Below are 57,500 nucleotides of genomic sequence, written 5' to 3' on the forward strand. Positions count from 1 at the left end.
ACCTTGGCGGCGCTTTTTTAGGGAGAGGCGCAAAGATGCAACAGAGCTTCGAGACCGAAGCGAACGAGACCGAAACGGCTTCAGTTCATCTCGGCGAAAGCCGGCATCGCCGGCATCGCGAAATCTGGGTAGAAGCTCTTGGTCCGAACCGGAGCTTCGATCATCTCGAAGGATGAGCGGTCGGCGAACATGGCCTTCAGGACAAGAAAGTTCATTTTGTGGCCGGGGCAGAATGCCCGGTAGGTGCCGATGATCGGTGCGCCGGCGAGAGCCAGATCGCCCACCGCATCGAGCGTCTTGTGCGACACGAACTCGTCGCTGCTTCGGAGGCCTTCCGGATTCAGAACGCGGTCACCATCCACCGCAATGGAATTTTCGAGCGAGGAGCCGAGTGCGAAACCCATTTTCCAGAGCCGTTCGACATCGCTGATCGATCCGAAGGTGCGGGCCCGGGAAATCTCGGCGCGAAAGCTCGCGGGGGTCAGCATCATCGACTTTTGCTGACGACCAATCACGCCGCAGGCATAATCGATCTCGACATCAAGGCGGAAGCCATCGTCCGACGGGCTCAGCTCCGAGAAAGAGCGACCTTGCTCGACGCGGATCGGCTTGAGAATCTTGATGTAACGGCGCGGCGCCGTCAGGGTCTTGATGCCGGCCCGGTCGATGGCGGCCACGAATGCGGCGGATGATCCATCCATGATCGGAACTTCCGGCCCGTCGATCTCGATCTGGACGTTGTCGACGCCGAGGCCGGAGAGGGCTGCGAGAAGATGTTCGATGGTCGCCACGGTTCCGCGCGAGGGGTCACCGATGACAGTGCAGAGTTCCGTGGTCGATACCTTGGACCATTTCGCTTCGATACGGCGTTGGCCGCCTTCTGGAAGGCCGGTTCGGATGAAGACGATACCTGAATTTGCGGAAGCGGGATGAAGGATAAGGCTCACCGGAGCATTGGAATGAACGCCAGCACCCACGAGGGCGGTGCTCTTCCTAAGGGTGGTCTGCTTACCCAGTTTCATTCTTATCCTGCTCCAGATCTCCCGGTTGGTCGGCAAACATGCCCCGCACCGGAAGTGTCTTGGCCCGAAGGCCTTATTTGCAGCCGACCGTTGCCACGGTTCTTCCCCAGAAACTCCGCAATCTCGACCGCTAAGAAGCGATCATCTGGCTGCGGGGAGCGGTTCGATTCATGTCGCCGCGTCTCGTTGAAGCCAAACTACGCGGATGCCTTTGGTTAGCCAAATCACGCTTTTTTACGTGATGTAACACAATACAAGGCGATGCTTTTTGATCGTGTTAACCGTTCGATTACAGGAGCTTATAAGCCTAAGCGCACTCCGAGAAGACGGAATGCGCTTAGATTTGTTGCAGCTTTTAGCGACGAATTAGTTCGATTGCCGCCGCAGGAAAGCCGGAATTTCGAGTTGGTCGTCCTCATTCGGGCGAGCGTGGGGCAGCGGACGGCCATGCTGATCGGCCGGGACATGGGCGTTGCGAGCCGGCGCGGCGGGGACGGGCCTTTTGCCATATTCTGCATGCACAGAGCCGGGCTGCTGAGCGCGCGGTTGAGCATAGGCCTGCTGCTGCGGAGCAGGCTGGCCATAATGCGGAGCCGGCATGTTGGCTTGGGCGCGGGGCGCCGGCGCCGTCGGGCGGGCGGGAGGCGCTGCTTCCTCGCCACGGCTCATGCCGAAGGAAGCGAGGCGCTCGAGCAGACTGCGACGCTTCGTGTCGGCTTGAACGGCTTCGGCCTGCGGGTCGTTCCGCTGGGCCCGGATCTGGTTCTGCACCGGCATTGGCAGATCTTCCACCTGCGGCATCCGCTGGGCGCGCTGCACCTGTTGGGGGGCCGGCGGAATATACGGGCCATTGTCGACATGCTCGGCGCGTGGCTGCTCCTGATGCATCGGCACCTGGGGCTGGAACACGCTTGCCTTAGATTGGATCGGCATCAACTCGACATCGTTCGACATCGCGGCGGGGGCGGGCTGGGCGTAGTGGATGGGAGCCGGCGCGGGCTGAGCGAGTTGGGCTTGCTGCGGCGCCTGGTCATAGGCTTGAGCGTGCTCGGGGGCAGCGAGCGAACGAACCGCGCTGGTTTCGACGGGGCGCGCGATGGTTTGCTGACGCAGGCGCTGAGTGGCCTCGGCGATGCGGGTTTCGCTGGCGATGAGCTCCTTGGATCCGACCGGCTGGTCGATGCCGGTCGCAACCACCGAGACGCGGACGATGCCATCGAGGTTCGAGTCGAAGGTCGCGCCGAGGATGATGTTGGCGTCGTCGTCGACTTCCTGACGGATGCGGCTGGCGGCTTCATCCACCTCGTAGAGCGTCAGGTCGTTGCCGCCCGTGATCGAGATCAGCAGGCCGCGCGCACCCTTCATCGAGACTTCGTCGAGAAGCGGATTGGCGATGGCGGCTTCGGCCGCCATAATGGCGCGCTTGTCGCCAGAGGCTTCGCCGGTTCCCATCATGGCTTTGCCCATTTCGCGCATGATGGCGCGCACGTCGGCGAAGTCGAGGTTGATGAGACCTTCCTTGACCATCAGGTCGGTGATGCAGGCGACGCCCGAATAGAGCACCTGATCGGCCATGGAAAACGCATCCGCGAACGTGGTTTTCTCATTGGCGACGCGGAACAGGTTCTGGTTGGGGATGCAGATCAGCGTATCGACCGCTTTCTGCAGTTCGGTTATTCCGGCATCGGCGACGCGCATGCGGCGCTGGCCTTCGAACTGGAACGGCTTGGTGACGACACCGACCGTCAGGATACCCATGTCGCGCGCCGTGCGAGCGATGACCGGGGCCGCTCCGGTGCCGGTGCCGCCACCCATGCCGGCCGTGACGAACACCATATGGGCGCCGGCGAGATGATCGCGGATCTCCTCGATGGCTTCTTCCGCGGCGGCGCGGCCGACTTCGGGCTGCGAGCCAGCGCCGAGGCCTTCGGTCACCTGCAGGCCCATCTGAATGATGCGCTCGGCTTTCGAACTCGTCAGCGCCTGCGCGTCGGTGTTGGCCACGATGAAGTCGACGCCGATCAGGCCGGACACGATCATGTTGTTGACCGCGTTACCGCCGGCTCCGCCGATGCCGCACACCATGATGCGGGGCTTCAGTTCCCGGAGTTCCGGTCCTTTGAGATTGATCGTCATCGCTTGTGGCCTCTCGATTGCTTGGGGCGCTTGCGCGTGGGTCCCCTGGATATCCAACATCTCGGTGCGATCACGCGGAGCCGCCGTCCCGCGTTTTCGCAATTCTTAGAAACTGTCTTTCAACCACCGCCCGACGCGTGACATGTAGCCGTCCGTCCCAGTGGCTTGCATCGGTGCCTGCCCTCGGGGTTCGAAATGCTCAATGCCAGCGAATTGCGGATAGATCAGCAAACCGACAGCCGCCGCGAATGCTGGATTCTTTGCTGATTCGGGCAATCCTTGAATACCCAAAGGGCGCCCGATTCTCACTTGTGGCGAAATAATCCGACGTGCGGCTTCTGCGACACCCGTCAATTGGCAAGCGCCCCCCGTCAAAACGAGCCGACGGCCCGCATGGGCTGCGAAACCGGCGTCTTTCAGACGATCGCGGACGAGTTCCAGGATCTCCTCGACGCGCGGCCGGATGATCCGCACGAGATGCGACTTCGGCAGATGAGTCGGCTGATCCGGGTCGTCGCCCACATGCGCGACCGCGAAGGTTTCGCGTTCGTCGGAGGCCGACGAGATCGCGGTGCCATACAGCGTCTTCAAGCGTTCGGCATCGGTCAGCCGGGTCGTCAGGCCGCGCGCGATATCCATCGTGACGTGGTTGCCGCCCACCGCGATGGCATCGACATGGGCGAGGTTGCCGCCCGCGAACACGCCCGTCGATGTGGTGCCGCCGCCCATGTCGATAAGCGCGACGCCGAGTTCGGCCTCGTCGTCGACCAAGGCCGACAGGCCGGCCGCATAGGGGGTCGCGACCAGGGCCTCGATCGTCAGGTGGCAGCGCTCGATCGCCAGCATGAGATTGCGGGCCGCGGCCGCATCGCAACCGATCACATGCATCTCGGCGCCGAGTTCGTCGCCCATCATGCCTTTGGGATCGCGGATGCCGCGCGTTTCATCGAGCGAGAAGCCGTTCGGCAGCGAATGCAACACCGCCCGGCCTTGCCGCGCTGTCGTCGTGCTGGCTTCGAGCACGCGATGAACATCGTAATCGGAGACCGCCTTGCCGCCGATCGTGACCTTGGCGCTGTAATGTTGCGACGACAGGCGGCCACCCGTCGTCGTGACGATGACGCTGCTGACCTCGACGCCGGCCATCCGCTCGGCCGCGTCGACCGCGAGCCGAATGGCGCTTTCGGCTTCGTCCATATCGATCACCGCGCCACCCTTGATGCCGCGCGAGCGCTGATGGCCGATGCCGAGGATACGGCACCGATGTGTGCGTCCGCGCAGCATGTCGGAGGGCTCCGCCGGCACGAGCTTGGCGATCAGGCAAGCGACCTTCGAGGTTCCCACATCGAGCACGCAGAGAACTGCGCTTTTCCGTGTCGAGATGGGACGCATGCGCGGCGGCATCATTCGGGGATCACCTTCCGTTTTGGTCGTTTGGCGAGCATGTCGACGCGAGCGGCAGCCGCATCGTCGGACAAGCGGGCGGTGATTCGTTCCGGGTCCCGGAGATCGACCGAGACGAGATCCTTGTCGAGAAGCTTTGATTGCTTCTGCAAGAGGGCGAGCCGGGCCATCGCCTCCGCGGCTCCCGTCTCGGGGAGGGCGACCTCGATGCCGCTATCCATCTTCAGGGTCCAGCGGCGCTCGCCGACCAGGACACCCGCGAGAATACGGCTCCGCAGGTCGCCGGCTGCGTCGAGCAGCGCCAGGAATTCGGACACGCGCCCGTTGGCGCCCTCGCCGACCACGAAGGGCAGCGTCAGAAAACGGTCGTCGTGCACATCGTCGATCACGACCCCATCGGCCGACACGATCGAGAGATGGCCGTTGATCTGCCACAGCGCGACGGGATCGCGTTCGTCGATCGCGATGGTCAGACGGTCGGGAAACAGCTTGGTCACGACCGCGTTGCGAACGAGCGGCAGGGCACGAAGGCGCTCGCGCACGCTGGCAGCGTCGAGAAACAGCAACGAGTGGCTCGGATCGATCGCGGCGGCCTTGAGGATCTCGGTCTGGTCGAGTTCCTTGATGCCCGAGATCGTGATGGCGTCGATCGGAAAGCCGACCAGTTTGGCGGCGACGTCGAGCGGGGATCCATTGGCCGCGACGAAGGCCTGATATTGGCCACCGCGCACGGCGCCATAAAGGCCGGTCGCAGCGAAGAGCGCGATCGTCAGCGCGATGCCGACGCCGCCCCGGGTCGTCCGAGGAAGCAGCGCCGGAAGATGAAACCCCTTGGGGGCACGGGACCGGCGGCGCGTGTTGTTGCGGAACTGGACGGGACCGTTGTCGAAGCTGTCCGGCAAGCCAGCAAAACGCGGGCGCGACAGGGCGAACAGCCCCGCGCTGCTTTCCGTTAACGATCTAAGGAGGCGTCCTCCACCATCCATCGGACAAGCTCACCAAATGATAAGCCGGCATGTGCTGCAAGCTCGGGAACCAGGGAGGTCTCGGTCATCCCGGGCTGCGTGTTGACTTCCAGCGCGATCAACTCCCCCGTGCCCTCGGGTCGGTCGTCGTAGCGGAAATCGGTGCGACTCACGCCGCGGCATCCGAGAGCCCGATGAGCCCTGAGCGCCAACTCTTGGACATGTTGGTAAATATTTTGTTTAAGATTTGCCGGAAAGACGTGGGTGGACCCGCCTTTGGCATATTTGGCATCGTAGTCGTAGAACTCGCCGGTGTTGGAAACGATGTCGATCACGCCGAGGGCGCGATCACCCATCACGGCACAGGTAAGCTCCCGTCCCGCAACGAAAGTTTCGGCCAGCAGGGTGTCGCCGAAGGTCCAATCCGGACGGCCGAGTTCCTGCGGCGGATGGCTTCGTCCCTCATGAACGATGATGACCCCGACAGACGAGCCTTCGTTAACGGGTTTGATGACATAGGGCGGCGGCAGGACATGTTCGCGGGCCGCTTCGAATCGATTGACCAACATGCCATGCGCGACCGGGACCCCCGCGGCCGTGAACATGATCTTGGCTTTGTCCTTCTGCATCGCGATGGCCGACGCCAAAACGCCGGAATGCGTATAGGGAATGCGAAGGATCTCCAGAATGCCCTGGATCGTCCCATCCTCGCCGACACGGCCGTGCAAGGCGTTGAAGGCCACATCCGGTCGCATCGCCGCCAGCGTCGCGCCGATGTCGCGGTCGACGTCGATGGGGGTCACGCGATAGCCGACGCTTTCGAGCGCGGCGCCGCAGGCCGCCCCTGAGCGCAGCGACACCTCGCGCTCGGCCGACCAGCCACCCATCAGAACAGCGACGTGCTTTGTCATCGATCTACTTTCTCGTTCGAGCCCAAGGCGGCGGTCCGCCTCATGCCGCAACCCCGATCCGTTTGATCTCCCAGCGCAGCGACACGCCGCTCGTCTCGAGAACGCGGGTGCGCACCTCTTCACCGAGCCCCTCGATATCGGCCGCCGTGGCTGTGCCGCGGTTGATCAGGAAGTTGCAATGCATCTCGGAGACCTGCGCGTCGCCGCGCACGAGACCCCGGCAGCCTGCCGCGTCGATCAATTGCCAAGCCTTGTGGCCCGGCGGATTGGCAAAGGTCGAGCCGCCGGTCTTTTCACGGATCGGTTGCGACGCCTCGCGCGCCGCCGTAATGCGATCCATTTCGGCCAGGATGACGGCGCTTTCTCCCGGTCGGCCCTGGAAGACAGCCTGGGTGAAGATCACGTCATCCGGCGCGTCGGAGTGGCGATACGAAAAGCCCATGTCGGCATGGCCGAAGGTCCGGATCGTTCCCGACCGGTCGACGCCTCGCGCTTCGATCAAAGCATCCGTGGTCTCGCCGCCATGGGCCCCGGCATTCATGCGGAGTGCGCCACCGATCGAACCGGGAATGCCGCGAAAAAACGCCAGCCCGTCGATGCCCGCATCGGCTGCCGCGCGCGCGACTTTCACGTCCGGCGCGCCCGTTCCGGCCCGCAGGCGTTGGTCAGGCTCGACCGTGATCGCGCCAAATCCTTTGCCGAGCCGCACCACGAGCCCCCTGATGCCGCCGTCCCGCACGATGAGGTTGGAGCCGAGCCCGACGACCGTCACCGGAACCTCGGGCGGGATGCGGGCCAGCGCGTAGGCGAGGTCGTCCTCGTCGGCCGGCACGAACAGCATGTCGGCTGGTCCCCCGACGCGGAACCAGGTCATGGCGCCCAGTTTGTCGCCGAAGCTCAACCGCCCGCGCAGGTCGGGAAGCAGCGCGCGGAGGTCGGCCTCCTGCATCAAGCGTCGGCCGCGAGTTGCTGGGGCAGCGCGTTCGCCCATTGCGTGATGTTGCCGGCACCGAGACAAACGACGTAATCGCCCGGCTTGGCGAGATCGCGTACGAGGCGCGGCAGGTCGGCGGGAGAGGGCAGGGGCATGACGTTGCGATGGCCGTGCGCCTTGATGGCGGCGACGAGACCGGCTTTGTCGACGCCCTCGATCGGAACCTCCCCGGCCGCGTAGACATCCGCCACGATGACCGCATCGGCATCGTTGAAGCAGGTTGCGAAATCGCTGAACAGCGCCTGCAGCCGCGAATAGCGATGCGGCTGCACGATGGCGATGACCTGGTTTTTGGTCGAGGCACGAGCCGCTTTCAGCACCGCCGTGATTTCGACCGGGTGGTGGCCGTAATCGTCGAAGATTTCCGCGCCGTTCCATTCGCCCGTGCGGGTGAAGCGGCGCTTGACGCCACCGAAATTCGCCAGAGCTTTGCGGATCAAGTCGATCGGCATCTTCAATTCATAGGCCACTGCGATAGCGGCCGTCGCGTTCAGCGCATTGTGATGGCCCGGCATGGGCATCACGACGTTCTCGATATAGGTGGCGCCGTTTGTCTTGCGATCGCGGATCAGGACGTTGAACCGCGACACGCCGCCGGTCAGATCGACATCGAGCAGCCGCACGTCGGCTTGCGGGTTTTCGCCGTAGGTGATGACGCGCCGGTCCTCGATGCGGCCCACCAGCTCCTGCACGATCGGATGGTCGAGACACATGACCGCGAAGCCATAAAACGGCAGGTTCTCGACCAGCGTAAAGAAGGCAGCCTTTATGGCATCGAACGTCTTGAAGTGATCGAGATGCTCGGGATCGATATTGGTCACGATCGCGACATCGGCCGGCAATTTCAGGAAGGTGCCGTCGCTCTCGTCGGCCTCCACCACCATCCAGTCGCCATCGCCGAGGCGCGCATTGGTGCCATAGGCATTGATGATGCCGCCGTTGATGACGGTCGGGTCGAACCCGCCCGCATCGAGCAAGGTCGCGACCAGCGAGGTCGTGGTGGTTTTCCCATGCGTACCCGCGATGGCGACGCAGGTCTTGAGGCGCATCAGTTCGGCCAGCATCTCGGCGCGACGCACCACGGGAAGACGGCGCTCGCGTGCGGCCGTCAGCTCGGGATTGTCGCGGCGGATCGCCGTCGAGACCACCACGACCTCGGCATCGCCGAGGTTCTTCGCATCATGGCCGATGCTGATCGTGATCCCTTTGTCACGGAGGCGCTGAACGTTGGCGCTCTCGGACGCATCCGAGCCCTGGACCTTGTAGCCGAGGTTGGCCAGCACCTCGGCGATGCCCGACATGCCGATGCCGCCGATCCCGACGAAGTGGATAGGGCCGAGTTCGCGCGGCAGTTTCATCGGACGAGGCTTCCTTGAAGAGAGGCGATGTCGCTTGCGGCGGCATCATGGGCCGTGACACCGGCAATCGTGAGGACGAGATCGGCGAGGCGCTCGGCGGCATCCGGCAACCCGGCACGTTTGGCCTGTGCGGCTTGCGGGGCGAGAATTTCGGCGGGACTGGCGAGAATGCGGTTCAGTTCACGCGCCAGCGCGTCCGGCGTGAAGGCCGATTGGCGGACCACCAAGGCCGCGCCGGTGCGCTGCAGGATCTGCGCGTTCGCGGCCTGGTCCTGATCGAGCGCGTGGGGGAATGGCACGAGGATCGAGGGGCGGCCGATCACCGCGAGTTCGCTGACCGTGGACGCACCGGCTCGCGCGATGACGAGATGCGCGGCGCCTATGCGGGCCGGCAAGTCTGCAAAGAACGGAGCCACTTCGGCCTGCACGCCGGCCTCCCGATAAACGGCGCGGACACGGGCTTCGTCTTCGCCGCGGGCCTGCTGCACGACGATGAGCCGCTGTCGGCTGCTGTCATCGAGAAGCGCGATGGCGGACGGCACCACATCCGACATGACACGCGCCCCTTGCGAGCCGCCCGTCACGAGGATCCGCAGCATGCCATCCGCAAACCCGGGGTAGGGGCTAGCGGCGGCGGCTAGAACGGCGGGCCGAACGGGATTACCCGTGTGGGTCGCCTTGGCGAGCACGCCGGCCGAGGCGCGCCCAAGGGTCTCGAAGCCCGTCGCGATCGCGGTGGCGCCGCGTGCCAGAAAGGCGTTGGCGCGCCCGATCACGGCATTCTGCTCGTGCAGGATCACGGGGATGCGCCGCGATAGCGCGGCCACCATCGGCGGCACCGTCGGATAGCCGCCGAAGCCCACCACAACACACGGGTTGATGCGTCCGAGCAGAGCGCGGGCCTGCAACGAGCCTCGCCCCAAGGTCAGCATCGCATTGACCTTGGACAGGGCGGAGCCGCCGGTCGGCGTTGCGGCGCGGACCGCATGGATCGCATCGGCCGGGAAAGTGTCGGCATAAGCGAGCGCGCGGGTGTCGGTGACGAGTTCCACCGGAATGTTGCGCTGCCCCAGAGCGCGGCTCAGCGCCTCGGCCGGGAACAGATGCCCGCCGGTGCCGCCAGCCGCGACCAGGACCGGACCGTTGTGGCGCTGTGTCTTGATCCGCACCGCCATCAGATCTTGTCTCCGATGCCGTCGAGCACGGCGGCGCGTGGACGCTTCCGCGTCACCGCGATCAGAAATCCCATGCCGACCGCCAAGCTGATGAGCGATGATCCACCATAGGAGATGAACGGCAGCGTCATGCCCTTGGCGGGCATCAGGTGAAGGTTGACCGCCATGTTGATGCAGCTCTGCACCCCGAAGAGCACCACGAGGCCGGCAGCGGCGAACCGGCAGAATGGGTCGTCGTTTCGGTCGGCCAGGAGCAGGCCGCGCAAGACGATGAAGGCGAAGAGGCCGGCCAGCGCGATGCAGAATAACAGGCCGAATTCCTCGCCCGTGACCGCAAAGATAAAGTCGGTATGGGCGTCGGGCAGCACGCGCTTGTAAATGCCTTCGCCCGGTCCCTTGCCGAGCCAGGAGCCCGACGCGAAGCTTTCCATCGCGGTATCGACCTGGAACGTGTCGCTGGCGCCGGGGCCATTGCTCGGATCGACGAAGTGAAGAATGCGGTCGCGCACATGCGGCACGAGCTTATAGGCCAGGAACACGCTGGCGGCACCGGCGCCGCCGAGGCCGACGACCCAGAACAGATGCAGCCCCGCCATGAAGAAGAGAGTCGCCCACACGATCGAGAGCAGCATCGTCTGCCCGAAATCCGGCTGCAGGATCAAGGGAACGACCGTGATCGGCAGGAGCAGCAGGGCCAGCAGGTTGCCGGGCACGTCGCGCCGCCGCGCGCCTTCCGAAAACGCCCATGCGGCCAGGATCACGAAGGCGGGCTTGACGAATTCGGAGGGCTGGATGCCGAAGATCCAACGCCTCGACCCCTTCACCTCGTGTCCGAACATGAGGGCTACGATGATCAGACCCATGCCGACCACGAACAGAAGCAGGGCGGCGCGGCGTGTGTCGCGCGGCGACAGGAATGACGTCGCGATCAGCAAGGCGGCGGCCGGCAGCATGAACATCGCTTGATGGCGCACGAAGTAGAATGTCGACAGTCCGAGCCGTTCCGCGACCGCGGGGCTGCCCGCCATCGCTAGCACGATACCGAGGATCATCAGCAAACCGAGAGCGCCGAGAAGCCAGCGATCGACCGTCCACCACCAGTTGGCGAGACGCGAGTTTTCAGCGCGTGAGATCACGGGACTTCTCCTCAGCCTGACCTGCGAGCGAGGCAGGCAGCGCCTCGACGAGCTCTCGGAAGCGCGTGCCCCGTTGCTCGAAATTTTTGAACTGGTCGTAAGACGCGCAAGCGGGGGCCAGCAACACGACCGGCTCGGCCGCGTCCGAACGTGCCGCGTCGCGCGCCGCCGCCGCCACGGCGACATCGAGGGTGCCGCAGTCTTCGACCTCGACATGCCCATCGAGTTCGGCCGCAAAGGCCGCGCTGGACGTCCCGATCAGATAAGCTTTGGCGACACGGCCGAAGACAGGCGCGAGCGGGGCGAGGCCGCCCTCCTTGGCGACGCCGCCGACGATCCAGAAAACAGGATCGAACGACTTGAGCGACTGCTCGGCCGCATCCGCATTGGTGGCTTTCGAGTCATTGACGAACAGCACGTGTCCGCGCTGCCCAACCTGCTCCATCCGGTGCGGAAGACCTCCGAAGCCGTGCAGCGCTTTCGGAACATCGATCGGTTGGCTCGCGGGCTGCATCGAAGCGACGGCCTGCACGGCGACGATGGCGACAGCGGCGTTCTGCGCATTATGGCGGCCGCGCAATGTCGCAACACCGGCAAGATCGGCGAGTGTGTCGTGGTTCCGCATCAGCCGCGTGCCGTCGAGCGTGACATCCGCCGGCCGACCCGCGACCGAGATCGTGGTGAGCGTGATGCCACTTGCTTTGACCCGCGCCGCGATGGCCGCCGAATGGGGGTCGTCGACACCGACCAAAGCCCGATCGGAGGATGCCACAAGACGCTCCTTGATGGCGGCGTAATTCTCCATCGTGCCATGGCGATCGATGTGATCCGGCGTGAGATTGAGAAGGATCCCGACAGAGGCATGCAGGCTCGGCGCGAGATCGATCTGAAAGCTCGACAATTCAAGCACATGGACGCGGTTGTTCGCGGGCGGATCGAGCGCCAGAACCGGCACGCCGATATTGCCGCCCATCTGCGTGTCCCAACCCGCTGAGCGGCAGAGATGCGCGATCAATGCCGTCGTGGTCGATTTGCCGTTGGTGCCCGTGATGGCGATGAGCGGCGCATCCGGCGCGACTTTGGCGCGCTCGCGGCAGAACAATTCGATGTCGCCGATCACCGGAAGGCCTGCGGCCTGCGCCAGCGTTGCGGTCCAATGCGGCTCGGGATGGGTCAGCGGAACCCCTGGCGCCAGCACGAGCGCCGAAAAACCGGACCAATCCGCGTCGCGGAGGTCCGCCACCTTTATGCCGCGCGTCCGCGCGGCCTCGCGCGAGGTCTCCGAATCGTCCCAGGCTGTCACCTGCGCGCCACCCGCCAACAGCGCTTCGGCCGTCGCAAGGCCCGAGCCGCCAAGCCCGAACAAGGCGAGATGCTGATCCGCGAAGGCCGTGACGGGCGTCATACTCAGCGCACCTTCAGGGTCGAGAGGCCGATGAGGGCGAGCATGAAGGCGATGATCCAGAACCGGATCACGATCTGCGATTCCGACCAGCCGAGCTGTTCGAAATGATGATGGATCGGCGCCATGCGGAACACGCGGCGTCCGGTCATCTTAAACGAGGCGACCTGGACGATCACCGAGAGGGCTTCGAGCACGAAGAGGCCGCCGACGATGCAAAGCACGACCTCGTGCTTGACCGCGACCGCGATCGTTCCGATCAGGCCGCCGAGCGCCAGCGATCCTGTGTCGCCCATGAAGATCTGGGCCGGTGGCGCGTTGAACCACAAAAAGCCGATGCCGGCCCCGATCACCGCCCCGGCCACCACCGCCAACTCGCCGGTCTGGGGCACATGGTTGATGCCGAGATAGGTCGCGAACAGGAAGTTGCCGGCGAAATAGGCGATCAGCCCGAAGGTCGCGGCCGCCACCATGACGGGAACGATCGCCAGTCCATCAAGGCCATCGGTCAGGTTCACGGCATTGCCGGACGAGACGATCACGAAGGCGCCGAAGACCACGAAAAACATGCCGAGATCAGCCACGTAACCGTTGAAAAACGGCAAGGCGAGGCCGGTCGTGCTGGCCGGCCCAACCTTCATCATGACCCAGACCGCGACGGCCGCGATCAACGTCTCGAGCCCGAGCCGCATGCGGCCCGAGAACCCCTTGTGGGTCTGTTTCGTCACCTTCAAAAGATCGTCGTAGAAGCCGATCATGCCGAAGCCGAGCGTCACCAGCAGGACCACCCAGACATAGGGGCTCCGCAGGTTGGCCCAGAGCAGGGTCGAGAAGACGAGCCCTGATAGAATCATCAGGCCGCCCATGGTGGGCGTGCCTTTCTTGGTGAGAAGGTGCGAGGCGGGTCCGTCGAGCCGGATCGGCTGGCCCTTCCCCTGCTTCAGCCGCAGCGCCGCGATGATTCGGGGACCGAAGAGAAACACGAACAAGGCTGCGGTTGCGGTCGCTCCGATGGTCCGGAAGGTGAGATACCGGAACAGGTTGAGCGGACTGAACACACCCGCGAAATCCGTAAGCCAAGTCAGCATCGTCGATCCTCAAACCTCGCCGGAGCGGGGTGCGAATTGGCTTTTCAGCGCGGCGACGAGCGGCCCCATTTTGCTGCCGTTGGAGCCTTTCACCATGACCACGTCGCCCGCCCGGAGGGCAGCCGCCAAGGGCGCCTGGATAGCCGTCGATTGCTCGGCCCACAACCCTCGGGTGGCGGATGGCACAGCATCATAAAGCGGGCGCGTGAGGGGGCCGGCCGCGAACAGAAGATCGACCGACTGTGCCTGCACCTCGCCGGCGAGCGCTTCGTGCAAGGCCGGCGCATCCGGCCCAAGTTCGCGCATGTCGCCCAGAACCGCGATGCGGCGCCCGCCGTCGCCGACCGGCGTTGAGCCGAGGAGCGCGAGTGCGGCCCGCATCGAGGCCGGGTTGGCATTATAGCTTTCGTCGATGAGCGTGATGGGGCCCGCCTCGGTCTGCAGGATCGTGCGTTCGCCACGTCCCGGCCCGGCCGAATAGGCCGCAAGCGCCAAGCTGGCGAAGAAGGGATCGATGCCGACCTCGGCCGCTGCGAGCAGAACCGCCAGCGCGTTCATGGCGAGGTGACGCCCCGGCGCGCCGAGTCGGAAGTGGACCGGCCTGCCGTGGATGGTCGCCTGAACGCTCGATCCATTGAGCTCCGGCGTCAGCGAATCGAGGCGTGCATCCGCCTCCGGATGCTCGCCGAAGGTCAGCACGCGAGCCGCCGGCGAGGCTTCGGCGCGGGTCAGCAAACGATAAAACGTGTCGATGTCCCGATTGATGATCGCGGTGCCGCCCGGCTGAAGGCCGGAAAAGATCTCGGCTTTGGCGTCGGCGATCTCGGAGACCGAGCGGAAAAACTCGAGATGGACGGGCGCCACCGTCGTGATGATGGCGACATGCGGCTTGACCATCGCGGTCAGCGGTTCGATCTCGCCCGCATGGTTCATGCCGATCTCGAACACGCCAAATTGCGTCGCTCGCGGCATGCGCGCCAGCGTCAGGGGCACGCCCCAATGGTTGTTGTAGGATGCTGCCGAGGCGTGGGTCTCACCGGCGCCGCTGAGCACGAGGCGCAGCGCTTCCTTGGTGCCGGTCTTGCCGACCGAGCCGGTCACCGCGACGATTTTGGCGTCGGTTCTGGCGCGGGCCGCGCGGCCGAGGCTCTGCATGGCTTTCAGCGTGTCGGTCACGATATAAAGTGAGCCGCGCCCACGCTCCATATCGTAGTGGCTCTCATCGACCACGGCGGCTGCAGCACCTTTTTCAAAGGCTGTCGCGACATGGTTGTGCCCATCGCTGGCGTCGCCCTTGATGGCGACGAAGAGATCACCGGGCTCGATCGTGCGAGTGTCGATCGAAACGCCCGAAATACCGGTCGGGATGGGGCCGGCGACGCGTGCGTCGAGCGGCGTGACGAGGCCGAAGCCGGACCAGAGCTTATCGCGCGTCATCGTTGAGCCTCCGCGATGGCGGCCAGAACGGTTTCGTGGTCCGAAAAGGGCAGCACGGTTCCGCCGACGATCTGGCCGGTCTCGTGTCCTTTGCCGGCCACCACCAACACGTCACCGTCGCAGAGGTCCGCAACGGCCATGCGGATCGCCGCGCCACGATCGGCAATTTCGATCGCGTCCGGCGCGGCTGCCAGGATGGCGTGCCGGATGGCGGCCGGATCTTCCGAGCGGGGATTGTCGTCCGTCACGATGACGCGATCGGCACGCCGCACCGCGATGGCGCCCATCAAGGGACGCTTGGCCGCGTCACGATCGCCGCCGCAGCCGAACACGACCGTCAAGCGGCCGCGCGCATAGGGACGCAGCGTCTCGAGTATTTTGTCGAGCGCGTCCGGCTTATGGGCATAGTCGACGAAGATCGGCGCGCCCTTGTGGCTGCCGACCCGTTCGAGACGGCCCGGCGCGCCCTCGAGCCGTTCGAGGCTTCCGAAAACCGCCTCGGGCTCGCTGCCCGTGGCAAGGCAGAGGCCCGCCGCCAGCAGGGCGTTGGCGACCTGAAACGCGCCGGCGAGCGGCAGCCGAACAGCGAAGGTGTGACCGGCATGTTCGACGCTCAACCGTGTGTCGAATCCCTCGGGTTCGGCCGAGATCAAGCGAAGGTCATGGCCAGCGCGGCCCGTGGTCCACACCCGCAAGCCGCGTGCCTGCGCCGCCGCGATAACGGTTGGCGCGACATCACTGTCCGCGTCGATAACGGCGGCGCCACCGGCCGGCAGCAGCGTGTCGAACAAGCGGAGCTTGGCCCGGAGATAATCGGCGAGGTCGGCGTGATAATCGAGGTGATCGTGCGACAGGTTGGTAAAGCCGCCCGCCGCGAGCCGCAGCCCGTCCAGCCGATGCTGGTCGAGCCCGTGCGAGGAGGCTTCGACCGCGAGATGGGTGACGCCCTCGCGGCCGAGTTTGTCGAGCGTCGCATGGAGCGTGATCGGATCGGGTGTGGTCAGCGAGCCATAGACCGCGCCGCTCGGAGCCACGACCCCGATGGTGCCGAGAGAGGCTGCCTGCTGGCCGAGGATCGTCCACATCTGGCGTAGAAAGGCGGTGACGGAGGTTTTGCCGCTGGTGCCCGTGACGGCCACGATGGTGCCGGGCTGGCCGGGCGTGAAGGCGGCCGCAGCCGTAGCGAGCGCGACGCGGATGTCGGGAACCTCGATGAGCGGCACGGCGGACGTGACCGGCGCCGCGCCGGTTTCCATCACGATGGCGACGGCCCCGCGCTGGATCGCTTGCGGAATGAAAGCCGATCCATCCTGCCGGGTTCCAGGAACGGCGAAGAACAACGTGCCCGGCACGACGGCGCGGCTGTCCGACGCCAAAGCCGCGATGTCCATCGCCGCAGAGTCGGGCCGACCGGCCGTTCCGGGCAAGAGCGCGTCGAGCCTCACGGCTGCATCACGTCTGCGAGGCCGATGCCGAGCTTCGCCACATAAGGGAAGGGCTGCTGCGGCAGCACGAAGTTCGGCGGCATGTCGAGAATGGGCGCGACGCGAGCCATGATCTTCCCGCAGACTTCGCCCGAGTTCCAGGCGGCCGTGTGGAAGCCATAGGTCCCCGGCACAGCCTGCGGATCGTCCATCAGGACGAGGAAAAGGTATTTGGGCTTATCGGCCGGCATGATCGACATGAACGTGGTGAACACCTTGTCCTTGGCGTAACGGCCATGGATGATCTTATCGGCCGTCCCGGTCTTACCGCCGGCGAAGTAGCCCGGGATGTTGATCTTCTTGGCCGAACCCACGGCAGCATTGAGGCGCATCAGGTAGCGTAGCTCTTCCGACACTTCGGGCCGCACCACGCGCGGATATTGCGTCCGGACGTCGTCCGAATCGCGGCGCAGGAAGGTCGGCTTGATGAGGTAGCCACCGTTGACGAGGCCCGCCACCGCCATCATGGCCTGCAACGGGGCCACGTTGAGACCCTGGCCGAAGGCGGCCGTGATGGTGTTGAGCTCGCTCCAGGGCTTCGGGATCAGCGGCATGGCATTTTCGGGCAATTCGGTCCGCAGCCGGTCGAATTGGCCCATCTTTTTCAGAAACGCCTGATGGCCCTCGATCCCGACCAGCATGGCCATGCGGGCTGTGCCCACGTTGGATGAGTATTTGAAGACTTCCGGTACGGTCAGAAACCGTCCTTCGTTGTGGAAGTCGTGGATGGTGAAGCGCCCGTAACGCAGGCTGTCACGCGCATCGAGCTTCGAGTTCAGCGTGACCTTGTTGGCCTCGAGCGCCATCGCGATCGAGATCGCCTTGAAGGTCGACCCCATCTCGTAAACGCCGACCGTGAGATGGTTGATGTGATTTGGATCGAGGTTGAGCGCTTCGGCTGGATTATTGGGGTCGTAGTCGGGCAGGGACGCGAAAGCGATCATCTCGCCGGTGTTGACGTTCATGATCGCGGCTGCGCCGGATTTCGCCTTGAAATGCTCGATGCCCTTGGCGAGTTCGTCGCGCATCGCATGGGTGGCGTTGAGGTCGATCGACAGCGTGATGGGCTTGAGGTCGTCGGACGATAGTTTGAAGCCGGCGCCGTGCAGGTCGGCCAAACCTTGTCCGTCGATATATTTCTCGATACCGGCGATGCCCTGATTGTCGAGGTTGGCGAAGCCGAGAACATGCGCCGCGATCGGCCCATTCGGGTAGACGCGACGATTCTCCGGCAGGAAGCCGATGCCGGGCAGGCCGAGGTGATAAACCTCCGCCTGCTGGCTCGGCGTGATGCCGCGTTTCACCCAAACGAACCCTTTGCGCGAGCCAAGCCGGTCCCGCAGGTCGTGCGCGTCGACATCCGGCAGCACGGCCGTCAGCAGTTCGACGGCCTCGTCCTTGTCGATGATGCGGCGCGGTTCGGCGAAGACCGACATGGTCTTGATGTCGGTCGCCATCACGGCGCCGTTGCGGTCGAGAATGTCAGGCCGGGCGCCTGAGACGGCCTCTGCGGCCGCACCCTTCAGGCTTTGCGAATTGTCTGGCTTGAAGCCAAGCAGCACCAGCTTGCCCGAAATCAGGCCGAACACCATGATGAAGCCGATCGCGACGAGGCGTAGGCGCGAGCTGCTTTTGTCGAGCCGCGTTCGCATGACGTCGGCGAGAAACTGCGCCATGCGGCTCTTCGGTGCCCCGGCGGGATCCGGTTCGATGAAGTCGACGTTCGATTCAGCCATGACTTATCTCGCCGAGGAGGGAGTCGCGACGCTGCCGCCTGCGCGGCGATCCTGCGGCGTGTTGGTCGGCTCGGCCAAGCCGAGCGAGTCGAGCTTTCGGCCGATCGTGTCGACCTTTGGCGGCCGGTCGGGGAGTTCGGACAGTTGCACGATCTGGTCAAGCGACAGCATCCGAAGGTTCGTGTGCTGTTCGGCCAAGGCCTGCAGTCGCTCCGGACGGGTCAGCAGCGCCCATTCGGCGTGCAATCGGGCGATTGCATCTTGCTGGTCGGCGATCTGGTGCTTGGCCTTGATGATTTGTTCGGCGAACAGGATCGTCTCGTATTTGATCGAATAGGCGTAGCCCGCAGACGCCACCAGGATCGTGACCGCGAGAATGTTGACGAAGCGCCACATGGCTACCGCCTGTTCTGAACGGTGGGGAGCCGGGCAAGATCGAGCCAGCGCGGATCGAGGGCTCCGACCGGCGCGTCGGTGCGGGTGCCGACCCTGAGCTTGGCCGAGCGGGAGCGTGGGTTCGTGGCGACCTCTTCGGGCGAGGGGCCGATATGCTGGCGTCCCTCGAGCGTGAACGTCGGCACCACGGCTTCGGGCTCGCCCGGCAGATGACGCGACCGGGTCTCGCCGCCGCCACGCCCGGAACGGGCCGCGAAGAAGCGCTTGACGATGCGGTCCTCGAGCGAATGGAAGGTGACGACCGCGAGACGACCGCCTGGCGCGAGAACCTGCTCGGCCGCCGTCAATCCACGCACCAGTTCACCTAATTCGTCGTTAACCGCGATGCGGAGGGCCTGAAACGTGCGTGTGGCGGGGTGGATATCGCGCGGGCCAAGCGGCGCGACGCGCGCGATCATGTCGGCGAGAGGCTTCGTGCGGGTGAAGGGCATGATGGCGCGATCATGCACGATGGCGCGGGCGATGCGGCGCGAGGCGCGCTCTTCGCCGAAGTAAAAGAGGATGTTGGCGAGGCTTTCTTCATCGGCCGTGTTGACGATGTCGGCGGCGCTGTCGCCACGCTTCTCCATCCGCATGTCGAGCGGGCCGTCGAAGCGGAACGAGAAGCCGCGCTGTTCCTCGTCGATCTGCATCGACGAGACGCCGATGTCGAGCACGACGCCATCGAGCGGCCCGAGGCCAAGCTCGCCGACGACGGTGTCGAGATTGCCGAACCGCGCCTCACGCAAGGTGAGCCGGCCGTTCGCGGCTTTGACGAGCGCGGCGCCGCCCGCGATCGCGCTTGGATCGCGATCGATCGCGATGACGCGCGTGCCGGCATGATCGAGAATGGCGCTGGTGTAGCCGCCGGCCCCGAAGGTTCCGTCGAGATAGAGGCCGCCATCGCGGAGCGCGAGGCTACCGAGAGCCTCTCCGCGGAGCACAGGAAGATGTCGAACCGATCCGCCTGCGGCGAGGACAGGTCCATCGCCGCGACCCGACATCATTCCCGTGCTCCTGGAGGCGACGACGATGGACCATCCATCGTCGCGGGTCGAGAACCGTATTGCTGCCGCAACGCGCGGGTCTGCTGTCTGGCCTCCAGCAGGCGCGTACGGAAACTGTTCGGCTCCCAAATTTGAAACTTCTGGCCGGCGCCCACGAAGGTCACTTCGGTCGTGATGCCGGCATGCTCCTTGAGCGCCTCGGTGAGGCTGATGCGCCCTTCGGCATCGATCTTCAGGATGTCGCTTTCGCCCAGCAGCGTCATGGCGATCGCATCGCGGTCCGCCGAAAAGGGCGAGAGCGGTTCGATCATGGCGTCGATCTGATTCAGCAAAGCCTGCCCCCCGCAGTCGAGCGTCGGAAGGTCGAGCGAAGGGTGGACATATAATCCCTCGAACCCGTCTCGAGCCACCACTGCCCTGAACGATGCGGGAATCGATACGCGACCCTTTGCGTCCAGCTTGTTGGTGAAATTCGAGACAAAACGATCCACCGTCCCCCCAGAGCCCACCCCATTCCAAACGTCGCGACAAACCAGTCGGAAGGCTTTGCTCCACCGGCGGGTGGAACGCTGCATCCGAACCGGAAAACCCTACGCTGGACGGGATGATTTGGGATATCATGGGACCATATGGGCGTCAATAAAACGGCAGCGACGTCCGACGCGACGCAGCAGCCTCCCGGTCATTAGAAAGCGTTAAGGTTAAGAGAGTGTTGCGCGCGGCAACGGCCCCGAAAATGCCATCATCGGGCTCGGCGGCGGGCAAATTATTTTTCGCGAAAACCGGGGTTTCGCGGCCGGGGGAGCGAAGCCGCCGCGCCGGTGCCGCAGCGAAGGCGATATCCCCGGGGCGCGAATGCCAGTCGGCCTATAAGCCGGGTTCTGTAGGGCGGGCTGCCGAAGCTTCCCGCGTGACGACCATTCCTCTGGTGCGACCGTTGCCGGCCGCCTCAAGCAACCAACCCGGACGACGTCCCGGAGACGGGTGGGATCATTGCTGATCCCATGTCGTCCCTATTCGGTTTTGCTCCCGGTGGGGCTTGCCATGCCATCGACGTTACCGCCGATGCGGTGCGCTCTTACCGCACCCTTTCACCCTTACCCGGATCCGAAGCGAACCTCGTACCGGGCGGTCTTCTCTCTGTGGCGCTTTCCCTAGGGTCACCCCCGCCGGACGTTATCCGGCACCGTTTCTCCGTGGAGCCCGGACTTTCCTCCGCCCGAAGGCGACGGCCGTCCAGCCGACTGGCAGGTCGGGCTCTAGGCGCTCACGCTCGGAAAGGCAAATCGAACGGATCAGGCGCGGGCCATGATCGACCGCGCCTTGCTGCAGTAGGAGCGCTGCGCTGCGTTGAAGCGGTGAACGCGATGGCCGCTTTGGTAATAGGCGAGCGTGCGGCACACGTCGCCGCCGGACGCGCGATAGGCCTCGGCCAGCACCTTCATGCCGTAGCGAAGGTTGGTATCGGCCGAGAGAAGGCCGTTGGCGCTCCCCCCGAAGCCATGGCGGCGCGCCGTGTCGGTCTTGATCTGCATCAATCCCATGGCGCCGTGGTTGCGCGCGCGGGGGTTGCCGCGGCTCTCGATGCGGATCACGGCTCGCGCGAGCCCGACCGGAATACCATTATCATGCGCATGTTGCGCCACCAGAGCCTCGAGGGTCGGGGCAGGGTCTTCATGGGCCTGGTTTGCCTGCGATGTAGCGGCTTCTTCGGCTGAAGCGACATTCCCGAAAACGATCGCGGCGAGAAGGCCGACCATGATGCTTTGATGCAATTTCAACCAATATTCCCTTCTGGGCCATTCATACTGGCCTTTCTCCTTTCGGCGCATCTTGTCGGAAAAATGTCATCTTTCAGGCAGCCGACCTGATTCGAGAAATCGATCTGCTGTATGGTCGCTTGCTGATCAGTCGTCGCTAAAATACAACAGTGATGATCGGAAGGACCAAGCGTCGATCCGACCCGCTTCTGCGGTAATATTGGGCTTGACCCAGCACGCAAGATTGTGCAGTGGCGCGACGATGCTTGTGATTGGCCGTTTTCCTGTCTTTTTACAGTGGTGTCGCCTTTTCGCCCTCTGCTGTTTGCTGTAGGCATGCAGAAGGGGTGAATCGGACCGATTGACGCAAAATGTTGCTGCGATGGTCGAACCAGGAGGAGCGAAGCTTGAAAAGGACTGTTCTATTGGCTGGCGCGCTAGCGTCGGCCTTGGCCATGTCGGGATGTGCGACCCCGCAGGGCCAGAATGCTGCCGGCGGCGCTGTGCTTGGCGGTGCGACCGGCGCGTTGATCGGTGGCTTGGCGTCGGGTCGTCCCGGTGGCGCGCTTGCGGGCGCAGCCATCGGCGCTGGCACAGGCGCGATCCTCGGCGCGGCCGCGACGCCGCCGCCACCGCGTCCGGGCTATTATTACGCCGCTCCCCCGCCGCCGCCCGCCTGCGCGCGTCGTGGCTTCGATGAATATGGCAACCCGGTTTGCCTGCGCTACTACGGCTACTGAGATCGACGGAGGCGTCATGTCGTCCGATGCGACGCCTCCGGGTCCCACCGTGTCACAGCCTGGCACACGTCTTCCCCTCACCATCATGGCATCGCCGAACCACGGCGAGCGGCTAGGTGCCGTCCCGACTATCCTCGTTCTGCACTACACGGGCATGCCGGACGGTACGTCGGCGCTCGCTTGGCTGTGCAACCCAGTCTCCCAAGTGTCTTGCCATTATGTAGTCGAGCAGGATGGCGGCATCCTGCAACTCGTGGCGGAAGATCGGCGCGCCTGGCACGCGGGTCGCTCCGCTTGGCGCGGGCTGACCGACCTCAACTCCGCATCGATCGGGATTGAAATCGTCAATGCCGGCCATGATGGCGGCTTGCCGGACTATCCCGCCGCTCAGATCGCCGCCGTCACCGATCTCTGCCGCGATATCGTGGCGCGATACGCGATCCGGCCGGACAATGTGCTGGCGCATTCGGATATCGCGCCAGGGCGCAAGCAGGATCCGGGCGAGCGCTTTCCCTGGTCGACCTTGGCCGAAGCGGGCGTCGGCCTCTGGGTGCCGCCTCGCCCCGCCCGGTCGGGTCCATGTCTGCGGATCGGCGATGCGGGCGCACCTGTCGAGACAATCCAACGCAAGCTCGCGGCCTTTGGATATGGGCTGCCGATCACCGGCTCATTCGATACGGCGACCGAAGCGGTCGTGCGGTCGCTTCAGCTGCATTTCCGCCCCGAGCGGGTCGATGGCGTCGCCGATCCGGCCACGCTCGACACGCTGGACGATCTCCTGGCTATGCTGGCTTAGAGAACCGTCTCGAGCAGAGCAGCGAGATCGCGCTTGATGGCGTCCTTGCAGGGATCGGCGGCCTCGAGAATACGCGCCGCATAGAAGAAATCCAGCAACCGGAACCGTTCGACCGGCGGATGAACGACAAGATGCGGCGGCCGTTCGCGCAGCATTCGCGCCGTCAGCCCTGCCTGCATGATCTGGGTCGCGCCGAGCATGGCCTCGAAGGGCTGCGGCGCGATGCCTTGTCCATCGGCCCGACCCGGCGACACATCGCAGGCCAGCACCACCGAGGCATGATCGAACAGCATCTCGTATGGCAAGGGATTGACGACGCCGCCATCCACCAGCACCCGCCCGTCGCGCTCAACCGGTTTGACCATGCCGGGGATCGCCATCGAGCCCGCGACGGCACTGCGGAGATCGCCCGATTGCAGCACCAATTGCGCGCGGGCGTTGAAATCGGTCGTCACCACCAGAAGCGGCAGCAGCAGGTCCTCGAAATTGGCCGGAATGTCGTCGGGCCAGAACGACGGCAGTAGCAGTTCCGCGTCCAGCAGCACCGGGTTGACCAAGCCGCGCTTCAGGATATCGGTGAAGCGTCCGACGCGGGCCTCCAACATGCGTCCGAGCAGCAGCCGTCGATTGCGGAGAACGCGCAGCGAAAAGGCACGAATGTCGCGCGCCGTCATGCCCGCCGCATAGGCGGCCGCCACCACCGCGCCCATCGAGGCGCCGGCGAGCACGAGTGGACGCACCCCAAGGTCGTCCAGGGCTTCGAGTACGACGATATGGGCGAGGCCGCGAGCGCCGCCGCCGCCGAGCGCCACCGCGACACCGCAGGGCGGACGGACGAAAGCCGGCGCGACCGATCGTGTTTCGTCGTTTCTCATGCGGAGTAGAAGCGCATCAGGGCTTGACCGGTCGCTGCGGCATTCTCCTCGGCGAGGAAATGCCCGGATTCGATCGTCTCACCCGTGGCCTGCGGCGCAAATCCGCGCCGCCAGACATCCAACGGGGCGTCTTTACCGGGTCCCTGCAGGTAATCCGAACTCGCCAGAATATGAACGGGGCACGAGATCGTCTTACCGGCTGCCGCATCGGCCTCGTCGGCGGCGCGATCGAGCGTCGCACCGGCCCGGTAGTCCTCGCACATGGCATGGATGCGCGTCGGTTCCGTCCAGGTCGCGCGGTAATGGTCGAGCGCGCGCGGGTCGAAGGCCGCAAGCGATTTGGCCTTCGACCACTTGACCAGCAGGCCGCCGAACGCGGCAACCGGGTCCTTGCCGAAGGCTTGCTCGGGCCGCGGTTCGGGTTCCGCAAGCGTGGTCCAATGGGGAGCGTCGCCGCTGCCGGCCTCGATCTGGCGCCACACCTCCATGGTCGGCTCGATATCGAGCAGCGCGAGCTTGCTCAGCCGGCCGGGGTGATCGAGCGCCAGCCGGTAGCCGACCCGTGCGCCGCGATCGTGTCCCGCAAGAGCGAATTGGGCATGGCCAAGATCGTCCATCACGGCGATGACATCGTCGGCCATCACGCGTTTCGCATAGCCTTCGCCATTTTGGCTGCGCGGCACAGACGACCATCCATAGCCGCGAAGGTCCATCGCCACGACGGTGAAATGCTTGGCCAGATCCGGCGCGATCGCGTGCCACATCGCCATGGTTTCGGGAAAACCGTGCAGCAGCATGAGCGGGGGGCCGGAGCCGCCGACCCGCGCGAAGATGCGTCCCGCATCGGTCGCGACGGTGCGTGAGGCGAAACCGGGGAAGAGGTCGGCGAGATCAGGCATCAGCGTCTCCTTTCAGGCGGCAATGCCGTCGCGCGGTGGGCGTTTCAATCGAGAAGCGTAACCGGCCGAACGGCGCGCCAGCCGATGTCGCGCCGGCAGAACCCTCCGGGCCAGTCGATCGCATCGACGGCCGCATAGGCCCGCGCCTGCGCTTCGGTTGCGTCGCGACCGAGGGCCGTCACGGTCAACACGCGACCGCCATCGGCCAGAAGCGCGTCCCCCTCCTGTCGCGTGCCAGCGTGGAATACCGTCACGCCTGGGCAGGCTTCTGCAGCCGTCAGATCACCGATGCGCGTGCCTTTGATCGGGTGAGCCGGATAGCCGTTGGCGGCCAGCACCACCGTGAGCGCTGTCGCCTCGTCGAACACGGGAGGCGTGTCGGGCAGATGGCCGCGCGCGGATGCCAGCATGAGGGGCAGGAGATCGGTGTGCAGCCGGGGGAGGATGACTTGCGTCTCGGGATCGCCCAGCCGAACGTTATATTCGATCAACTGCGGCGCGCCGTTCTCCACCATCAGGCCCGCGAACAGGACACCGCGAAATGGCGTCCCGCGCTCGCTCATGCCGCGCAGCGTCGGCAGGATGATCTCGCCCATGATGCGCGCTTCGAGTGCTGCATCGACCAGCCGCGCCGGCGAGATGGCGCCCATGCCACCCGTATTCGGACCGGTGTCGCCATCGCCGACGCGTTTATGATCCTGGGCCGAGCCGAAGCCGAGCGCCCGCGTTCCGTCGCAGATCGCAAAGAACGAGACTTCCTCGCCCGACAGAAAGGCTTCCACCACGACAGACGCACCCGCGCTGCCGAACGAGCCGCCGAACATGTCGTCGATTGCGGCCTCGGCATCGGCCCGGGTTTCGGCGATGATGACGCCCTTGCCGGCCGCCAGCCCATCCGCCTTGATGACGACCGGCAGCGGATGATCGCTGAGATACGCTCGCGCCGCGTCGGCGTCGTCGAAGCGAGCATAGGCGGCGGTCGGGATCGCGACCTCGCGGCAGAGGTCCTTGGTGAAGCCTTTCGATCCTTCCAGCGCGGCGGCGGCTTGGGAGGGGCCGAAGGCCAAAATCCCGACGTCGGAGAGTCGGTCCACCACACCGGCGACGAGCGGCGCTTCGGGGCCGACCACGACAAGATCGACGGTTTCGCGTTGCGCCAGCGCTACGATCGCGGCCGAATCCGTAAGATCCACGGGCAGGTTGAGGCCCAACACCGCCGTGCCTGGATTACCGGGAGCGATCAACAGGCGCGTGAGCAGCGGGCTACGCGCCAGCGACAGCGCCAGAGCATGTTCGCGACCGCCCGAGCCGAGCAGCAGGACCTTCAACGAAACGGCCTCTCGGCGATAACCATCATGACGAACGTCCGGCGACCAGCAGTGTTGCGATGCGATAGGACCTACATCGAACGCCAAAGAACCGCCATCACGTCGTGATGTTTCCCACACCGCGATCAGCGTCCCCGGCAGGAGTATCACCAGCAATGACCATCATGGCAGCAGTCTGTGGCATCATGATCGTCTTACTCGGGCTGTGGAGCACCGGCCGCTCGCCGACCGAGGTTCAATTGGCGGTGGAAATCACCTGTCTGGTCGGCGGACTCATCCTCTGCTTCCTCTCCGTCGTTCTGGCCCGTCTGGCGGCGCTTACAAAACGCATGGAGCTGTTCGGTGAGGCGATCCAACCGGGAGAATAGCCCCGAGCCGCAAAGCCCTGGAAGACAGCGCCGCGCGGTCGCGATAAAACAAGGCGATGCTGAAGCCGAAATCCTCCCGTCGCCCCTCCGGAGCTCTTGCGGCCGCACCCGGCCTGCCGATGGTCGATGACGACGGCGTGGTGCGCGCCACCGCAAACCCGAACGACCAGGAGATGACGGTGAGCGCGCTCGCGGGCGCGCTGAAGCGAACCGTGGAAGATCGTTTCGGTTACGTGCGGGTGCGCGGTGAAATCTCGAACTACCGCGGCCCGCATTCCTCCGGCCATGCCTATTTTTCGCTGAAGGACGATACGGCCCGCATCGATGCGGTGATCTGGAAGACGTCGTTCGCCCGGATGAAGATCAAGCCCGAGGAAGGGCTTGAGGTCATCGCTTCGGGCAAGATCACGACCTTCCCCGGCAAATCCGCCTACCAGATCATCATCGAGAGCTTGGAGCCGGCCGGCGTCGGCGCCCTGATGGCGGCCGTGGAAGAGCGACGTCGGCGTTTCGCGGCCGAGGGCCTTTTCGATGCCGCCCGTAAGCGACCCATTCCGTTCCTGCCGGGCGTAATCGGCGTCATTACCTCACCGACCGGGGCGGTCATCCGCGACATCCTGCATCGCATCGCCGGCCGGTTTCCCCGTCATGTCGTGGTTTGGCCGGTCCGCGTTCAAGGCGACACCAGCGCCGCCGAGGTCGCGCGGGCGGTTGCGGGCTTCAACGATCTGAAGGTCGCCGGCATCCCGGCCCCGCATGTTATCATCGTGGCACGGGGCGGGGGATCGCTGGAGGATCTCTGGAGCTTCAACGACGAGGCGATCGTCCGCGCGGTCGCGGCCAGCGCGATCCCGATCATCTCGGCGGTCGGTCACGAAACCGATTGGACCTTGATCGACCATGTGGCCGACCTGCGTGCGCCGACACCCACGGGGGCGGCCGAACTCGCCGTTCCGGTGCTGCTCGACTTGATGGGCGCGATCGACCGGCTAGAAGGGCGGCAGACCGCCGCTATGTTGCGACTGCTCGAGGATCGGCGTCTCTCGCTGCACGGGCTGTCCCGCCTGCTGCCATCGGGGGGTGATCTTCTGGCCGGCCCCCGGCAGCGGCTCGATCTTGCGGCATCGCGGCTACCAGGTGGCCTCCGGGCCGGGACAGATCGCCGCCGCATTCTGCTGGTTCGCATCGGTGGCCGGCTGGCCGCGCAAGCGCCTCGGGCCCGGGTGGCGCGCGTGGCGCAGCACCTTGATGCGTTGGCGCATCGCATGATGCGAGCCGAGGCCGGCTTGCTCGGGGATCGCCAGCGTCGATTGAAAACGGCCGGCGACCGTCTCGCGGCCGCTTTTGCGGCACGGCTCCGGCTCGCCCGTGAAGTGGCTAGCGCCCGGCAGACTCGTGTCTCGGGTCTCGACGCGCGCATGCGTCTTGCCATGGCGGCTGCCTCCCAGCGCCGCACCGCGAGGCTCGCTTCGGTCAGCCAATTGCTGACCGGGCTGGGCTACCGCAGTGTGCTGGCCCGCGGGTTCGTGCTGGTGCGCGATGCAGCGGGGCAGACCATGCGCTCAGCCTCGGCTCTCGCCCCGACCGAGCTCATCCTGCTCGAATTCGCCGATGGGCAAGCTCGCGCTCAGGTGATCGACACGGACGCCGTTGAGGCGACCGCAGATCCCGCAGTCCCGTTGTCACGTGCGCCGAGGCCGAAGGCGGGACCAAAATTGTCTGCGACATCGGTCACCAAAGCCACGACCAAGTTGCCCCGGACGCCGCCGTCGACCAAACAGGGTTCGCTCTTCTAATCGTCCGACGACGGCACGGGCCTGTTGGCTCGCGGCCGAGCACGGCTTATATCTCGCGAAGACCCATACCTTATTCGACCGGCCCTCGGGCTCGGCTTCTCTGGATGCTGACAAGATGAATCGTTTCGAGCGCCGTCCCGCCGCCGCCGTCGAGGCCGAAGTGCAGTATCTCGATGGTGATTTCCGCGTCGTCAGGCCCGGCTCTTTCGTGCGCTGCGCCGTCACGCAGGAGCCGATCCCGCTCGAGGAATTGCGCTATTGGAACGTCGCCTTGCAGGAAGCTTACGCGAGTCCCGATGCCAAGTTGGTCCGCTTGGGCCTGCGAGACAAAATCGCCGACTAACCTCGGCTGAACGCCTCCGCAAGCCGGGCCTGGATCGCGACCGTATCGTCAAAGGCGAGCCGTACCGGTAGTGTCAAGGTTTCGAAGCGCGGCGGAAGCCGCACCCGATCTTTTTCGGTAGTGATCAGCGTCGCGTCGATCTGTTCCGCAGCCTGCGTGAGCCGCGCGAGATCGTCGCGACCATAGACGTGATGATCGGGAAAACTCAGTCGATCGGCCACTGTGAGCCCTAAGGCATCGAGGGTCGCAAAGAACTTTTCGGGCCGTCCGATCCCCGCGAAGGCCAGCAAGCGGCGGTGACGGACCATCGCGACGGTCTCCATATCCGGATCGAGCCGTCCAGTCGTGACGGGTATTCCGGCGCGCTCGGCTTCGCCCGCGACGGCTTCGCCCGGCTGACCGCCGCCGATCACGCAGAGCATCGACACGAACCGCCATTGACGCATGATCGGCGCCCGCAAGGGACCAGCTGGGAGGCATAATCCGTTGCCGATGCCCGACCCGCCGTCCACCACCGCGATCGAGACATCTTTGAGGAGCGCCGGATTTTGAAGACCGTCGTCCAGCACCAGCACATCCGCTCCGGCCTCGATGGCGAGACGGGCCGCAGTCAATCGGTCGGCCGCAACGATCGTCGGTGCGACGCGCGCCAGCAGCAGGGGTTCGTCGCCGCAGTCCTCAGCCGCATGATGATCGGGGTCGACCACGAAGGGGTCGCGCTTAGGGTTCCGTCGGCCATAGCCGCGCGACAGAAAGGCGGGGCGATGGCCCATGTCGATCAGTAATCGCGCGATCGCGATGGCGGTCGGCGTCTTGCCGGCGCCGCCGGCCACCAGATTGCCGATGCAGATCACCGGGACCGGCGCGCGCCAGCCCGGGCGTGCCATGCGGTGTGCCGTGAGCCCGCCATAGATCGCGCCCACTGGCCGCAGTAACGTGGCCGCGACCGAGGCGGTCGGCTGCCACCAGAAGGTCGGCGCCCGCATCAGAGTCCCTGGCGCGCAAACACGCGTTTAGCGAAAGGCTCGATTGCCCGCATGGTTCGATCGGTCGCGCCGCAATGGCGCTCGACCGCATCGGCGGCGGCGCGCGCCATGCGGCGCAACTTCACCCCGTCCGACAGCAGGGCCGTCAACGTATCGGCCAAAGCTTTGCCGTCGGCCATCGTGGCGGCTCCCTCTGCCGCATCGAGTGTGCGGTAGACCTCGGCGAAATTCGCCACCAGCGGTCCATGCAGGATCGCGCTGCCGAGCTTGGCCGGCTCGATCGGATTTTGTCCTCCGCCGCCCGCGAGCGATTTGCCGACGAAAACGACGCCGGTCAATCGGTAGAACAGACCGAGTTCGCCCATCGTGTCGGCGACGTAGACATTTGTCTGGTGATCCAGTGTCTGGCTCCGTGAGCGCAGCGCGGCGCGAAGGCCAAGGTTCGCGGCCGCCTCGGCGATCGCGCCGCCACGCTCGGTCTGACGTGGCACCACGATCGTCAGCACATCCGGGAAACGGCGAAGCAGACGCCGATGGACATCGAGCATGATGGCTTCCTCGTCCACATGGGTCGAGGCGGCGAGCCACACCGGTCGCGATCCGATGAGACCGGCGAGATCGCTGACGCGATCGCGGTCGGCCGGGGGCGGCGGCACGTCGAATTTAAGGTTGCCGCCCACCGTCACGGTCGGGGCGCCGAGCGCCTTGAAACGATCAGCATCCTCTTTGGTTTGTGCAACGCAGAGTGTCGTGCGATCGAGCACCGCTCTGATGAAGCGGGGAAATCGCTGCCAGCGCGCGAATGATCGGGCCGAAAGGCGCGCGTTGACGAGAAGGAGCGGCACATCTCGTTTGGAAAGCTCGACGATGAGATTGGGCCAGAGTTCGGATTCGGCCAGCATCGCGAGATCCGGCCGCCAGTGATCGAGAAAGCGGCTGACGAAGCGCGGAATGTCGAGCGGCAGGAATTGGTGGATGGCACCGGGTGGAAGCCGCTGCCCGAGGATGGCGGCGGACGAGACGGTTCCGGTCGTGATCAGAACAGCGAAGCCCCGCGTCGTGAGCCGTTCGATCAGGGGCAGGAGCGCCAGCCCTTCTCCGACACTTGCGCCGTGAAGCCAGGCAATGGGACCCTCGGGACGGGCCTCTCCGGCCAACCCCATGCGCTCGCCGAGGCGGCTCAGGGTTTCCTTGCCGCGACGCTCCCGCCGTCGCAGAAACGAGCCGGCCGCCGGTCCGAGCAAGCGGCTGCCGCCACGGTAGAGCAAAAGAAGAAGACTACGACGCTCCTTCACTGGGCGGTGCCGGCGCGCCGCATATCCGCGAGAGCCTGCCCCGGGTCGCGACCGCCGACCAGGGCATAGGCGCGCGTATGAACCGCGTCCAACCCGTCCTCGACGGCTCGACGCGCGCGTTCGAGCGCGTCCGCATCCGCGTCTCGGTCGACCCGAATGGGGTCGCCGAGCACCATAGCGCCGTTGCCGAAGGGCTTGCCGAGGCTTGCCCGATCCCATGATTTGAAATCGTAGCGTCGGCTCGTCACTACGGCGATCGGGTAGATCGGCCGTCCGGAGAGACGGGCGAGCGCGACGATACCGAGCCCGGCTTGACGTGCCACTTTCGGCACGTCGGCGGTCATCACGATGGTCTGTCCCTCGCGCAACGCGCGCGTCATGCTCAACAACGCCGCGCCGCCGCCGCGCCGACGGGATTTAGAGGCTTCGCCGCCCGACCCACGGATCGCCCGCACGCCGAAGCGGCGCAGGATGACGGCATTGATCTCCCCGTCGCGGTGGCGCGAAATCAGCGCCGACACCCGCGCGCCCTTTGGCCAAGCATAATGAATCATTAAATGCTGGCCATGCCACATCGCAGCGATCACCGGCAGATCCGGGCCGATCGCGTCGAGAAAGTCCGGTGGATCTTGCACGAAGCGATTCGTCGCCTTCACAAGCCGCAGATAGACGCTCGCCAGAAAGCCGGCGGTTTCCTGAACCGGTCGCGTCCGTCCGAGCTTCTTCAGCATGAACCAGCATCGCCTGACGGATTGTCAGCCACGCGATTGAGCCGTTGCCGGGTCGAGAAAGCGATGCAGGTGAACGATGAAGTAGCGCACCATCGCATTATCGACGCTGGATTGAGCGCGCGACCGCCATGCCACCTGGGCGCTCGCGAAATTCGGGAAGATGCCGACGATGTCGATTTTGGTCGGGTCACGAAATTCTGTGCCGTCGAGGCTCGTCAATTCGCCTCCGAAGACAAGGTGCAGAAGCTGCGGGGAGTTGGACGTGGACATGGGAGTCTCCGTATGTCGGACCCACGATCGCGCGATCGTCGATCCGAGCTGCTCCGGTTACCGGCGCGGGGCCGGCCCGGTTGGGCTTTTCTTGATTCAGCCGGTGAAGTTCAGCCATAGCGCTCCGCGCCTGAGACGGCAAAGGCTTTGCGTGCATCACGCGATGCCGATGCTGAGGCCGCCGTCAGTCTTCCGGCCGCTGCAGCAGGCGGATCAGCGCCTGCTGCAAGGGGGGTGCGGCACAGATCAGCATGGAATGGCGCGGCGAGCGCCGATTATAAGCAGGATCCTGGCCGTGCCGGTCAGTCAACTGCGCGCCCGCTTCGATGAGGATGAGATCAGCAGCCGCAATATCCCAATCATGGGCGTTGGCGCCAGCGATGCAGCCATCGAGAAATCCCGCCGCCACATGCGCGAACCGACAAGCCAACGAGGGAATTTTCGGCGAAACGCGAAAGGCGAGTGGCTGCGGCAGATGATTCGCAAGATCGCCCGGAACAGCGATACAGGCGCCATCGAGGCTCAGTCGGCTCGAGGGATGGATTGCAACGCCGTTGCAGGCTGCGCCGCGTCCGAGGATCGCCGTGAAGCTCTGGTCGAGGATTGGCGCGTGCACGATGCCGACCGTGGGTCGGCTCTTCGTCACGAGAGCGATCGACACGGCCCAGCGCGCATCGCCGGCCGCGAAACCCCGCGTACCGTCGATCGGATCAACGATCAGAACATGGTCGTGTTCGAGGCGCTCGGCCGAATCGACCGTTTCCTCCGACATCCAGGCGGCTCCGGGCATCGCCTCGGTCAAACGCTCACGCAGATAGGCATCGACGGCGAAATCGGCTTCGGTCACGGGGGACCCGCCGTCTTTATAGTCGATCCGCGCGGAGGTCCGCGCACCTGGGCGGAAGTAGCGACACGCGATCTCGGATGCCCCGATGGCTGCATCGCGGAACAGCGTCAGAGTGCCGTCGAGATCGCTCGTGGAGACGTGAGCCAAGGGGAGCCGGTACGAAAGAGAAGAAGGCGACCGCCGATGCCGGCTCTACCGAACCCTCACCCGCAAGGCAAGGCCCGGTCGACCGGCCTCGTCGATCAGCTCGATACGAGGGGCGCGCCGAGATCGATTTGGAGGATTTCCGGGGGAACGCGAAACCGGATCGGCGCCCCTGACTCCCCAAGGCCGCCCGAGATGATCATGTGCCGTCCGCCCTCGACGATGTGGCCATAGACGTAACGTCGAGATGGTGCGAATGGCGTCCCGATCAACGGAACATTGATCTGGCCCCCATGCGTGTGGCCGCAAAGCGTCAGGGACACCCGATTGGGCACGCGCGGGAATAGAAAGGGCTCGTGCATCAAAAGCAGAATGGGATCGTCGTCTCCGATCGACCGGAGGGTACCGCCGAGATCGTCTGCGCCGCGGCTATCATACCGGCCGATCATATGGGCCATTTGGTCGGCGAGACCCGCCAGCCAGAAGGATTGCCCCTCGTGACGAAGCGAGACCGCGCTGTTTTCGAGCAGGTTGATGTCGACCTGACGCAGGGCGCGGCGCACCTCTTCGGCACCGCCCGGCATACCCGGAACGGGGCCGTGCCACCAATCATGATTGCCGAGGATCGCATGGACGCCAAGCGGGGCGCGCAGCACCGAAAGCGCATCGCCCCATTGTGCCGGAAACACAGGTCCGCTCACCAAGCGATGGCCGGCGTTGAAGTCGCCCAGAAGCACGATCAGATCGGGCGACAGGGCATTGACCGACATCGCAATGCCATGGATCCGCTCGGCCGACATCCAAGGCTCGCAAGCATGGATATCGGCGATGACACCAATGCGCAGACGCAGATTTTGAGGCCAACCCGGCGGGGTCAGGGCATAGGAGGTGACGCGCGGGCTGAGCATCGGCTCGACCGCCACAGCGTAACTCGCCAGTCCGAACGGAGCGAGCCCAAGGGTTCCGGCTCCGATCAGCAGTTGCCGTCGATTGATCATCGCGGTGATATAGATCGAAACCAGGGCTTTGTCGCGACCGCCGCGCCGTTACATCGCGTGTGACGTCGTAACGCGGGCTGGGGTTCAGGCGGCGCGATGGTCTTCCCGCAGGATCGAGGCGCGAGGCCGCTGGGTCGAGCGATGCTGGCCGGGCTCAGTCTGCGTGGTGAAGCGGAGAGCCGCCGCCACGGCCGAGATGCCGATCTCACGATACAGGCGGGTTTGCAGGTCGCGTGCATCTTCGCCCTTCGGGCCTTGGGCTGGATTTTGCTGGGACTCGTTCATGATGTTTTGCCTCAACGCGCTGACACCAGCAGGACCGTCCGGACTGGTGAATGTTGAGTCAAACTTGAAGCGGCATTTCTAATAAAAGCTGAAGGACCCTTGCGATCCGACGTTCCAGGACGGGGCATCGCGCGCATGGGACTGTTGATTTCGGCCGGAATCGTCAATGGGTGACGGTCATGTCCGGCAGATCCCAGTGACAGATGCGATAATCGTGGCGGCGGCTGGCGAGGTCCACATGCATATGGCTTTCGTGATAGCCGTCCGACCCGGGGCCCAGCACCGTCCGGAAGCGGAGGCAGGCTGTTCGCTTGACGTCCGCCAGCACCGGGGTGCCGCTCTGCTTCACCCCGATCATGCTGCCATCCGCAACCTTGAACCCGCCGACATCCATCGCGTCTCCGCGTCCGTGCTCGCTCAGCTTGGCCCCCGCGACATGGTTTCGACCCCGGCACGCGTAACCCGACGTGCTCGATAAAGCGCGCAGAGGTTTCCCCGCTTTTTCGAAGGTCGGCACGAGATCGTCCCGCACCCAATCGGCCACCACGGCTCCGAGCGCGCAATTGATGGCGACAGGCGGCTCGAAGGCGACGCGGACACCTGGCGACACGAGGACGGCCGAGAGTTCGATCGGCGCCGCCATGCCGCATCCCCCCGGGCCGGACACGGGCTCGCTGGCGCGGGCCACGACCTTGCCGCTCGAAAAGAGGGCCGCGCAGACCAGTTCCTCGGCCGCGATGTCGACCTTTGCCGGCTCCTCCGGCGCTGCGGCATCGCCGCTCGGTCGGGCGGCGCCGGTCGCCTGTGGCGGAACCGGCGCAAGGCTCGGCATCCCAGGTAAGGACGGGCCAAGCGAGGCCGCAGCCGGGGTTTTCGACGCGGGCACCTCTGGGCCGCTAGGCCGCTGAGGCGGAAGCGGAGGCTGCGCTTCAGGCTGAGGGACCGGCGGGCGCGATTGCGGCTCAGCGCGCGTGGGCCGGACCGGAGGCAGCGGAACATCGGCGGATGCAGGTTCGATGCGGGCCCCCAACGAGAGGATCACGAGCGCCAAACCAGTGACCATCAAGGCCCTTTCGGCACCGTCCTCACGGCGCGCGCGGGCCGGAACATCGCGTCTCGAGGGTGGTCTACTCATCGCGTGCGGTTTCGCTTTCGTGCCGAAGCGGATCGACGACCACGGCTGATCGGGGTTAGACCCTCGGGTGAGGGCCTATGTCGGGAATCGTCTCGGCCCGACGCCAGCGTCGCGGATTTAGAGGAGCGGTTCAACCGATGTCTGCACAGACGCCATCGCGCGGGCTATTGGCCGGCATCCTGTTCGACAAGGACGGGACCCTGATCGACTTCGACAAGACATGGGGTCGTGCTGCTTTCGCGGTGATGCACGATCTCTGCGGCGGCGACACGGCCATCGTGACGGCTTTGTCCGAGGCCATGCATTTTTCTATCGATGACCGCCGGTTTCGTCCAACCTCCATGATGATCGCCGGCACCACCACAGACATCCTGGCGGCGTGGGGCGGTCCGCTCGGCCGATTGGGTGACCCGACACTTATGCATGACCTGAACGAGCGTTTCGCGGCAGAGACCCTGCGGTCTCTGATGCCGATCGGCGATCCGGTCGCCGTGCTCGACGCGCTGCGCGGGCGAGGTCTGCGGCTCGGGCTCGCGACGAATGACGCGGAGGCCAATGCACGCGACCATCTGAGGGCACTCGGACTCGATGCTCACATGGATTTTGTCGCCGGCTATGATTCCGGGCATGGCGGCAAGCCGGAACCCGGCATGGTGCTGGCCTTCGCGCGCCAGATCGGCGTCTCGCCCAACCGGGTCGCGTTGGTCGGGGACACCCCCCACGATCTCCACGCGGCGCGTGCCGCTGGTGCGATCGCGATCGCTGTGCTGAGTGGCCCGATGGGTCGCGACGTGCTGGCGCCTGACGCCGATCATGTGCTGGCCAGCATCGCCGATTTGCCGGCGCTGCTGGATCGCCTGGCCTGACATGCGCCGTATCGTCGTTCCGGAACCTGTGTCCCGCGCGGCCGTGTGGAGCCGACGCTGCGCCCTTTTCGGCCTGGTCTTGGCCGGAATCGCGATCGTGGCGTCGCGGGCCGGCGTGTTCGATCCAGCTGAGGCCTTGGCGGTTCTCGCGACCGCGATGGTGTTCGGGCTCGCGGCGCCGATCTTTGCTCTCAGGGCATTGGTCGTGGTCTGGCGCACCGGTCGGCCTGGGATAGGCCCTGCGCTCGGGGGGACGGCTCTGGCGATCCTGCTGCTGGCCTATCCGACGTGGCTCGCCATCAAGGCCATGCCCATGCCGGATCTTCACGACATCACGACCGATGCGACCAAGCCGCTGGTGTTCGCGACCTCGGCCAAGGCGGTGACGGCGCGGCGCGGGGCGATCCATGAGCAACCGCCCGAGGCGGCGACCCGCCTGCAATCAGCGGCCTATCCCGACGTGAAGCCGGTGACGATCGATCTTCCGCCCGTCGAGGCCTATACAATGGTCGTATCGCTGATCAGTGCACGGCGCTGGGCCATCGTCGATCAGCAGCCTCCGACCGCGCGTCTTCCACAGGGGCGGATCGATGCCGTGGCCCGGAGCCTCGTGATGGGATTTGCGGATGATGTCACGATCCGGATTACCGGCGTGTCGGCAAGCCAGTCGCGCGTTGACATTCGCTCCGCCTCGCGAGCGCCATGGACCGATCTCGGCACCAACGCGGCTCGGATCGTCGAATTCTCGAACGCTTTGCAAGCGGCGGTCGACGAACAATGATGGTCGCCCCGCCACTTGTGGCGCCGGGGCTGCCCCGACAGCAGATGCCCGAGGGCTTTTGACTTAGACCGGAACGTAGCTGGCCTTGAGCGGGGGCGCTCCGGTCGCCATCACGAGGCCGCGCTCGGCCATATCCTGCAGGTGTGCCAGAACCGACATCGCAGCGGCTCCTTTGAGGGCCGGCGCGAGCCCGGCATAGAGCCGCTCGACCAGTGTTTCGATGCGATGATCGCCTGCCTTCAGCCGCTGCAGGATGGCGGTCTCGCGGTGGCGGCGATGATGAATGAGGCCGCGGACGAAGCGCTGCGGGTTCAGCACTGGGCCGCCGTGGCCGGGCCAGTAGACCGCATCGGCGCGCGCCCGAAGTTTATCGAGTGATGCCATATAGGCTCGCATCGAGCCATCCGGAGGCGCCACGACCGTCGTCGACCAAGCCATGACGTGATCGCCGGAAAACAACGCTTCCTCCTGTGGGAGCGCAAAGGCGAGATGATTGGCGGCGTGGCCGGGTGTCGCGACCGCGAAGAGATCGTAACCGACGCCCGCGACGCGGTGGCCGTCTTGCAGCACCCGATCGGGCCGGTAAGCGACGTCATGCGCTTTGTCGCCCGCATCCATGTCGCCAAAGTTGAGCGACGCCGGGCGATAGGAGGCGCAGCCGACGATCTCGGCTCCCGTCGCGGCCGCCAGAGTTGCCGCGCCGGGGGCATGGTCCCGATGCGTGTGGGTCACAAGAATATGGGCGATCGTTTCACCCGAGAGACCGGTCAGCAGGGCATCGCGATGGCGCGGGTCGTCCGGGCCGGGGTCGATGACCGCAACCGACCCATGCCCGACCACATAGGTACAGGTGCCGGTGAACGTATAGGGTCCACCATTATCGGCGACGATGCGCCGGATCAGCGGCGACACGGCTTGCAATTCGTCCGGACGCGCGTTCATCGTTTGATCGAGCGGAACATCATCGTCTTGGGTCGACACGGAACGCCTCGGGAACTGTCTCATCTCCCTCGACATGGCTTCCAGTTGCTGGCGCAGCAAGGTCAAACCCGACACGGTCGAGGGTTTTGCGTCACTTCTTGCGGCTGAGCAGCACCAGCCAGCCGAGCCCGATGATCGACACGATGACGCTGACGGTCGCGACGGCCGGCTTGCCAAGATCGATCAGGCGCGGCGCCAGCGTGATCGAGAAGGCTGCCACCACGAGCGCGACCGCGACGCGCGCCGCCGCCCGCTCGATCCCGTGGACCAGCTTGTCCATCCCCTTGATTTCGATTTCGACCGTCATCCGACCCTGTTTCAGGCGGACCAGCATCAGATGGACGAGGCTCGGCAGGTCGGAGGCGGCGGTGAACAGCCCCGCGCCGACGGATTCGAGCTTCTTCTTGAAACCGCTGAAGGAGAAGCGCGCGTCGATCGTCTTCTGAACCGTGGGACCGGCGGCCGTGAACAGATCGAATTTCGGGTCGAGCTGCCGCATCACGCCATCGGCCGTGATGAGGCCCTTGAACAGCACGGCGAGATCGGTCGGCATGGCGAGGTCGTTTTCGCGTGCCATCGTCATGAAATCGGTCAAAACCAAGCCAAGGTTCAGGACCGCCCCTGAGTGACGCATGACGAAAGCTTGGGACGAGGCTTCGAGCTTGGCGAGGTCCGGGGCGGTAACGCCCGACCATTCGAGGAGGACCGCCATCAAGCCATCGGCGTCCTTCTTCAGCATCGAGCCGATCAGCACCAGAAGCTGGTCGCGCCGGCGCTGCGACAGACGACCGATGATGCCAAAGTCGATGAAGGCGATCTTGTTGCCCGGCAGAGCCAGGATGTTGCCTGGATGCGGGTCCGCGTGGAAGACGCCTTCGATCAGAGCCATCTGCAGAAAGGCGTCGGTGCCTTTCTGAGCCAGGATCGTCTTGTCGAGATCGGAGTTGTTCAGCCCCTCGTAATCGTTGAGGAAGATGCCGTGCATGAACTCCTGCACGAGCACGCGCTCGGAGGTCCATTCCCAATAGATTTTCGGGAACATGACATCGTCACGGGCCGAGAAGAGCGAGGCCAGCAGCTCACAGTTGCGGCCTTCGTTGGCGAGATCGAGTTCGCCGTTGATGCCATGCGCGAGGTGCCGCATTTGCTCTTGCGGCTTGTAGCGGGCCATCTCGGGCCACTCGCTTTCGACAAGACGCGAGCCATGGGCCATCAGGCGCAGATCGGCTTCGATGATCTTGCGGAGGCCGGGTCGGAGAATTTTGACGACCACATCCTCGCCGGTCTGCAGGCGCGCACGGTAGACCTGCGCGATTGATGCGGAGGCGATGGGCGTCGTATTGAATTCCGCGAAGATTTCATGCGGATCGCCGCCGAGGTCGGCCTCGATCTGGCTGCGGATGTGCTCCCACGGCACCGGCGAGACCTGGCTGTGCAGCTTGCCGAGCTCTTCCGTCCATTGCGGGGTCAGAAGGTCGGGGCGGCTGGCGAGGATCTGTCCGAATTTGATGAAGGTGGGACCCAGCGCCTCGATGGCCAATCGCACCCGCTGCGGACGGGAAAGGCGCGTGACATCCACCTTGGGGGTGGCGCGTGATGCGAATCGGGCGATGTGGTGGAGCCCAAGCCGGTCGACGACCTTGCTGAACCCGTAACCGATAAGAACGCCGGCGATCACCTGAAGACGGCGCCGGTCTCGGGCTGCGACGAAGGCTGTTTTCAGCATATGAACATCGCATCGACCCCGAACCGTATGTAGATGCGATACCCGCATCGCTCCCGACGGGCAACGTCCGGGAGCGCAATTAGGTGTCGTCGTGCCGTTAGTGGAAATTGCGGCCTTTGGGCATCACCCTCGCGACCTCCCTCTCGGCCGGTACAATGGCGGTTTGAAGGTCGTTTGGCGGATTGCGGCTGTTCGACGCGAGCGGAAAACCAATTTTCAGCCCAAGCTCGACGCCGTGGTCACGCTTCTGCGACGAAAAAGTCTGTGGGCGCTTGATCTCGTCGGCGCGGGCGAGGTCCGATATAGCGGGGCCGTGTTCCGACAAGGCGGCCAACATCGGCGTCAGGTCGACGATCGTGTCGGCCACGATATGGATGACGCCAGCCTCGTTCTGCAGCTTGCCCGTGATGGCCACGAATCGCGCCGCGATGACGGCGGAGCGGAAACGCTCGAACACCTTCGGCCACACGATGATGTTGGCGACGCCCGTTTCGTCTTCGATCGTCATGAAGATCACGCCATGGGCCGAGCCGGGGCGTTGCCGCACCAGCACCAGACCGGCGGCCGTGACGCGCCGGCCCGTGAGGGCCTGACCCGCCAGTTCCTCGCTGCGCAGAATGCGCTTTCTGACGAGATCCTGCCGCAGGAAGGCCACTGGATGGGCTTTGAGCGATAGCGACATGTGCCGGTAATCCTCGACCACATGTTCGCCGAGCCGCATCGGCGGCAGCGCCGCTTCGGCCTCGCCCGCGCCATCGCTGGCCGGACCCGAAGCCTCGATCGCGAATAACGGGAGGTCATCCTTGTCGCCCGCCCGGTTGAGCCCGCGCACCGCCCAGAGCGCATCACGCCGATCGAGCCCGAGGGAGCGGAACGCATCGGCTTCGGCGAGGTTCTCGAGCGCCGACAGCGAAAGTTTGGCGCGCAGCCACAGGTCACGAACCGAATCATATCCCTCGCCCCGACAGGCCACCAGCCGATCCATGTCGGGGCGGCGCAGGTCCTTGATCTGGCGAAAACCGAGCCGCAACGCCCGATCGCCCAGGATGTCGTCCCGCATCGTGCCATGACGCGGATGGATCTTGGCGACGCTTCTGGGCGATCCGGGCTCCAACCCATGATCCCAGGTCGAGGCGTTGATGTCGGCCTCGCGGATTTCGACACCATGATCGCGCGCATCCCTGACGATCTGGGCGGGAGCGTAGAACCCCATGGGCTGCGAATTGAGCAGCGCGCAGGCGAACACGTCCGGGTAGCGGCATTTGATCCAGCACGAAGCATAAACCAGCAGCGCGAAGGATGCTGCATGGCTTTCGGGAAACCCATAGGTGCCGAAGCCCTCGATCTGGGCGAAACAGCGGCGCGCGAAATCCTCCGGATAGCCACGTCCCATCATGCCGTTCACCATCTTGTCGCGGAACGTTCCGATGGTGCCGACGCGCTTGAAGGTCGCCATGGCACGCCGCAATTCGTCGGCTTCGGACGGCGTGAACCCTCCCGCCACGATCGCGATCTTCATGGCCTGTTCCTGAAATAGCGGAACCCCGAGCGTGTTCTTCAGCACCGCTTCGAGCTCGGGCATGAAATATTCGACTTTTTCGAGCCCCTGCCGTCGCCGCAAATAGGGGTGCACCATGTCGCCCTGGATCGGACCGGGTCGCACGATCGCGACCTCGATCACGAGATCGTAAAGCCTGGCCGGTTTGAGCCGAGGCAGCATCGACATCTGCGCCCGGCTCTCGATCTGGAACACGCCGATCGTGTCGGCACGCTGAATCATGGCATAGACGCAAGGCTCTTCGGCCGGCAGGGTCGCGATCGTCGGGATGCTCACACCATAATGGGCTTCGAGGAGATCGAAGCCGCGCTTCAGGCAGGTCAGCATGCCCAGCGCCAGAATATCGATCTTGAGGATGCGGAGGGCGTCGAGGTCGTCCTTGTCCCACTCGACGGTGGAGCGCTCTTTCATCGACGCATTGGCGATCGGCACCACCTCGTCGAGCCGCGAGCGGGTGATGACGAAGCCGCCCGTATGCTGCGACAGATGACGCGGAAAGCCGGCGAGTTCGTCGGCCAGTTGCAACGCCGCTGCGAGCCGCGGTTCCGACGGGTCGAGCCCGATGCGGCGCGCCTCCGCGCCATCGACGCTGCTCGACCAATAGCCCCAAACGGTTCCCGATAGGGCCGCCACCGTATCGTCCGACAATCCGAAGGCCTTGCCGACCTCGCGGATGGCCGATCGGGTCCGGTAGGTGACGACGCTGGCGGTCAGCCCCGCATGGAGGCGGCCGTAATGCGTATAAATATATTGCATCACCTCCTCGCGCCGCTCGTGCTCGAAATCGACGTCGATGTCGGGTGGCTCGTCGCGCGAGGACGAAATGAACCGCTCGAATAAAAGGTCGTGCACCATCGGATCGACCTCGGTGATGCCGAGGCAGAAGCAGAGCGCCGAATTGGCGGCCGAGCCACGCCCCTGACACAGGATGCCGAGCGAGCGGGCATGACGGACGATGTCGTGGACGGTCAGGAAATAAGCCGCGTAATTGAGCTCGGCCACGATGGCGAGTTCGTGCTTGAGGGCGTTCCATATCTTTTCACTCACGCCGGCCGGGTAGCGCCACGCCGCCCCGGTTTTGGCGAAAGCCTCCAAGGCTTCCTGCTCGGTCGCAAATCCCTCACGCAACTCGGTCGGGTAATCATATTCGAGCTGGCTCAGCGAAAAGCCGATCCCACTGAGGAAGCGATCGGTTTCCGCGATCGCCTCGGCAACCTCGGAGAACAGCCGCTGCATCTCGGCCGGTGGCTTGATGTGCCGCTCTGCATTGACGTGCAGCCGACGGCCTGCCGCATCGAGGGTCGTCTTCTCGCGGATGCAGGTCAGCACATCGGCCAAGGGACGCCGCTCGGCCACATGCATCATCACGTCGTTGGTGGCGAGGAGCGGCACTTTGGTGGTTCGCGCCAGCCTGGCCCGCTGGGCCAACCGTGCTCGCATGCCCGGGCCGTAGGTGAGAGTGGCGCCTAGCCAGACCGCCGCGCCGGATGCCTGGAGCCTGCGGAGAAGCGGGCCGAGGTCGGCGGCTTTGTTTGTCGTCGCATGCGTGGTCGACGCCGTGTCGGGTGCAGCGAGGCGATCCTGTGCCGCTTCGCCGGCCGTGGGGGAACGCGGTTGCGAAAGGACGATGCCCGGAAAAGCCACGACATTGTCGTGCACCACCTCGGTGTCGAGCATCCGGTCCTGGACCACGCTGGCCGCGATATCGTCAGCGAGTTGTGGCCACACGCGCGGCTTGGCGGGACCGGGCTCGGCCGTAGACGTTTCCATCACGATCACGTGCAAGCCGGTCGCGTGGCTCACGAGATCGTCGAGGAACAGCACGCAAGAGCCTTTTTCAGCACGCGAATTGCCGATCGTCAAAAGCCGCGTCAGTCGCCCATAGGCGGCCCGGTCGGTCGGATAGGCCAAAATGTCCGGGGTGCCGTCGTCGAAGATCAGGCGGACGCCGGTCACGACCCGGAACCCATCGTCGAGCGGAATGCGCTGCTTGGCGTAGGAATAGGCCCGGACCACGCCGGCCATGGAATTGCGATCCGCGATGCCGATCCCGGCCAGACCGCAGGCATGTGCCTGCGCCACCAATTCCTCGGGGTGCGATGCCCCGCGCAGAAAGCTGAAATTGGTCGTGACGGCCAATTCCGCATAGCGGGGATGAGAGGGCACGGGCATAGCGCTAACCAAAGAGGCCGTGAACATACCAGCGCGGCAGGCGTGACGGTTCCGGCGAGAGAGGGGCGTGATCGGAGGACCGTTCGTCATTCGAGGCCTGATGCGAGGCCTGGTGCGAGGCCTGCTGGCCGGACCCGAACAAGCCTTCGCGGAACAGCCAGAAACGCCGGCCATGGCGGTCTTCTGCTCGGAAATAGTCGCGCGTCTCCGCCAAGCGGTCGTTGCGATCGTGCTTCCACCACTCAGGCGCGATCCGTTCCGGCCCTTCAATGGCGGTCACCTCATGGGTGTTGCGCCGCCATTTGAACTGGACCGGCGGTCCGTCCGGAATACCCGCGATGGTCTCGATGGGCTCGGGACGGGCGAACAGCCGGATCGGCCGGCTCAGCGGATCCGGATTGGGTCGTGTCGGCTTGGCAAAGGGGCGGTCCAAGCCCGCAGGCATCATCGGTACGGTTACGGCCGGGACCGCCATGACGGCGAATTCGGGGCCATGTCGGTCCTCGGTCTGCAGCCGCGTCACCCGGCGTAAGCCGAGCCGCGCCCCGAGCCGATCGACGAGATCGCCAAGGTCCTCGATGTCAGGCAGGGCCTCTTCTTCGGGGACGAGATCGGTTTGCTGGAGCGGGAGCGTCTCAGCCTCGTGGACCGCGAGGCGAACGAGATCGAACCCGTAGCCGGTGTCCAATCCATCCTCGCCTATGGCGTCGATCCGCTCGCGGAACAGCCGCGCCATGGCGTCGGGCTGATCGAGCGGGCGGCTGGTGCCGACAGCGATACGCTTCACCACGCCATCGACCCGGAACAAGGTGGCGACCAGACCGCGCGCGCCCTTCTGATGGCGTTCGAGCAAGCCGCAGAGGTGACCCGACAGGGCCAGCAGCGTTCCCTCGATGGCCTCGCGTTGTGCGATCGGGCTGGCGAACACCTGTTCGACCACGAAGGCGGGCGGGTCGAAGCGGGGCGAGATGGGGTTTTTCAGTTGACCCATCACGGCGTCGAGCCGTTCGAACAGCCTGTTGCCGAACCGGGCCGCGAGCGGCGCGCGGGGGCGCCAGACAAGATCGCCGACCCGGCGCAAACCGGCCTGTGCGAGCGACTGGATCGTCGCTTGCTCGAGCCGGAGGGCCGCGAGCGGCAAGGCCGCCATCTGTTTGGCGAAGTCCTTGCCGGTCGAGACCGGCGCGATCTTGACCGTGCCGAAGCGCGCCAAAGCCCAGGCGGCCTCGGGCGTTTCCGCAATGGCGGCCTGCGCCGTGAAGCCTTGAGCCGCAAGGCCACTTTCGAGCAGCCGGACAAGCGCCTCCGGGCCGCCGAAGAGATGCGCGGCCCCGCCGATATCGAGCACTAGACCGTCCGCTCCATCGAGCGCCACCAGGGGGGTGAACCGGCCGCACCATGCGCCGATGGCGTCGAGCGTCGCCGCCTCGCTTCTTGGATCGGCATCCGCGACCGCCAAGCCGGGATGAATGGCCCGCGCATCCGCCAGCGTCATGCCGGATTTGACCGCATGGGCGGCCGCGACCGCATCGACCGCAACGACCCGTTGCGCGCCCTTGATCTTGGCGAGCGTGACGAGGCCGGGCTGTGCCGGCGCGTCACCGCTTCGCCCGCCGTTGCGCTTGAGGCCGGGGCCGAGCCGCTTCAGGCGATCGGTCGGCAGATGAGAAAGCCACACCGAGAGATAGGTCGTGGTCATGAAAGCACCTCTGCTCGGGAGTCCAGACAAGGGGATGAATGCGGCTCGTGTCGAAGTCGGTCGCGGCGTTGCGGAGCTTGTCGAGCCGAACCCCGAAGACAGCTTGGCCGGGGATTGGCATGCGGCCCCCAGCCGAGGCGAGATGCGGGCTGGGATGCGCCGCGACCGCGAACCGCGTTTCGCTGCCGCTCGACAGGGTGGCGGCGCCGGGAAGTCCGGCATGCAGCAGCAGCCCGGTTCCGCCGCGCGCCCGAGCCGCCAAAACGAGGCGGCGGGAGGGGGCGAGCCCGTAATGTTGACCGCCCCAGAGTTCGGCCAGCACCGTGAAGGCTCCGGCCCGGAGCGCTTCCTCGAGCGCCCAAAGGGTTTGGTCGGCGCCATGGGTCCGCACCACGATCATGCGGTCCGGGTCGAGGCCATGGGCTTGCAGCCCAGGCCGGTAGGGATCGCCGCTCTCGCTGGCGGCGCGATCGTCGACGATCCAGATCAGCATGCCGCTCCCCGCGAGGCAGCGCGATGCCACCGCCAGCGCGAAACCCGAGGCAGCCGCTTCATCCCGCGCCGTCTCGGGCACGATTTCGTGCAATGCGCCGGCCCTGAGTCCACCGCCGAGCAGGCCATCCAGCCCCTCGGAGCCGAGCGGAACGAGCCGCTTGCCGCGCCGGGCCGCGCCGGGCCGCCGCGGCGACGGGCCTGGCGTCACCGTGCCGATCCGCATGGCGCGCACGTCCGCAGCCGGAACCCCCGCCTCGATTCTGGCGATGGCCGCACGCAAAAAGGTGACGTGTTCCGTTCTGCCGCTCGGCGACATCGGTCAAAGCCTCAAGTTCGTTCTCTATTTGTTCTTATAGATTCCGGGGTTCGGGGTGGGAGTCAAGCGAAAGAGTCCGGGCTTTTGGCGATCGCGAGGCCGCCTCTCTACGGCGCGAAGAGAGGATCGAACAAGCTGGGGAAAAGCGTCGAGCCGAACCGCGTCACATGGTCCTGATCGGCGTAAAGCGCGTGACCCTCGCGCGCGACCGCACAGGTGGCGCCATCGCAGAGGGCCGTAAAGGGATCGATCGTCTCGAATGTCTGCGTCTTATGCAGATCGGATAGGATCGCGGTCGTCCCGGCCAGGGCGGCGCGTGCCGCAGCCTCGCTCTGCAAGGGCGGCGGGGGCTCGTGGTGCAATGCTGCCAGCGCGAGGCTGCGCGGCACGTCATAAAGCGCTGCGGGCGACGGCAGGATCACGACCACCCGTCGACCGCGCTGGGTGAGCGCCGCGATCGTGTCTCCGAGGGCCGGGAGATCGTGCGTGAAGGAGGTCCAATTGCCGCCGATCAGCACCGTTTTGAGCGCGGGGTGGGCCTCGATGAAGGCGAGCGCCTCCTTGTTGAAAGCGGCGCAGCCAGGACTATCCGGGACGCTCACGCCGAGAAGCGGCGGGCAGCGGCTGAGCAGCAGGCTGATGCCCGCCACCCGATGCGGGTCGGCCGCGAGGCCGAGCGCCGGCACCCACATGCGCGCGAAGGAGTTGCCCCAGACCGCGACGGTCGGCTCGACACCGGGCCGACCCCATCGACAAACGTCGGCGTGCATGTCGCTCGGCCGGCACTCGCCCTTGACGGTGTCGAATTGCCCGTTCGCCAGGGTGAGGACGGGCGCGGGCAGGCGGGTCAGTGTGAGTTTGTCCTGCCCCACCAGATTGAGCACGAGGCCGAGAGCCGCAGCCCCGATCACCCCAGCGAGACAGGCCGCGAGCAAGCTCCGTCGTCCCGCGAGCCAGCGCCGCGCGATGATGGGGCGCTCGACGAGCCACCACGACAGAAGCGACAGCAGCACCGTCAGGGCGATCAGGCCCAGCCGTTCGGCGAAGGGCAGCGGGGTCGTGCGCCCGTAACCGGCCAGCATGAGGACGGGCCAATGCCAAAGATAAAGCGCGTAGGACAGCCGCCCGACGAATGCCAACGGAGCCGCGCCAAGACGGCGGTTCACGCTCGGCTGGTGAGGTCCGTTGCCGGCCGCTATCAGCAGCGCGGCCCCGAGGCAAGACGGCAGCGCGGCGGCCCCGGGAAACGGTGTGGCGGGGGAGAGCAGCAGGAAGCCGGCCGCGATCAACCCGAGCCCGAGCCAGGCTTGTGCGGCGCGGACCACCGGCCCGAGGCGCGACATCGCAGGGATCAGCACCAAGGCGCTCCCGGCCAAAAACTCCCAGAGGCGGGTCGGCAGCAGATAGAAGGTGCTTTCCGGTCGATGCGCGACGCCCCACAGGCTCGCCGCGAACGAGAGGCCGGCGAGGATCACGAACCCCGTCCGACGCCATCCGGGGTGTCGAAGCCCGGCGAGCCAGAGCCAGGGAAACACGATGTAGAACTGGGCTTCGAGCGCCAGGGACCATGTGTGCAGGGTGGGCTGAACCGCGAGGCCACCTGCCGCAAAATAATCATTCGCCAGGGTCGAAAAGTAGATATTCGACGTGAAAGTCGCGGCATTGATGAAGCCGAGACCGATCGACTTGAGGTCGTTCGGCAGCAGGGTCGTGCTGGCGAGCGCCGAGACGATCAGCACCAGCAGGAAGGCCGGCAGAATTCGCCGGGCCCGACGCTCGTAAAAGGACACCATCGAAAAGGTGCCTCGCGTCGTCTCGGTGTCGAGGATCGAGGCGATCAGAAAACCGGAGATCACGAAGAAGAGATCGACGCCCGTATAGCCGCCGGGGGGCCAGAACCCGAAGTGGAACAGGATGACGCCGATGACGGCGATCGCCCGCAACCCGTCGATATCGGCCCGGTAGGGGCGGGGTGAGGTGTTCGGGGCGAACCGCGCGGCGCCGGGCGCGGGTTTGACGTGCATCTCACCTCGTCGACGCTGATGAACCGCAGGGCCGCCTCATCTGGCGGACAAAAGCGCGACTGTCCACTAGAACCAGCATGGGATTGCTGGCAGACCGTTTTTCATGACCTTGCCTCTTCGACGTGTGCGATCGGCGCTTCGCGCCTTCATGAACAGCGAAGCCAGCGGCGGCCTCGTGCTGATGGCCTGCGCGGCCTTGGCGCTCGTGGTCGCCAATTCGCCGCTGGCGAGCCTTTATACCGGTACGCTGGAGGCGCATGCCGGCGGCCTCAGCACCCTGCATTGGATCAACGATGGCTTGATGGCCGTGTTCTTCCTGCTGGTCGGGCTTGAGATCAAGCGCGAGTTTCTACACGGACAACTCAGAACCTGGCGCGCCCGGGCGCTGCCCGGCATTGGAGCGGTCGGTGGCATGATCGTGCCGGCTCTCGTCTTCGTCGGCATCAATCTCGCGCAGCCCGCCACTCTGCGCGGGTGGGCCATTCCGGCCGCCACCGATATCGCCTTCGCGCTTGGGGTGCTGGCCTTGCTGGGGGATCGCGTTCCGGCCTCCCTCAAGGTGTTTCTGACCGCCCTGGCGGTCTTGGACGACCTTGGGGCCGTCTTGATCATCGCGCTGTTCTACACCTCCGATTTGTCGTTGCCGATGTTGGGCGCGGCGGCCGTGGCCGTGGTGGCGCTGTTCGGCCTGAATCGGTTCGGCGTCCGGCGTTTGTGGCCTTACCTGCTGATCGGCGCATTGCTCTGGTGGCTTGTCCTGCGCTCCGGCGTTCATGCGACGATCGCGGGCGTGTTGCTGGCGCTGACGATCCCGGCCGAGGCGGCGGGACAGATGGGCGAACACGCGGACGAGTCGCCGCTGCATCGCTTGGAAGAGGCCCTGTCACCGTGGGTGGCGTTCCTGATTCTGCCGATCTTCGCCTTTGCCAATGCGGGTGTCTCGATCGGTGCCGACGCCATTGCGGGCCTGACCAATCCGGTGACGCTCGGGGTCGCGCTTGGCCTGTTTTTCGGCAAGCAAGTCGGTGTCCTGGGCAGCGTCTGGATCGCGGTGACGACCCGGATCGCCAGCCGCCCGTCGAAGGCCGGTTGGATACACATCTACGGCGTGGCGTTGCTCTGCGGTATCGGGTTCACCATGAGCTTGTTCATCGGGCTGCTCGCCTTCGCGGCGACACCGGAATTTCAGACCGATACCAAGATCGGTGTTTTGCTGGGTTCGATCCTGTCGGCCTGCGCCGGTGCCTTGGTGTTGCGGTTGGCTCCGCGCCGGGTGTCCACGACGTCGCGAGGTCAGCGCCTCACGTGATGCGGCATCACGGCGCGGACTGGACCGTGAAATCCACGGGGATGCTGCCGGCGCGTTCAAAGCGCAGCGAACCATGCAGGCGGTCGCCGTCCTTCAACGGGCCGTGAGGGCCGTCGAGCGGCAGATGCATGGCCGGGGGCGTCAGGTCCACCTGGGCGCCGGCTGGAATTTCCATCGCGGCGCCGCCATTGGGTCCGAACGCAAAGTCCGACAAGGCGACCGTATCGATCGTGGCAGCGACGAGGCGATCCGCTGTCGAGCCTCGATTCTCGACGGTGAAAACAGCGCTGGCTTTCGTGCCGTCCTCTTGGCCCATGAGGATTGTCGGATGGCTGATCCGCAGATAGCCAACGAGATAGACCTCGTTGGTTTGCATCGAAGCAGAGATGAGAATGGCGGACGACGGCGATGGGGCTGACGAGGATTGAGGCGTGACGAGGCTGGCGGCCGCCGCGCCGTTCACGAGGAGAGCTGATCCGATAACGGTCGCCCAAAATGGAGACATGGCTACTCTTCCTTGCATGGCAGATCGATCCAGCGCGTTTCCTGCTAAGCGGTCGCATGGGTCTGCGGCTCGAAAAATAGTCAGGACGGCGGCTCGGCTGCCCTGCATAAAGCAGATACGGCGCTTTATAGGCGGAGACTTTATGGCGGAGCATGATCCCCGAAAAAATTCCGATGTCGGCGGCGGACGCCGCTCGACCGTCGCAGCCCTGATCTTCGTCGTGATTTTGATCGGCGGCGTCTATTGTGCTTTTCAGGCGATTGTCCAGCATAATGCGATGCAGAATTGCCTCGATTCCGGGCGTCGCGATTGCACCGATCGCTTGCCATGATGGTAAAGGCGGCCGGAAGCTTTCCGAAACGTTAAGTTCAGCGGCTTACAGAACCGACGGCACATTGATGCGGGTGACGCGTCGCAATGAGAGTCCTATTTCGGCCAAAGCTGCACGCCATAGACGTCCAGCGGATGCGACGCGGGTGCTTTTTTATGGGCGAGCGCGGCGCCTGTGTCGTTTTCAATCGAGGGTGGAACGCTGGACGTGATGGTGAAGGCGGTGAGGGCGGGCGTCTTGTGCAGCATCGCCGCATTGGGGCTATCGGCTTGCGTCTCCTCAGGCGTCACATCGCTGGCCGATGGCGTTGGGACCGTCGGGACTTTGGTGGTCGGGCTGCCGGATGGCGTACCCAGGCCCATCCAAATGTTCGTTGCCTCGACCCGAAAGGGCGAGCGCGGTGCGGCATCCGAGACGAGTTCGGATGGCTCCGCCGTCCACTTTTCGCTGGTGACCATCAGCGTCCCGCCGACCCATCAGCCCGGGGCGATCGAGCGGCCGGGGCTCGGCTCCCAGAATGTCAATTATCATTTCGTCGTCACGGCGCGTCGCACTTTGGACGACGACGGCCTCGTCAACGAGGTCGCGACGCATCTGTCCGGCCGCATCGGGTCGAACCGCGACGTGCTGCTCTTCGTGCATGGCTTCAACACGAGCTTCGATGAGGCGCGCTTCCGCCTTGCGCAAATCGTCAACGACGCCAAATTTGGCGGCGTTCCGGTGCTCTATACCTGGGCCTCGCGCGGTAGCGTCTTCGCATATGGGTCGGATCGCGAGACCGCCATGGCGTCCCGTGATGGGCTCGAGCGCTTGATGCTGACGCTGGCGCACGAGCCGGATGTCGGCAAGGTGCATATTCTGGCGCATTCCATGGGGGCCTGGATGGCGATGGAAGCGCTGCGCGAAAATGCCATCGCCGGGCATCCCGATCTCGATGGACATCTCGGCGAAGTCATGCTGGCCTCGCCCGACATCGATGCATCCGTGTTTCGTCAGCAGATGGCCCGCCTCGGGTCCGCGGCGCATGTGTCGATCCTGGTGGCCAACAACGACAAGGCCCTGTCTGTGTCGAGCCTGCTGGCCAACGACCGCCCGCGCGTCGGGGCGCTCGATCCAAACAATCCCGACGATCGCGCGATGATCCAGGGGCTTGGCGTTTCGGTGCGTGACATGAGCCGCGAGAGCGTCGGCTTCATCGGCCACGGCACTTATGCCAATGCGCCGGACGTGATCGCTTCGATCGGGGCGCAACTGGCGCTCGCCCGCCCCGAGGACAAGAACGTGCAGGCCGTGATCGACGCGAGAGGGGACGCGCCGATCATCAGCGCGCCTCTCGCGCCGGACGCCGGTGCGCCGCTGGATCCGGCCTCGGCGACACGTGGGACGGGTGTTCCGACCCCCCAGCTTGGGACAAGCCAGCAGGGAGTGACGCCGGCTGGAGCTGTTCAACCGGGGACGGTTGCAACCCCGGCCAATATGCCGGCAGCGAAGCCTGTCGTCGATCCGGGCGCCGGCGCGACACAGAGCGCAGTCCCGACGCCCTGACGTTCCGCTAATTCACCGGGTGCCGTCCAGCCGGACCCGGAGAGGTCCTGTCAGGTCAAAGCGCTGAGACCCGGGATGGCGCCTGCGATCTGCCCGACCGTGTCTTCACCGACCTTTTCGCGGGCGAAAGCGAAGATCTCGCGGCCGACGGTCTGCATTTCGCCCATGCCGAGGCCGATGCCGGTCAATTGGCTCGCCAGCCCCATCAGGCCACCGCCTCCACCCATTAAGCCGCCCAGAAAGCCAGATGACTCGGGCGCTTCGCCCGCAGCGCTCGACGCCGCTTCCCGCGAGCCAGGAACCGCATCCATGACCTTGCCGACCTCGTCGGCGGGTCCTTCCTTCTGCAGAAACGACAGGATGATCCCGATCGCCTTGCGGGCGACTTCGGGCTCGATGCCGGCTGCTGTGCTGACGCGTTCGATCAGGTCTTCCATGGTCCACTCCGGTTGGTCTGCGGTTTCTTAACGAATAATCGACGTGGTTGTCTCGCGCCGTCGGTGACAAATCGCCGGGCGCGGCGGTCCCCATGCCGGTCGATACGGGAATGGCGTGATCGACCGCGCTCCCCTACGATAGCCAAGACGAAGAATCGCGACACAGGATCACCGCCCGATGAGCACCGACACGTGGGACATGCCGGGCACGATCCTGGTCGGCAAGAGCGCGACCTTCGAGCGGCTGACCTTGTCGCTCGGCAACCGGCACGGACTCGTGACCGGGGCAACCGGCACCGGCAAGACCGTGACGCTGCAGAAGCTCGCCGAAGGATTTTCCAATGCCGGGGTCCCCGTGATCGCGGCTGACGTGAAAGGCGACCTCGCCGGGATCGCGATGGCGGGAAACGGCCGTGCCGCCTTGACGCAGAGAGCCGCCGCCATCGGCATCCCCTACGAGCCCGATCGGTTCCCAACCGTCTTCTGGGACGTGTTCGGCCAGCAGGGTCACCCGATCCGCGCTACGATCGCCGAGATGGGTCCGCTGCTGGTCGCGCGCCTGCTCGAGTTGAACCCCGTACAGGAGGGCGTTCTCAACGTCGCCTTCAAGGTCGCGGACGAACAGGGCTTGCTGCTGCTCGACCTGAAAGACCTGCGGTCGATGCTGCAATATATTTCCGAACATGCGGCTGAGCTGACCAAGAGCTACGGCAATGTGGCTCCCGCCACGATCGGCACGATCCAGCGACAATTGCTGGTGCTCGAGGCCCAGGGCGCCACAAGCTTTCTCGGCGAGCCGGCGCTCGATATCCTGGACTTCATCGCGACCGATCGGGATGGGCGCGGGATCGTCAATATCCTGGCAGCCGACAAGCTGGTGCGAAGCCCGCGCCTCTATGCGACCTTTCTCCTGTGGTTCCTGTCGGAGCTCTTCCAGCAATTGCCGGAAGTCGGCGATCCCGAAAAGCCAAAGCTGGTGTTCTTCTTCGATGAGGCGCATCTGCTGTTCGACAATGCGCCGAAGAGCCTGATGGACGCCATCGAGCAGGTGGTGCGGCTGATCCGGTCGAAGGGGGTCGGTGTTTATTTTGTCACCCAGAACCCGCTCGACGTCCCCGACACCGTCCTTGGCCAATTAAGCAACCGCGTCCAACACGCCCTGCGGGCGTTTACGCCGCGCGATCAACGCGCCGTCAAGGCGGCTGCCGATACGTTTCGACAGAACCCGGCTTTCGATACCGCATCCGTCATCACCCAACTCGCGGTGGGCGAGGCGCTCGTCTCGATGCTGCAGAAGGATGGAACGCCCGAAATCGTACAGCGATCGCTGATCGCGCCGCCCGCCTCCCGTGTCGGGCCGATCACGCCCGCCGAGCGGCAGGCCATCATTGACAATGGCCCGATCACGGGCAAATACGACACCGCGGTCGACCGAGACAGCGCCTTTGAAATTCTGAAAGCGCGCGCCGAGGGCAGGGCGGCTTCCGTCGCTCCGGGGTCAGGTCAGCCTTCATCGCCGCAAGCGAACGTGCCGCAAGCCGGCGCTCCGCAGGCGGCCTCACAGAGCGGCGGGCTGCTGGGCGAGGTTGGTGGCGCGCTTGGACGCTTGTGGAATAGTGGAGCGAGCAGTCGCGGACGCCTCTCGACCGGGCAGATGGTGATGCGGTCGGCGCTGCAATCGATGGCCCGCTCAGTCGGCACGCAGGTCGCCCGGGAGATCATCCGAGGCGTTCTCGGCGGCATTCAAAAGTAGCGTCGCGCAACCGAGCGACAGGTATAAACAAAGCATTAATGGCAGCGATGTAATTCACAAAAGTGTTGCACATGATGGCTACTTCAAGGCAATCGAGCTGGAGTGAGCCTATGTCGAGCGTGTCATCAGTCCCCGAAACAAAGCCATCGGGCGTCAAATTCGACCATAAGGTCGACTATCGCGGCGTCATCGTCTTCTTCGCTGTTTTCGCGATTGGTCTTGCTTATGCGGCCTATAACGTCTGGCACGATGTCAGCTCAGCGGGCACGCAGTCCCACGGTATTCTGGTCTATATGCTTCTCGGCGTCGCGTTGCTGATCGCGCTCGCGTTTGAATTCGTCAACGGATTCCATGACACCGCCAACGCGGTCGCGACCGTGATCTATACGCATTCGCTGAAGCCGAATGTTGCGGTCGTCTGGTCGGGCTTCTTCAACTTCCTCGGTGTGTTGACCTCGACCGGCGCAGTGGCCTTCGGCATCGTGTCGCTGCTGCCGGTGGAACTCATCCTGCAGGTCGGCTCGGACGCCGGCTTCGCGATGGTTTTCGCGCTGTTGATCGCGGCCATCATCTGGAACCTCGGGACTTGGTATCTTGGCCTGCCCGCATCGAGCTCGCATACGCTGATCGGCTCGATCATCGGCGTCGGCGTCGCCAATGCGTTGATGCGCGGTCGCAGCGGCACCTCGGGTGTCGATTGGGATCAGGCCATGTCGGTCGGCAAGGCGCTGATCTTGTCGCCGATCGTCGGCTTCATGTTCGCCGGCGCGCTGCTGATGATCCTCAAGACCTTCGTCAAGATCCCGGCCCTCTATCAGTCGCCGAAGCCGGGCGAGACGCCGCCGCTGTGGATCCGCGCTCTGCTGATCTTCACCTGCACCGGCGTGTCGTTCGCGCATGGGTCGAACGATGGTCAGAAGGGCATGGGCCTCATCATGCTGATCCTGATCGGGACCGTGCCGACCGCTTATGCGCTCAATCGCGCACTCCCCGACAGCCATGTCGCCTCGTTCGAGCAGAATTCGGAAGCGGCCTCCAAGGTGATCGACGCAAAGGCGCTCGGCTACAACATCACCGGCGACCCGCGTCCCGCCGTCACGGCCTTCATTCGCGACAAGAAACTCGACGATGGGATCTACCCGTCCCTCGCCGCCCTGATCCGCGACGTCTCGAACCAGGTGAAGAGCTACGGCAACCTGGCGCAGGTGCCGTCAAACGAAGTCGGCAACACGCGGAACGATATGTATCTGGTGTCGGAGGCGCTTCGCACGCTGCCGAAAATCCAGGACAACCAGCTCTCGCCGGCCGAAACCGCGACCCTCACGACCTATAAGAAGAGCCTGGATACCTCGACCAAGTTCATCCCGACCTGGGTGAAGGTCGTTGTCGCTCTGGCGCTTGGCCTCGGCACCATGATCGGCTGGAAGCGGATCGTCGTGACGGTCGGCGAAAAGATCGGTAAGACCCACATGACCTACGCGCAGGGTGCCTCGGCCGAATTGGTCGCCATGGCAACCATCGCGGCGGCCGACAATTTCGGTCTTCCGGTTTCGACCACGCATATTCTCTCGTCGGGGATCGCCGGCACAATGGCGGCCAATGGCTCCGGCATCCAGGCCGAAACCATCCGCAACATTGCGCTCGCCTGGGTCCTGACCCTGCCGGTCGCGATGCTCTTGTCCGGCACGCTGTTCGTGATCTTCAGCCACATCTTCTGACCGAACAGCACATAATCTTGCACGAAGGCCCGGCAGCGATGCCGGGCCTTTTCGCGTTCTAGCCCCCCGGCAGCGGAGCGCACGCTTGATCGACGGTTCCGGCTTCTGTGACACTTCTCGGTGGGCATCGAGGATCGGGCGATTTCCTCACGGCCACGTTTGCTCTAAGGACACCGGAACAGATCTTTTCAAGCGGAGCCCGCATGGCCTCGATCGACGCCGTTCTGACCAAACTCGACAGCAACCTCGACGGTGCGCTCACGCGTCTGTTCGATCTGCTGGCCATTCCGTCAATTTCGACAGACCCGGCTTTCGCGCCGGATTGCGAGCGGGCCGCCCAGTGGCTCTCGACCGAACTTAGCAGCATCGGCTTCACGGCGTCGGTGCGACCCACCGCCGGCCGCCCGATGGTCGTGGCTCATGCCAAGGGAACTCGGCGAGACGTTCCGCATGTGTTGTTCTACGGCCATTACGATGTGCAGCCGGTCGATCCTCGCGCGCTTTGGACCAGCGACCCCTTCAAGGCCGAGCGTGTCACGACCGATGTGGGTGACGTGATCGTGGCGCGCGGCGCGTCGGACGACAAAGGTCAGCTCATGACCTTCGTCGAAGCCTGCCGGGCCTTCTCGGAAACGGGCGGTTTGCCATGCGACGTCTCGATCCTGTTTGAGGGCGAGGAAGAGACCGGGTCGCCATCGCTTCCCGCGTTCCTGGCCGAGAATAAGACGGAACTGAAAGCCGATCTGGCTCTGGTCTGTGACACCGGTATGTGGGACGCCGATACCCCCTCAATCACGACCATGCTGCGCGGTCTCGTGCTCGAAGAGGTGGTGATCCGGGGCGCAAGTCGGGATCTCCATTCCGGGATGTTCGGCGGCGCGGCCGTCAATCCGATCCATGTCCTGGCCCGCATCATCGCCGACCTTCAGGGGTCGGATGGCAAGATCACGCTGCCTGGCTTTTACGAGGGCGTCGAAGAACTACCCGACGCGGTCGCCGAGCAATGGAAGGCGTTGCCGTTCGACGAAAGCGCTTTTCTGGGCGACGTCGGTCTGTCGCAGCCGGTCGGGGAGGTCGATCGGAGCGTGCTCGAGAAGATCTGGTCGCGCCCGACCTGTGACGTGAACGGGATCAGCGGCGGCTACGAGGGGAAGGGATCGAAGACGGTCCTGCCCGCCATGGCGAGCGCTAAATTTTCGTTCCGCCTCGTCAGCAAGCAGAACCCGGCCAAGATCGCCGAAGCGTTCCGCGCCTTCGTGCGGGCGCGTCTGCCCGATGATTGTACGGTGGAGTTCCTGTCGCATGGCTCCAGTCCGGCGCTGCAACTGCCGTTTTCGTCCGAAGCGCTGAACCGCGCCCGTCGCGCTTTGACGCAGGAATGGGGCAAGGAGCCGGTGCTGGCCGGGTCGGGAGGCTCGATCCCGATCGTCGGCTCGTTCAAGCAGGACATGAAGATGGACGCCTTGATGATCGGCTTTGCGCTCGACGACGATCGCATCCACTCGCCCAACGAAAAGTATAATCTCACCTCGTTCAGCAAGGGCGCGCGCTCGTGGGCCCGCATCCTCAACGCATTGGCGCTCTAGCCGGCGACGCTCTGCGCCGACGGCTAGCTCAGAACACGATAATGGTAGGGATAGGCGTCGCTGAAGCCGATCCGCCTATAGAGCCGACAAGCCGCGATATTGTCTGCTCCGACTTGAAGATAGGCCGAGGCCGCGCCCTGTGCGGCTCCCCAGGCCATCAAGGCGGACACAAGCCGCTCACCCAACTTCCGCCCCCGCCAATCGGGGTGGACCACGAGCTCGAATAAGCCGATCCGCTCCCCTTCGATGACGGCCAGCCCATAGCCTATCGGCTGTGCGTCCTGCGCGAGGATCGTCGCAAAAACGGTTTGGCGCTGGATGTTCGAGATCAGCGCATGATGCGACAGCCTGAATGCGGCTGGGATCGCGGTTGCTTCGGCGACGCCATCAAGCCAATGCGGGCTCGCCTGAG

General features: G+C 65.0%; 51 protein-coding genes, 1 other RNA gene and 1 pseudogene (1 of these 53 cut by a window edge). 13 read left to right on the forward strand and 40 right to left on the reverse strand.

Annotated features, from left to right (window positions below; translation table 11 throughout):
* Positions 1-80: 80 nt before the first annotated feature.
* From lpxC to EY713_RS13805, 19 genes are all read right to left on the reverse strand, one after another.
* Complete coding sequence (lpxC, locus tag EY713_RS13715; protein WP_131115699.1) at positions 81-1,022, reverse strand: UDP-3-O-acyl-N-acetylglucosamine deacetylase; 942 nt, start codon at positions 1,020-1,022, stop codon at positions 81-83.
* 366 nt (positions 1,023-1,388) lie between these two features.
* Entirely contained in the window at positions 1,389-3,158 is a 1,770-nt protein-coding gene (gene ftsZ / locus EY713_RS13720) for a cell division protein FtsZ (protein WP_131115701.1), read from the reverse strand.
* Positions 3,159-3,263: 105 nt separating this feature from the next.
* Positions 3,264-4,565, reverse strand: coding sequence for a cell division protein FtsA (gene ftsA, locus EY713_RS13725; RefSeq protein ID WP_245572725.1), 1,302 nt, complete (start codon positions 4,563-4,565; stop codon positions 3,264-3,266).
* Positions 4,562-5,464: a cell division protein FtsQ/DivIB gene (locus EY713_RS13730; protein ID WP_245572726.1), complete on the reverse strand. Its 903-nt coding sequence runs from the start codon at positions 5,462-5,464 to the stop codon at positions 4,562-4,564. Before EY713_RS13730 ends, ftsA begins: the two co-directional genes overlap by 4 nt.
* Before the next feature lie 50 nt (positions 5,465-5,514).
* Entirely contained in the window at positions 5,515-6,438 is a 924-nt protein-coding gene (locus EY713_RS13735; protein WP_131115705.1) for a D-alanine--D-alanine ligase, read from the reverse strand.
* 40 nt (positions 6,439-6,478) lie between these two features.
* Positions 6,479-7,387 carry a UDP-N-acetylmuramate dehydrogenase gene (murB, locus tag EY713_RS13740; RefSeq protein ID WP_131115707.1) on the reverse strand — a complete coding sequence of 303 codons (909 nt, stop codon included), beginning with the start codon at positions 7,385-7,387 and terminating at the stop codon, positions 6,479-6,481.
* Complete coding sequence (gene murC, locus EY713_RS13745) at positions 7,387-8,790, reverse strand: UDP-N-acetylmuramate--L-alanine ligase (protein WP_131115709.1); 1,404 nt, start codon at positions 8,788-8,790, stop codon at positions 7,387-7,389. Before murC ends, murB begins: the two co-directional genes overlap by 1 nt.
* The gene (gene murG, locus EY713_RS13750) at positions 8,787-9,965 is read right to left on the reverse strand and encodes an undecaprenyldiphospho-muramoylpentapeptide beta-N-acetylglucosaminyltransferase (RefSeq protein ID WP_131115711.1); all 1,179 of its coding nucleotides are present in this window, start codon (positions 9,963-9,965) and stop codon (positions 8,787-8,789) included. Before murG ends, murC begins: the two co-directional genes overlap by 4 nt.
* Complete coding sequence (locus tag EY713_RS13755) at positions 9,965-11,101, reverse strand: FtsW/RodA/SpoVE family cell cycle protein (RefSeq protein WP_131115713.1); 1,137 nt, start codon at positions 11,099-11,101, stop codon at positions 9,965-9,967. Before EY713_RS13755 ends, murG begins: the two co-directional genes overlap by 1 nt.
* Entirely contained in the window at positions 11,085-12,506 is a 1,422-nt protein-coding gene (murD, locus tag EY713_RS13760; protein WP_131115715.1) for a UDP-N-acetylmuramoyl-L-alanine--D-glutamate ligase, read from the reverse strand. The genes EY713_RS13755 and murD overlap by 17 nt, the downstream gene beginning before the upstream one ends.
* Positions 12,507-12,508: 2 nt before the next feature.
* Positions 12,509-13,591, reverse strand: coding sequence for a phospho-N-acetylmuramoyl-pentapeptide-transferase (gene mraY / locus EY713_RS13765; protein ID WP_131115717.1), 1,083 nt, complete (start codon positions 13,589-13,591; stop codon positions 12,509-12,511).
* Between the two features lie 9 nt (positions 13,592-13,600).
* The gene (locus tag EY713_RS13770; protein WP_131115719.1) at positions 13,601-15,028 is read right to left on the reverse strand and encodes a UDP-N-acetylmuramoylalanyl-D-glutamyl-2,6-diaminopimelate--D-alanyl-D-alanine ligase; all 1,428 of its coding nucleotides are present in this window, start codon (positions 15,026-15,028) and stop codon (positions 13,601-13,603) included.
* Positions 15,025-16,419 (reverse strand): UDP-N-acetylmuramoyl-L-alanyl-D-glutamate--2,6-diaminopimelate ligase, encoded by a 1,395-nt coding sequence (locus EY713_RS13775; protein ID WP_245573013.1) that lies wholly within the window; start codon positions 16,417-16,419, stop codon positions 15,025-15,027. The genes EY713_RS13770 and EY713_RS13775 overlap by 4 nt, the downstream gene beginning before the upstream one ends.
* A 50-nt stretch (positions 16,420-16,469) precedes the next feature.
* The gene (locus EY713_RS13780; protein WP_131115723.1) at positions 16,470-18,248 is read right to left on the reverse strand and encodes a peptidoglycan D,D-transpeptidase FtsI family protein; all 1,779 of its coding nucleotides are present in this window, start codon (positions 18,246-18,248) and stop codon (positions 16,470-16,472) included.
* A gap of 3 nt (positions 18,249-18,251) precedes the next feature.
* Positions 18,252-18,644: a cell division protein FtsL gene (gene ftsL / locus EY713_RS13785; protein WP_131115725.1), complete on the reverse strand. Its 393-nt coding sequence runs from the start codon at positions 18,642-18,644 to the stop codon at positions 18,252-18,254.
* 2 nt (positions 18,645-18,646) lie between these two features.
* Entirely contained in the window at positions 18,647-19,690 is a 1,044-nt protein-coding gene (gene rsmH, locus EY713_RS13790) for a 16S rRNA (cytosine(1402)-N(4))-methyltransferase RsmH (protein ID WP_131115727.1), read from the reverse strand.
* Positions 19,687-20,181: a division/cell wall cluster transcriptional repressor MraZ gene (mraZ, locus tag EY713_RS13795; RefSeq protein WP_131115729.1), complete on the reverse strand. Its 495-nt coding sequence runs from the start codon at positions 20,179-20,181 to the stop codon at positions 19,687-19,689. Before mraZ ends, rsmH begins: the two co-directional genes overlap by 4 nt.
* Before the next feature lie 363 nt (positions 20,182-20,544).
* An RNA gene (gene rnpB / locus EY713_RS13800) (RNase P RNA component class A) lies at positions 20,545-20,938 on the reverse strand.
* 47 nt (positions 20,939-20,985) lie between these two features.
* Positions 20,986-21,471, reverse strand: coding sequence for a lytic transglycosylase domain-containing protein (locus tag EY713_RS13805; RefSeq protein WP_165491135.1), 486 nt, complete (start codon positions 21,469-21,471; stop codon positions 20,986-20,988).
* Between the two features lie 386 nt (positions 21,472-21,857).
* Here EY713_RS13805 and EY713_RS13810 point away from each other — a divergent pair, with 386 nt between their 5' ends.
* Together EY713_RS13810 and EY713_RS13815 are read left to right on the forward strand one after the other, a co-directional pair.
* Positions 21,858-22,190 (forward strand): glycine zipper domain-containing protein, encoded by a 333-nt coding sequence (locus EY713_RS13810; protein WP_131115733.1) that lies wholly within the window; start codon positions 21,858-21,860, stop codon positions 22,188-22,190.
* Positions 22,191-22,206: 16 nt separating this feature from the next.
* On the forward strand, positions 22,207-22,986 hold the full coding sequence (locus EY713_RS13815) for an N-acetylmuramoyl-L-alanine amidase (RefSeq protein ID WP_165491136.1): 780 nt from the start codon (positions 22,207-22,209) through the stop codon (positions 22,984-22,986).
* Here EY713_RS13815 and EY713_RS13820 read toward each other — a convergent pair.
* Genes EY713_RS13820 through purD form a run of 3 tightly spaced genes read right to left on the reverse strand, consistent with a single transcriptional unit; the run spans position 22,983 to position 26,088 of the window.
* Complete coding sequence (locus EY713_RS13820; RefSeq protein WP_131115734.1) at positions 22,983-23,861, reverse strand: patatin-like phospholipase family protein; 879 nt, start codon at positions 23,859-23,861, stop codon at positions 22,983-22,985. The genes EY713_RS13815 and EY713_RS13820 overlap by 4 nt on opposite strands.
* A complete protein-coding gene (locus EY713_RS13825) occupies positions 23,858-24,760 on the reverse strand; it encodes an alpha/beta fold hydrolase (protein WP_131115736.1) in 903 nt (300 codons plus the stop codon). The genes EY713_RS13820 and EY713_RS13825 overlap by 4 nt, the downstream gene beginning before the upstream one ends.
* A gap of 44 nt (positions 24,761-24,804) precedes the next feature.
* Complete coding sequence (purD, locus tag EY713_RS13830; protein WP_131115738.1) at positions 24,805-26,088, reverse strand: phosphoribosylamine--glycine ligase; 1,284 nt, start codon at positions 26,086-26,088, stop codon at positions 24,805-24,807.
* A gap of 155 nt (positions 26,089-26,243) precedes the next feature.
* Here purD and EY713_RS13835 point away from each other — a divergent pair, with 155 nt between their 5' ends.
* From EY713_RS13835 to EY713_RS13845, 3 genes are all read left to right on the forward strand, one after another.
* Positions 26,244-26,456, forward strand: coding sequence for a hypothetical protein (locus EY713_RS13835; RefSeq protein ID WP_131115740.1), 213 nt, complete (start codon positions 26,244-26,246; stop codon positions 26,454-26,456).
* Between the two features lie 119 nt (positions 26,457-26,575).
* Positions 26,576-28,252: an exodeoxyribonuclease VII large subunit gene (xseA, locus tag EY713_RS13840; RefSeq protein WP_131119724.1), complete on the forward strand. Its 1,677-nt coding sequence runs from the start codon at positions 26,576-26,578 to the stop codon at positions 28,250-28,252.
* Positions 28,253-28,367: 115 nt separating this feature from the next.
* Positions 28,368-28,595 carry a DUF2093 domain-containing protein gene (locus EY713_RS13845; protein WP_131115742.1) on the forward strand — a complete coding sequence of 76 codons (228 nt, stop codon included), beginning with the start codon at positions 28,368-28,370 and terminating at the stop codon, positions 28,593-28,595.
* Here the strand turns inward: EY713_RS13845 and lpxK are convergent.
* From lpxK to EY713_RS13885, 8 genes are all read right to left on the reverse strand, one after another.
* Positions 28,592-29,581: a tetraacyldisaccharide 4'-kinase gene (lpxK, locus tag EY713_RS13850; RefSeq protein WP_131115744.1), complete on the reverse strand. Its 990-nt coding sequence runs from the start codon at positions 29,579-29,581 to the stop codon at positions 28,592-28,594. The genes EY713_RS13845 and lpxK overlap by 4 nt on opposite strands.
* Complete coding sequence (locus tag EY713_RS13855; RefSeq protein ID WP_131115746.1) at positions 29,581-30,876, reverse strand: 3-deoxy-D-manno-octulosonic acid transferase; 1,296 nt, start codon at positions 30,874-30,876, stop codon at positions 29,581-29,583. The genes lpxK and EY713_RS13855 overlap by 1 nt, the downstream gene beginning before the upstream one ends.
* Positions 30,873-31,607 (reverse strand): lysophospholipid acyltransferase family protein, encoded by a 735-nt coding sequence (locus tag EY713_RS13860; protein ID WP_131115748.1) that lies wholly within the window; start codon positions 31,605-31,607, stop codon positions 30,873-30,875. The genes EY713_RS13855 and EY713_RS13860 overlap by 4 nt, the downstream gene beginning before the upstream one ends.
* 24 nt (positions 31,608-31,631) lie before the next feature.
* The gene (locus EY713_RS13865) at positions 31,632-31,877 is read right to left on the reverse strand and encodes a DUF4170 domain-containing protein (protein ID WP_131115750.1); all 246 of its coding nucleotides are present in this window, start codon (positions 31,875-31,877) and stop codon (positions 31,632-31,634) included.
* A 184-nt stretch (positions 31,878-32,061) separates the two neighbouring features.
* The gene (locus EY713_RS13870) at positions 32,062-32,871 is read right to left on the reverse strand and encodes an inositol monophosphatase family protein (protein WP_131115752.1); all 810 of its coding nucleotides are present in this window, start codon (positions 32,869-32,871) and stop codon (positions 32,062-32,064) included.
* Positions 32,872-32,966: 95 nt separating this feature from the next.
* Complete coding sequence (locus EY713_RS13875) at positions 32,967-33,866, reverse strand: metallophosphoesterase (RefSeq protein WP_131115754.1); 900 nt, start codon at positions 33,864-33,866, stop codon at positions 32,967-32,969.
* An 84-nt stretch (positions 33,867-33,950) separates the two neighbouring features.
* Complete coding sequence (locus EY713_RS13880; RefSeq protein WP_131115756.1) at positions 33,951-34,151, reverse strand: hypothetical protein; 201 nt, start codon at positions 34,149-34,151, stop codon at positions 33,951-33,953.
* 163 nt (positions 34,152-34,314) lie between these two features.
* Positions 34,315-35,286 (reverse strand): extensin-like domain-containing protein, encoded by a 972-nt coding sequence (locus EY713_RS13885; protein ID WP_131115758.1) that lies wholly within the window; start codon positions 35,284-35,286, stop codon positions 34,315-34,317.
* 137 nt (positions 35,287-35,423) lie between these two features.
* On the opposite strand from EY713_RS13885, the gene EY713_RS13890 reads away from it, so the two are divergent.
* Positions 35,424-36,152, forward strand: coding sequence for an HAD family hydrolase (locus EY713_RS13890; RefSeq protein ID WP_131115760.1), 729 nt, complete (start codon positions 35,424-35,426; stop codon positions 36,150-36,152).
* A 1-nt stretch (position 36,153) separates the two neighbouring features.
* Positions 36,154-36,933 carry a DUF1499 domain-containing protein gene (locus EY713_RS13895; protein WP_165491137.1) on the forward strand — a complete coding sequence of 260 codons (780 nt, stop codon included), beginning with the start codon at positions 36,154-36,156 and terminating at the stop codon, positions 36,931-36,933.
* A 63-nt stretch (positions 36,934-36,996) separates the two neighbouring features.
* On the opposite strand, the gene EY713_RS13900 is transcribed toward EY713_RS13895, so the two are convergent.
* The 6 genes from EY713_RS13900 to EY713_RS13925 all read right to left on the reverse strand — a co-directional run bounded on the left by EY713_RS13900 (position 36,997) and on the right by EY713_RS13925 (position 47,904).
* Positions 36,997-37,914: an MBL fold metallo-hydrolase gene (locus EY713_RS13900; RefSeq protein WP_425374313.1), complete on the reverse strand. Its 918-nt coding sequence runs from the start codon at positions 37,912-37,914 to the stop codon at positions 36,997-36,999.
* Between the two features lie 91 nt (positions 37,915-38,005).
* A complete protein-coding gene (locus EY713_RS13905) occupies positions 38,006-39,640 on the reverse strand; it encodes an ABC1 kinase family protein (protein WP_131115763.1) in 1,635 nt (544 codons plus the stop codon).
* 97 nt (positions 39,641-39,737) lie between these two features.
* Positions 39,738-43,370, reverse strand: coding sequence for an error-prone DNA polymerase (locus EY713_RS13910; protein ID WP_131115765.1), 3,633 nt, complete (start codon positions 43,368-43,370; stop codon positions 39,738-39,740).
* Positions 43,371-43,374: 4 nt separating this feature from the next.
* The gene (locus EY713_RS13915) at positions 43,375-45,069 is read right to left on the reverse strand and encodes a Y-family DNA polymerase (RefSeq protein WP_131115767.1); all 1,695 of its coding nucleotides are present in this window, start codon (positions 45,067-45,069) and stop codon (positions 43,375-43,377) included.
* The gene (locus EY713_RS13920) at positions 44,969-45,880 is read right to left on the reverse strand and encodes an ImuA family protein (RefSeq protein WP_131115769.1); all 912 of its coding nucleotides are present in this window, start codon (positions 45,878-45,880) and stop codon (positions 44,969-44,971) included. The genes EY713_RS13915 and EY713_RS13920 overlap by 101 nt, the downstream gene beginning before the upstream one ends.
* A 107-nt stretch (positions 45,881-45,987) precedes the next feature.
* Positions 45,988-47,904, reverse strand: a complete 1,917-nt coding sequence (locus tag EY713_RS13925) for an acyltransferase family protein (RefSeq protein WP_131115771.1) — start codon at positions 47,902-47,904, stop codon at positions 45,988-45,990.
* 103 nt (positions 47,905-48,007) lie between these two features.
* Between EY713_RS13925 and nhaA the strand changes: the two genes are divergently transcribed.
* A complete protein-coding gene (nhaA, locus tag EY713_RS13930; RefSeq protein WP_131115773.1) occupies positions 48,008-49,213 on the forward strand; it encodes a Na+/H+ antiporter NhaA in 1,206 nt (401 codons plus the stop codon).
* Positions 49,214-49,220: 7 nt separating this feature from the next.
* On the opposite strand, the gene EY713_RS13935 is transcribed toward nhaA, so the two are convergent.
* Positions 49,221-49,718: a copper chaperone PCu(A)C gene (locus EY713_RS13935; RefSeq protein WP_165491138.1), complete on the reverse strand. Its 498-nt coding sequence runs from the start codon at positions 49,716-49,718 to the stop codon at positions 49,221-49,223.
* Between the two features lie 142 nt (positions 49,719-49,860).
* On the opposite strand from EY713_RS13935, the gene EY713_RS13940 reads away from it, so the two are divergent.
* Positions 49,861-50,049, forward strand: a complete 189-nt coding sequence (locus tag EY713_RS13940) for a hypothetical protein (protein WP_131115776.1) — start codon at positions 49,861-49,863, stop codon at positions 50,047-50,049.
* Between the two features lie 95 nt (positions 50,050-50,144).
* Here the strand turns inward: EY713_RS13940 and EY713_RS22770 are convergent, their stop codons facing one another.
* On the reverse strand, positions 50,145-50,411 hold the full coding sequence (locus EY713_RS22770) for a hypothetical protein (RefSeq protein ID WP_165491139.1): 267 nt from the start codon (positions 50,409-50,411) through the stop codon (positions 50,145-50,147).
* 4 nt (positions 50,412-50,415) lie between these two features.
* Here EY713_RS22770 and EY713_RS13945 point away from each other — a divergent pair, with 4 nt between their 5' ends.
* Positions 50,416-51,594: an alpha/beta hydrolase gene (locus EY713_RS13945; RefSeq protein WP_165491140.1), complete on the forward strand. Its 1,179-nt coding sequence runs from the start codon at positions 50,416-50,418 to the stop codon at positions 51,592-51,594.
* 50 nt (positions 51,595-51,644) lie between these two features.
* Here EY713_RS13945 and EY713_RS13950 read toward each other — a convergent pair whose 3' ends face one another.
* Positions 51,645-52,031 carry a DUF2267 domain-containing protein gene (locus EY713_RS13950; protein ID WP_131115780.1) on the reverse strand — a complete coding sequence of 129 codons (387 nt, stop codon included), beginning with the start codon at positions 52,029-52,031 and terminating at the stop codon, positions 51,645-51,647.
* 178 nt (positions 52,032-52,209) lie between these two features.
* On the opposite strand from EY713_RS13950, the gene EY713_RS13955 reads away from it, so the two are divergent.
* The 3 genes from EY713_RS13955 to EY713_RS13965 all read left to right on the forward strand — a co-directional run bounded on the left by EY713_RS13955 (position 52,210) and on the right by EY713_RS13965 (position 57,088).
* Positions 52,210-53,784: a helicase HerA-like domain-containing protein gene (locus EY713_RS13955; protein WP_131115782.1), complete on the forward strand. Its 1,575-nt coding sequence runs from the start codon at positions 52,210-52,212 to the stop codon at positions 53,782-53,784.
* Positions 53,785-53,894: 110 nt separating this feature from the next.
* Positions 53,895-55,502 (forward strand): inorganic phosphate transporter, encoded by a 1,608-nt coding sequence (locus EY713_RS13960; protein WP_131115784.1) that lies wholly within the window; start codon positions 53,895-53,897, stop codon positions 55,500-55,502.
* Positions 55,503-55,705: 203 nt separating this feature from the next.
* Entirely contained in the window at positions 55,706-57,088 is a 1,383-nt protein-coding gene (locus tag EY713_RS13965; RefSeq protein WP_131115786.1) for a M20/M25/M40 family metallo-hydrolase, read from the forward strand.
* A 23-nt stretch (positions 57,089-57,111) separates the two neighbouring features.
* On the opposite strand, the pseudogene EY713_RS13970 reads toward EY713_RS13965, so the two are convergent.
* Positions 57,112-57,500, reverse strand: a pseudogene (locus EY713_RS13970) (GNAT family N-acetyltransferase) (it continues 358 nt past the right edge of the window).

The sequence above is a fragment of the Lichenihabitans psoromatis genome, assembly GCF_004323635.1.
Classification (GTDB): domain Bacteria; phylum Pseudomonadota; class Alphaproteobacteria; order Rhizobiales; family Beijerinckiaceae; genus Lichenihabitans; species Lichenihabitans psoromatis.

Bases quoted from the DNA above. Each gene is read 5' to 3' on its own strand.
- lpxC (WP_131115699.1), bottom strand. From the start codon at position 1,022: ATGAAACTGGGTAAGCAGACCACCCTTAGGAAGAGCACCGCCCTCGTG.
- ftsZ (WP_131115701.1), bottom strand. From the start codon at position 3,158: ATGACGATCAATCTCAAAGGACCGGAACTCCGGGAACTGAAGCCCCGC.
- ftsA (WP_245572725.1), bottom strand. From the start codon at position 4,565: ATGATGCCGCCGCGCATGCGTCCCATCTCGACACGGAAAAGCGCAGTT.
- EY713_RS13735 (WP_131115705.1), bottom strand. From the start codon at position 6,438: ATGACAAAGCACGTCGCTGTTCTGATGGGTGGCTGGTCGGCCGAGCGC.
- murB (WP_131115707.1), bottom strand. From the start codon at position 7,387: ATGCAGGAGGCCGACCTCCGCGCGCTGCTTCCCGACCTGCGCGGGCGG.
- murC (WP_131115709.1), bottom strand. From the start codon at position 8,790: ATGAAACTGCCGCGCGAACTCGGCCCTATCCACTTCGTCGGGATCGGC.
- murG (WP_131115711.1), bottom strand. From the start codon at position 9,965: ATGGCGGTGCGGATCAAGACACAGCGCCACAACGGTCCGGTCCTGGTC.
- murD (WP_131115715.1), bottom strand. From the start codon at position 12,506: ATGACGCCCGTCACGGCCTTCGCGGATCAGCATCTCGCCTTGTTCGGG.
- mraY (WP_131115717.1), bottom strand. From the start codon at position 13,591: ATGCTGACTTGGCTTACGGATTTCGCGGGTGTGTTCAGTCCGCTCAAC.
- EY713_RS13770 (WP_131115719.1), bottom strand. From the start codon at position 15,028: ATGACGCGCGATAAGCTCTGGTCCGGCTTCGGCCTCGTCACGCCGCTC.
- EY713_RS13775 (WP_245573013.1), bottom strand. From the start codon at position 16,419: ATGGACATCGCGGCTTTGGCGTCGGACAGCCGCGCCGTCGTGCCGGGC.
- EY713_RS13780 (WP_131115723.1), bottom strand. From the start codon at position 18,248: ATGGCTGAATCGAACGTCGACTTCATCGAACCGGATCCCGCCGGGGCA.
- ftsL (WP_131115725.1), bottom strand. From the start codon at position 18,644: ATGTGGCGCTTCGTCAACATTCTCGCGGTCACGATCCTGGTGGCGTCT.
- rsmH (WP_131115727.1), bottom strand. From the start codon at position 19,690: ATGATGTCGGGTCGCGGCGATGGACCTGTCCTCGCCGCAGGCGGATCG.
- EY713_RS13815 (WP_165491136.1), top strand. From the start codon at position 22,207: ATGTCGTCCGATGCGACGCCTCCGGGTCCCACCGTGTCACAGCCTGGC.
- EY713_RS13820 (WP_131115734.1), bottom strand. From the start codon at position 23,861: ATGAGAAACGACGAAACACGATCGGTCGCGCCGGCTTTCGTCCGTCCG.
- EY713_RS13825 (WP_131115736.1), bottom strand. From the start codon at position 24,760: ATGCCTGATCTCGCCGACCTCTTCCCCGGTTTCGCCTCACGCACCGTC.
- EY713_RS13835 (WP_131115740.1), top strand. From the start codon at position 26,244: ATGACCATCATGGCAGCAGTCTGTGGCATCATGATCGTCTTACTCGGG.
- xseA (WP_131119724.1), top strand. From the start codon at position 26,576: ATGGTCGATGACGACGGCGTGGTGCGCGCCACCGCAAACCCGAACGAC.
- EY713_RS13845 (WP_131115742.1), top strand. From the start codon at position 28,368: ATGAATCGTTTCGAGCGCCGTCCCGCCGCCGCCGTCGAGGCCGAAGTG.
- lpxK (WP_131115744.1), bottom strand. From the start codon at position 29,581: ATGCGGGCGCCGACCTTCTGGTGGCAGCCGACCGCCTCGGTCGCGGCC.
- EY713_RS13860 (WP_131115748.1), bottom strand. From the start codon at position 31,607: ATGCTGAAGAAGCTCGGACGGACGCGACCGGTTCAGGAAACCGCCGGC.
- EY713_RS13865 (WP_131115750.1), bottom strand. From the start codon at position 31,877: ATGTCCACGTCCAACTCCCCGCAGCTTCTGCACCTTGTCTTCGGAGGC.
- EY713_RS13875 (WP_131115754.1), bottom strand. From the start codon at position 33,866: ATGATCAATCGACGGCAACTGCTGATCGGAGCCGGAACCCTTGGGCTC.
- EY713_RS13880 (WP_131115756.1), bottom strand. From the start codon at position 34,151: ATGAACGAGTCCCAGCAAAATCCAGCCCAAGGCCCGAAGGGCGAAGAT.
- EY713_RS13885 (WP_131115758.1), bottom strand. From the start codon at position 35,286: ATGAGTAGACCACCCTCGAGACGCGATGTTCCGGCCCGCGCGCGCCGT.
- EY713_RS13890 (WP_131115760.1), top strand. From the start codon at position 35,424: ATGTCTGCACAGACGCCATCGCGCGGGCTATTGGCCGGCATCCTGTTC.
- EY713_RS13895 (WP_165491137.1), top strand. From the start codon at position 36,154: ATGCGCCGTATCGTCGTTCCGGAACCTGTGTCCCGCGCGGCCGTGTGG.
- EY713_RS13905 (WP_131115763.1), bottom strand. From the start codon at position 39,640: ATGCTGAAAACAGCCTTCGTCGCAGCCCGAGACCGGCGCCGTCTTCAG.
- EY713_RS13910 (WP_131115765.1), bottom strand. From the start codon at position 43,370: ATGCCCGTGCCCTCTCATCCCCGCTATGCGGAATTGGCCGTCACGACC.
- EY713_RS13915 (WP_131115767.1), bottom strand. From the start codon at position 45,069: ATGACCACGACCTATCTCTCGGTGTGGCTTTCTCATCTGCCGACCGAT.
- EY713_RS13920 (WP_131115769.1), bottom strand. From the start codon at position 45,880: ATGTCGCCGAGCGGCAGAACGGAACACGTCACCTTTTTGCGTGCGGCC.
- EY713_RS13925 (WP_131115771.1), bottom strand. From the start codon at position 47,904: ATGCACGTCAAACCCGCGCCCGGCGCCGCGCGGTTCGCCCCGAACACC.
- nhaA (WP_131115773.1), top strand. From the start codon at position 48,008: ATGACCTTGCCTCTTCGACGTGTGCGATCGGCGCTTCGCGCCTTCATG.
- EY713_RS13935 (WP_165491138.1), bottom strand. From the start codon at position 49,718: ATGTCTCCATTTTGGGCGACCGTTATCGGATCAGCTCTCCTCGTGAAC.
- EY713_RS13940 (WP_131115776.1), top strand. From the start codon at position 49,861: ATGGCGGAGCATGATCCCCGAAAAAATTCCGATGTCGGCGGCGGACGC.
- EY713_RS22770 (WP_165491139.1), bottom strand. From the start codon at position 50,411: ATGGGCCTGGGTACGCCATCCGGCAGCCCGACCACCAAAGTCCCGACG.
- EY713_RS13945 (WP_165491140.1), top strand. From the start codon at position 50,416: ATGTTCGTTGCCTCGACCCGAAAGGGCGAGCGCGGTGCGGCATCCGAG.
- EY713_RS13950 (WP_131115780.1), bottom strand. From the start codon at position 52,031: ATGGAAGACCTGATCGAACGCGTCAGCACAGCAGCCGGCATCGAGCCC.
- EY713_RS13955 (WP_131115782.1), top strand. From the start codon at position 52,210: ATGAGCACCGACACGTGGGACATGCCGGGCACGATCCTGGTCGGCAAG.
- EY713_RS13960 (WP_131115784.1), top strand. From the start codon at position 53,895: ATGTCGAGCGTGTCATCAGTCCCCGAAACAAAGCCATCGGGCGTCAAA.
- EY713_RS13965 (WP_131115786.1), top strand. From the start codon at position 55,706: ATGGCCTCGATCGACGCCGTTCTGACCAAACTCGACAGCAACCTCGAC.